52 protein-coding genes (2 of these 52 running past the window's edge) are annotated in these 55,521 nt (G+C 68.4%); 33 read left to right on the forward strand and 19 right to left on the reverse strand.

Translation table 11 applies throughout. The features are described from left to right. From LZ017_RS05275 to LZ017_RS05295, 5 genes are all read left to right on the forward strand, one after another. Nucleotides 1-345: the 3' portion of an RtcB family protein gene (locus LZ017_RS05275; RefSeq protein ID WP_241299022.1), read on the forward strand. It extends 882 nt beyond the left edge of the window; only the last 345 of its 1,227 coding nucleotides appear in the window; its start codon lies beyond the left edge, outside the window; the stop codon is at nucleotides 343-345. A gap of 57 nt (nucleotides 346-402) precedes the next feature. After that, nucleotides 403-1,218, forward strand: a complete 816-nt coding sequence (locus LZ017_RS05280) for a nucleotidyltransferase domain-containing protein (RefSeq protein ID WP_241299023.1) — start codon at nucleotides 403-405, stop codon at nucleotides 1,216-1,218. A gap of 17 nt (nucleotides 1,219-1,235) precedes the next feature. Continuing rightward, nucleotides 1,236-2,279, forward strand: a complete 1,044-nt coding sequence (rtcA, locus tag LZ017_RS05285; RefSeq protein ID WP_241299024.1) for an RNA 3'-terminal phosphate cyclase — start codon at nucleotides 1,236-1,238, stop codon at nucleotides 2,277-2,279. A 20-nt stretch (nucleotides 2,280-2,299) separates the two neighbouring features. Further along, entirely contained in the window at nucleotides 2,300-3,223 is a 924-nt protein-coding gene (locus tag LZ017_RS05290) for a glycosyltransferase family A protein (RefSeq protein WP_241299276.1), read from the forward strand. A gap of 135 nt (nucleotides 3,224-3,358) precedes the next feature. Beyond that, the gene (locus tag LZ017_RS05295; RefSeq protein WP_241299025.1) at nucleotides 3,359-3,553 is read left to right on the forward strand and encodes a hypothetical protein; all 195 of its coding nucleotides are present in this window, start codon (nucleotides 3,359-3,361) and stop codon (nucleotides 3,551-3,553) included. A gap of 45 nt (nucleotides 3,554-3,598) precedes the next feature. On the opposite strand, the gene LZ017_RS05300 is transcribed toward LZ017_RS05295, so the two are convergent. Further along, nucleotides 3,599-5,791 carry a bifunctional diguanylate cyclase/phosphodiesterase gene (locus LZ017_RS05300; RefSeq protein ID WP_241299026.1) on the reverse strand — a complete coding sequence of 731 codons (2,193 nt, stop codon included), beginning with the start codon at nucleotides 5,789-5,791 and terminating at the stop codon, nucleotides 3,599-3,601. Between the two features lie 199 nt (nucleotides 5,792-5,990). Continuing rightward, nucleotides 5,991-8,051 carry an NADPH-dependent 2,4-dienoyl-CoA reductase gene (locus tag LZ017_RS05305; RefSeq protein ID WP_241299027.1) on the reverse strand — a complete coding sequence of 687 codons (2,061 nt, stop codon included), beginning with the start codon at nucleotides 8,049-8,051 and terminating at the stop codon, nucleotides 5,991-5,993. Between the two features lie 212 nt (nucleotides 8,052-8,263). On the opposite strand from LZ017_RS05305, the gene LZ017_RS05310 reads away from it, so the two are divergent. The 6 genes from LZ017_RS05310 to LZ017_RS05335 all read left to right on the forward strand — a co-directional run bounded on the left by LZ017_RS05310 (nucleotide 8,264) and on the right by LZ017_RS05335 (nucleotide 15,564). Continuing rightward, on the forward strand, nucleotides 8,264-9,562 hold the full coding sequence (locus LZ017_RS05310; protein ID WP_241299028.1) for a DUF4397 domain-containing protein: 1,299 nt from the start codon (nucleotides 8,264-8,266) through the stop codon (nucleotides 9,560-9,562). A 128-nt stretch (nucleotides 9,563-9,690) separates the two neighbouring features. Further along, nucleotides 9,691-10,389 carry a hypothetical protein gene (locus LZ017_RS05315; RefSeq protein ID WP_241299029.1) on the forward strand — a complete coding sequence of 233 codons (699 nt, stop codon included), beginning with the start codon at nucleotides 9,691-9,693 and terminating at the stop codon, nucleotides 10,387-10,389. A 49-nt stretch (nucleotides 10,390-10,438) separates the two neighbouring features. Next, entirely contained in the window at nucleotides 10,439-10,942 is a 504-nt protein-coding gene (locus tag LZ017_RS05320) for a GFA family protein (protein ID WP_241299030.1), read from the forward strand. Beyond that, a complete protein-coding gene (locus tag LZ017_RS05325; RefSeq protein ID WP_374109881.1) occupies nucleotides 10,939-11,727 on the forward strand; it encodes a substrate-binding periplasmic protein in 789 nt (262 codons plus the stop codon). The genes LZ017_RS05320 and LZ017_RS05325 overlap by 4 nt, the downstream gene beginning before the upstream one ends. Nucleotides 11,728-11,858: 131 nt before the next feature. After that, the gene (locus LZ017_RS05330) at nucleotides 11,859-13,454 is read left to right on the forward strand and encodes a thioredoxin fold domain-containing protein (RefSeq protein WP_241299031.1); all 1,596 of its coding nucleotides are present in this window, start codon (nucleotides 11,859-11,861) and stop codon (nucleotides 13,452-13,454) included. A 178-nt stretch (nucleotides 13,455-13,632) separates the two neighbouring features. Next, complete coding sequence (locus LZ017_RS05335) at nucleotides 13,633-15,564, forward strand: S9 family peptidase (RefSeq protein ID WP_241299032.1); 1,932 nt, start codon at nucleotides 13,633-13,635, stop codon at nucleotides 15,562-15,564. Between the two features lie 68 nt (nucleotides 15,565-15,632). Here the strand turns inward: LZ017_RS05335 and LZ017_RS05340 are convergent, their stop codons facing one another. The 5 genes from LZ017_RS05340 to gstA form a co-directional block, all read right to left on the reverse strand. Beyond that, on the reverse strand, nucleotides 15,633-16,214 hold the full coding sequence (locus LZ017_RS05340) for an NUDIX hydrolase (RefSeq protein ID WP_241299033.1): 582 nt from the start codon (nucleotides 16,212-16,214) through the stop codon (nucleotides 15,633-15,635). Further along, entirely contained in the window at nucleotides 16,159-17,943 is a 1,785-nt protein-coding gene (locus LZ017_RS05345) for a bifunctional diguanylate cyclase/phosphodiesterase (protein WP_241299034.1), read from the reverse strand. Before LZ017_RS05345 ends, LZ017_RS05340 begins: the two co-directional genes overlap by 56 nt. Further along, on the reverse strand, nucleotides 17,936-19,492 hold the full coding sequence (locus LZ017_RS22040) for a PAS domain-containing methyl-accepting chemotaxis protein (RefSeq protein ID WP_277604525.1): 1,557 nt from the start codon (nucleotides 19,490-19,492) through the stop codon (nucleotides 17,936-17,938). Before LZ017_RS22040 ends, LZ017_RS05345 begins: the two co-directional genes overlap by 8 nt. Before the next feature lie 170 nt (nucleotides 19,493-19,662). Next, entirely contained in the window at nucleotides 19,663-20,295 is a 633-nt protein-coding gene (locus LZ017_RS05360) for a Crp/Fnr family transcriptional regulator (protein ID WP_241299035.1), read from the reverse strand. A 283-nt stretch (nucleotides 20,296-20,578) separates the two neighbouring features. Further along, the gene (gene gstA, locus LZ017_RS05365) at nucleotides 20,579-21,187 is read right to left on the reverse strand and encodes a glutathione transferase GstA (RefSeq protein ID WP_241299036.1); all 609 of its coding nucleotides are present in this window, start codon (nucleotides 21,185-21,187) and stop codon (nucleotides 20,579-20,581) included. Between the two features lie 306 nt (nucleotides 21,188-21,493). Between gstA and LZ017_RS05370 the strand changes: the two genes are divergently transcribed. The 3 genes from LZ017_RS05370 to LZ017_RS05380 are packed head-to-tail and all read left to right on the forward strand — an operon-like array spanning nucleotide 21,494 to nucleotide 25,019. Next, nucleotides 21,494-23,059, forward strand: coding sequence for an alpha/beta hydrolase (locus LZ017_RS05370; protein WP_241299037.1), 1,566 nt, complete (start codon nucleotides 21,494-21,496; stop codon nucleotides 23,057-23,059). Further along, nucleotides 23,056-23,850, forward strand: coding sequence for an ATP-binding cassette domain-containing protein (locus LZ017_RS05375; protein ID WP_241299038.1), 795 nt, complete (start codon nucleotides 23,056-23,058; stop codon nucleotides 23,848-23,850). Before LZ017_RS05370 ends, LZ017_RS05375 begins: the two co-directional genes overlap by 4 nt. Further along, entirely contained in the window at nucleotides 23,847-25,019 is a 1,173-nt protein-coding gene (locus LZ017_RS05380; protein ID WP_241299039.1) for an ABC transporter permease, read from the forward strand. The genes LZ017_RS05375 and LZ017_RS05380 overlap by 4 nt, the downstream gene beginning before the upstream one ends. A gap of 32 nt (nucleotides 25,020-25,051) precedes the next feature. Here LZ017_RS05380 and LZ017_RS05385 read toward each other — a convergent pair whose 3' ends face one another. Next, nucleotides 25,052-25,297, reverse strand: a complete 246-nt coding sequence (locus tag LZ017_RS05385; protein WP_241299040.1) for a hypothetical protein — start codon at nucleotides 25,295-25,297, stop codon at nucleotides 25,052-25,054. 290 nt (nucleotides 25,298-25,587) lie between these two features. On the opposite strand from LZ017_RS05385, the gene LZ017_RS05390 reads away from it, so the two are divergent. The 5 genes from LZ017_RS05390 to LZ017_RS05410 all read left to right on the forward strand — a co-directional run bounded on the left by LZ017_RS05390 (nucleotide 25,588) and on the right by LZ017_RS05410 (nucleotide 30,375). Further along, complete coding sequence (locus LZ017_RS05390) at nucleotides 25,588-26,307, forward strand: LuxR family transcriptional regulator (protein ID WP_241299041.1); 720 nt, start codon at nucleotides 25,588-25,590, stop codon at nucleotides 26,305-26,307. A 117-nt stretch (nucleotides 26,308-26,424) separates the two neighbouring features. Beyond that, complete coding sequence (locus tag LZ017_RS05395) at nucleotides 26,425-26,616, forward strand: hypothetical protein (RefSeq protein ID WP_241299042.1); 192 nt, start codon at nucleotides 26,425-26,427, stop codon at nucleotides 26,614-26,616. Between the two features lie 11 nt (nucleotides 26,617-26,627). Beyond that, on the forward strand, nucleotides 26,628-27,869 hold the full coding sequence (locus tag LZ017_RS05400) for an HlyD family secretion protein (RefSeq protein WP_241299043.1): 1,242 nt from the start codon (nucleotides 26,628-26,630) through the stop codon (nucleotides 27,867-27,869). Then, nucleotides 27,862-30,009 (forward strand): peptidase domain-containing ABC transporter, encoded by a 2,148-nt coding sequence (locus tag LZ017_RS05405; RefSeq protein WP_241299044.1) that lies wholly within the window; start codon nucleotides 27,862-27,864, stop codon nucleotides 30,007-30,009. The genes LZ017_RS05400 and LZ017_RS05405 overlap by 8 nt, the downstream gene beginning before the upstream one ends. Nucleotides 30,010-30,135: 126 nt before the next feature. Next, complete coding sequence (locus LZ017_RS05410) at nucleotides 30,136-30,375, forward strand: DUF2061 domain-containing protein (protein WP_241299045.1); 240 nt, start codon at nucleotides 30,136-30,138, stop codon at nucleotides 30,373-30,375. Here the strand turns inward: LZ017_RS05410 and LZ017_RS05415 are convergent. Together LZ017_RS05415 and LZ017_RS05420 are read right to left on the reverse strand one after the other, a co-directional pair. Continuing rightward, entirely contained in the window at nucleotides 30,352-30,639 is a 288-nt protein-coding gene (locus LZ017_RS05415; protein ID WP_241299046.1) for a YkgJ family cysteine cluster protein, read from the reverse strand. The two genes, LZ017_RS05410 and LZ017_RS05415, sit on opposite strands and share 24 nt — an antisense overlap. Before the next feature lie 5 nt (nucleotides 30,640-30,644). Further along, the gene (locus LZ017_RS05420) at nucleotides 30,645-31,031 is read right to left on the reverse strand and encodes a MerR family transcriptional regulator (RefSeq protein ID WP_241299047.1); all 387 of its coding nucleotides are present in this window, start codon (nucleotides 31,029-31,031) and stop codon (nucleotides 30,645-30,647) included. 92 nt (nucleotides 31,032-31,123) lie between these two features. On the opposite strand from LZ017_RS05420, the gene LZ017_RS05425 reads away from it, so the two are divergent. From LZ017_RS05425 to LZ017_RS22240, 5 genes are all read left to right on the forward strand, one after another. Further along, nucleotides 31,124-32,194, forward strand: coding sequence for an NAD-dependent epimerase/dehydratase family protein (locus LZ017_RS05425; protein ID WP_241299048.1), 1,071 nt, complete (start codon nucleotides 31,124-31,126; stop codon nucleotides 32,192-32,194). Between the two features lie 145 nt (nucleotides 32,195-32,339). Next, on the forward strand, nucleotides 32,340-34,322 hold the full coding sequence (gene mnmG, locus LZ017_RS05430) for a tRNA uridine-5-carboxymethylaminomethyl(34) synthesis enzyme MnmG (RefSeq protein ID WP_241299049.1): 1,983 nt from the start codon (nucleotides 32,340-32,342) through the stop codon (nucleotides 34,320-34,322). 10 nt (nucleotides 34,323-34,332) lie between these two features. Further along, on the forward strand, nucleotides 34,333-35,019 hold the full coding sequence (gene rsmG, locus LZ017_RS05435; RefSeq protein ID WP_241299050.1) for a 16S rRNA (guanine(527)-N(7))-methyltransferase RsmG: 687 nt from the start codon (nucleotides 34,333-34,335) through the stop codon (nucleotides 35,017-35,019). Nucleotides 35,020-35,126: 107 nt separating this feature from the next. Continuing rightward, entirely contained in the window at nucleotides 35,127-35,900 is a 774-nt protein-coding gene (locus LZ017_RS05440) for a ParA family protein (protein ID WP_241299051.1), read from the forward strand. After that, complete coding sequence (locus tag LZ017_RS22240) at nucleotides 35,897-36,688, forward strand: GNAT family N-acetyltransferase (RefSeq protein WP_241299052.1); 792 nt, start codon at nucleotides 35,897-35,899, stop codon at nucleotides 36,686-36,688. Before LZ017_RS05440 ends, LZ017_RS22240 begins: the two co-directional genes overlap by 4 nt. 272 nt (nucleotides 36,689-36,960) lie before the next feature. On the opposite strand, the gene LZ017_RS05450 is transcribed toward LZ017_RS22240, so the two are convergent. Together LZ017_RS05450 and argC are read right to left on the reverse strand one after the other, a co-directional pair. Further along, entirely contained in the window at nucleotides 36,961-37,359 is a 399-nt protein-coding gene (locus LZ017_RS05450; RefSeq protein ID WP_241299054.1) for a GNAT family N-acetyltransferase, read from the reverse strand. A gap of 50 nt (nucleotides 37,360-37,409) precedes the next feature. Then, nucleotides 37,410-38,351, reverse strand: a complete 942-nt coding sequence (argC, locus tag LZ017_RS05455; protein WP_241299056.1) for an N-acetyl-gamma-glutamyl-phosphate reductase — start codon at nucleotides 38,349-38,351, stop codon at nucleotides 37,410-37,412. A gap of 62 nt (nucleotides 38,352-38,413) precedes the next feature. Between argC and LZ017_RS05460 the strand changes: the two genes are divergently transcribed. Next, complete coding sequence (locus tag LZ017_RS05460) at nucleotides 38,414-38,974, forward strand: alpha/beta hydrolase (protein WP_241299058.1); 561 nt, start codon at nucleotides 38,414-38,416, stop codon at nucleotides 38,972-38,974. Between the two features lie 34 nt (nucleotides 38,975-39,008). Next, complete coding sequence (locus LZ017_RS05465; protein WP_241299060.1) at nucleotides 39,009-39,908, forward strand: ParB/RepB/Spo0J family partition protein; 900 nt, start codon at nucleotides 39,009-39,011, stop codon at nucleotides 39,906-39,908. Nucleotides 39,909-40,009: 101 nt separating this feature from the next. On the opposite strand, the gene LZ017_RS05470 is transcribed toward LZ017_RS05465, so the two are convergent. Further along, nucleotides 40,010-40,162 carry a hypothetical protein gene (locus LZ017_RS05470; RefSeq protein WP_241299062.1) on the reverse strand — a complete coding sequence of 51 codons (153 nt, stop codon included), beginning with the start codon at nucleotides 40,160-40,162 and terminating at the stop codon, nucleotides 40,010-40,012. Between the two features lie 219 nt (nucleotides 40,163-40,381). Between LZ017_RS05470 and LZ017_RS05475 the strand changes: the two genes are divergently transcribed. The 3 genes from LZ017_RS05475 (at nucleotide 40,382) to LZ017_RS05485 (ending at nucleotide 45,321) form a co-directional block, all read left to right on the forward strand. Beyond that, nucleotides 40,382-42,304, forward strand: a complete 1,923-nt coding sequence (locus LZ017_RS05475; protein ID WP_241299064.1) for a PrkA family serine protein kinase — start codon at nucleotides 40,382-40,384, stop codon at nucleotides 42,302-42,304. A 138-nt stretch (nucleotides 42,305-42,442) separates the two neighbouring features. Further along, nucleotides 42,443-43,729, forward strand: a complete 1,287-nt coding sequence (locus LZ017_RS05480) for a YeaH/YhbH family protein (protein WP_241299066.1) — start codon at nucleotides 42,443-42,445, stop codon at nucleotides 43,727-43,729. Then, nucleotides 43,726-45,321, forward strand: a complete 1,596-nt coding sequence (locus LZ017_RS05485; protein ID WP_374109882.1) for a SpoVR family protein — start codon at nucleotides 43,726-43,728, stop codon at nucleotides 45,319-45,321. The genes LZ017_RS05480 and LZ017_RS05485 overlap by 4 nt, the downstream gene beginning before the upstream one ends. Before the next feature lie 12 nt (nucleotides 45,322-45,333). Here the strand turns inward: LZ017_RS05485 and sodC are convergent, their stop codons facing one another. The 3 genes from sodC to LZ017_RS05500 form a co-directional block, all read right to left on the reverse strand. Further along, a complete protein-coding gene (gene sodC / locus LZ017_RS05490; protein ID WP_241299068.1) occupies nucleotides 45,334-45,855 on the reverse strand; it encodes a superoxide dismutase [Cu-Zn] SodC in 522 nt (173 codons plus the stop codon). Between the two features lie 88 nt (nucleotides 45,856-45,943). Then, on the reverse strand, nucleotides 45,944-47,353 hold the full coding sequence (locus LZ017_RS05495) for an FAD-binding oxidoreductase (RefSeq protein ID WP_241299070.1): 1,410 nt from the start codon (nucleotides 47,351-47,353) through the stop codon (nucleotides 45,944-45,946). A 166-nt stretch (nucleotides 47,354-47,519) separates the two neighbouring features. Continuing rightward, nucleotides 47,520-50,003: a penicillin acylase family protein gene (locus tag LZ017_RS05500; protein ID WP_241299072.1), complete on the reverse strand. Its 2,484-nt coding sequence runs from the start codon at nucleotides 50,001-50,003 to the stop codon at nucleotides 47,520-47,522. Nucleotides 50,004-50,142: 139 nt separating this feature from the next. Between LZ017_RS05500 and LZ017_RS05505 the strand changes: the two genes are divergently transcribed. The 3 genes from LZ017_RS05505 (at nucleotide 50,143) to LZ017_RS05515 (ending at nucleotide 52,711) form a co-directional block, all read left to right on the forward strand. Next, nucleotides 50,143-51,648: an OmpP1/FadL family transporter gene (locus tag LZ017_RS05505; protein ID WP_241299074.1), complete on the forward strand. Its 1,506-nt coding sequence runs from the start codon at nucleotides 50,143-50,145 to the stop codon at nucleotides 51,646-51,648. Between the two features lie 156 nt (nucleotides 51,649-51,804). After that, nucleotides 51,805-52,038, forward strand: a complete 234-nt coding sequence (locus tag LZ017_RS05510; protein ID WP_241299076.1) for a hypothetical protein — start codon at nucleotides 51,805-51,807, stop codon at nucleotides 52,036-52,038. A gap of 94 nt (nucleotides 52,039-52,132) precedes the next feature. After that, nucleotides 52,133-52,711: a cob(I)yrinic acid a,c-diamide adenosyltransferase gene (locus LZ017_RS05515; protein ID WP_241299078.1), complete on the forward strand. Its 579-nt coding sequence runs from the start codon at nucleotides 52,133-52,135 to the stop codon at nucleotides 52,709-52,711. A 27-nt stretch (nucleotides 52,712-52,738) separates the two neighbouring features. Here the strand turns inward: LZ017_RS05515 and LZ017_RS05520 are convergent, their stop codons facing one another. Then, nucleotides 52,739-53,716, reverse strand: coding sequence for a YafY family protein (locus LZ017_RS05520; RefSeq protein WP_241299080.1), 978 nt, complete (start codon nucleotides 53,714-53,716; stop codon nucleotides 52,739-52,741). Between the two features lie 133 nt (nucleotides 53,717-53,849). Here LZ017_RS05520 and LZ017_RS05525 point away from each other — a divergent pair, with 133 nt between their 5' ends. Beyond that, nucleotides 53,850-54,917, forward strand: a complete 1,068-nt coding sequence (locus tag LZ017_RS05525) for a hypothetical protein (protein WP_241299082.1) — start codon at nucleotides 53,850-53,852, stop codon at nucleotides 54,915-54,917. An 18-nt stretch (nucleotides 54,918-54,935) separates the two neighbouring features. On the opposite strand, the gene LZ017_RS05530 is transcribed toward LZ017_RS05525, so the two are convergent. Next, nucleotides 54,936-55,151, reverse strand: a complete 216-nt coding sequence (locus LZ017_RS05530) for a hypothetical protein (protein WP_241299084.1) — start codon at nucleotides 55,149-55,151, stop codon at nucleotides 54,936-54,938. Nucleotides 55,152-55,253: 102 nt separating this feature from the next. Continuing rightward, nucleotides 55,254-55,521, reverse strand: partial view of a PIN domain-containing protein gene (locus LZ017_RS05535; RefSeq protein WP_241299086.1) — the 3' portion only. 191 nt of this gene lie beyond the right edge of the window; 268 of the gene's 459 nt are visible here — the last part of the coding sequence; its start codon lies off the right edge, out of view; its stop codon occupies nucleotides 55,254-55,256.

A 55,521-nucleotide genomic window follows, 5' to 3' on the forward strand; every position in this document is an offset into this window, starting at 1 on the left:
TTTGTGACCCGCAAGGGCGCCGTAAGCGCCAAGCGCGGTGAACTGGGCATCATCCCGGGCAGCATGGGTGCGCGCAGCTACATCGTTCGTGGTCTCGGCAATCCGGAGAGCTTCGAGAGCTGCAGCCACGGCGCCGGCCGCGTCATGAGCCGCACCAAGGCGAAAAAGATGTTCACCGTCGAGGACCAGGTCAAGGCAACGGCCGGCGTCGAATGCCGCAAGGATGCCGACGTTATCGACGAGATTCCGATGGCTTACAAGGACATAGATGCCGTCATGGCCGCGCAGAAGGACCTGGTTGAAGTGGTACACACCTTGAAGCAGGTGGTCTGCGTTAAGGGATGAGTGGGTGAGGGCCTCGTGCTCTCACCCACCCATGACAATGAAATGGGAGGGAAGAGCATGAAGGAAGAAACCGTATTGAGCGCGCACCCCGTCTCTGACGAGATGCGCACCACCGTGCTGGCGAACCTTGCGGCGCTGGAGGAGAAGCATCAGGTGAAGGTGCTTTTCGCCTGCGAGTCGGGCAGCCGCGGCTGGGGCTTCGCCTCGCCTGACAGCGACTACGACGTCCGCTTCGTCTACGTCAATCGACTGCCTTGGTACTTGACGGTAGAGCCTGGCCGCGACGTCATTGAGCAGCCCATCAGCGGCGAGTTGGACATCAACGAATGGGACCTGCGCAAGACGCTGCAGTTGCTGCGAGAGTCCAACCCGACGCTGCTCGAGTGGCTGCGCTCGCCCATCATCTACCAGCAGGAAGACCCATGGACAAACCGCCTCCGGGTGTTGGCCGAACAGAGCTTCTCGTCAGTGCGGGGCTACCACCACTACGTGTCGATGGCCAAGAAGAACCTGCGAGAGCATCTGTACGGGGAGGTCGTTCGGTACAAGAAGTACCTGTACGTCTTGCGCCCATTGCTTGCCGCCCGTTGGATTCGCGAGGGTCGCGGCGTTCCGCCGATGCGTTTTGCCGAGTTGGCTACTCGGACCTTGACGGATCACAAGCTGCTCGATGAGGTCAATGCGCTGCTGGAAGTCAAGATGCGCGCAGGTGAGTCGGCGACAAGCCCGCGCTGGGTGGGGATTCACGACTTCATCGAGGCGGAACTGGCCAATGCGCTGGCGCATACCCCCGACAAAGGGCCGAAGGCGGACGAACCGCTGCTGGACCAGTATCTGCATGACGCGGTTCTGCACTTCGACACGCAGACCTAGAACAAGAAGAGAAGAACATGATCGAAATTGATGGCTCCGTCGGTGAGGGCGGGGGACAAATCCTGCGTACTTCACTGGCCCTGTCCATGTGCACAGGCCAGCCCTTCACGCTGACGAGGATTCGCGCCGGCCGGGCGAAACCCGGCCTGATGCGCCAGCACCTGACTTGCGTGAATGCCGCTACAGAGGTTTGCGGCGCCGAGGTGCAGGGCGCCGAACTGAACTCCCAGGCGCTGACCTTCTCACCGGGACGGGTGCGGGCGGGCAACTACCACTTCAATGTCGGCACGGCAGGCAGTTGCACGCTGGTGCTGCAGACGGTATGGCCGGCTTTGTTGATGGCCGACGCGCAGAGTCATCTGAAACTCGGCGGCGGCACGCACAACCCGATGGCACCGCCCTTTCACTTCCTGGAGCGCAGCTTTGCGCCCCTGATGCGCAAGCTCGGCGCCAAGGTCGAACTCTCCCTGCGTCGGCTGGGCTTTTACCCCGCGGGCGGGGGCGAAATTGAAGTGACGATATGGCCGGCAGCAGACAAGCTCCAGCCTTTCAACTTGCGCGAACGCGGCGCCAGGGTGGAAGGCTATGCCGATTGCCTCGCGCCGGCCGTACCTCGCTCAGTCGCCCGGCGCGAGCTTGAGCGTCTAGGCGGAGCGCTTGGCTGGAGTGACGATCAGTTGCGTGAAGCCCCTGTGCGTCAAAACGAAGGGCCTGGCAATGCGTTGATGGTTACGCTCGTCTATGAGCATCTCACCGAGGTTTTTACTGAGTTCGGAGAGAAGGGGGTGAGCGCCGAGAAAGTCGCTTACAACCTGGTGCGCGAAGTGCGGGCCTATCAGGTCAGCGAAGCTGCACTTGGCCCACACTTGGCTGACCAGTGGGCATTGCCCTTGGCGCTGGCGGCCTGGAAACGCCAGCAAGCAGCGACTTACACCTGCACGGAACTCACTCAGCACGCGAAGACCAATTTCGAGGTGATTGAGCGGTTCTTGCCGGTGAAGTTCTCAACCGGCGCATCAGGGAGCGATTGGCAGGTTAATGTCCAGCCACATGTCTTCTGAATGGGTAGACCGCCGTGACCATGGTGTCTGTGATCGTCCCCAGCTTCAATGCCGAGCGGCATCTGCGCGAGACGCTGGACGCCATCCTGGCTCAGCAGGCCGAGGGGCTGGTGCTGGAGGTGATCGTCGTCGACGACGGCTCCAGCGACGCCAGCGTAGCCATCGCCGCGGCCTACGGCGAGCGCCTGCGCCTGGTGCGCCAGGCCAACGCCGGGGTCAGCCGGGCGCGCAATCTGGGCCTGAGCCTGGCGCGCGGCGAGTTCGTCTGCTTCGTGGACCACGACGATGTCTGGCTGCCCGGCAAGCTGGCCGCGCAGCTGGCCGAGTTCGAGCGGGACCCGGGGCTGGGCGTGGTGTACAGCCGCTTCGCGGTCTGGCATCCGGACCCCGCCGGCCGCTATCCGCCGCCCGCGAGCCTGGCCGAGGAGCGCCCGGGGCTGGACGAGGCGGAATCGGGCTGGATCTACCCGGTGCTGCTGCTGGACAGCGTGGTGCTGACCAGCTGCGCGATGGCGCGCCGCGAAAGGCTGGCCGCGTGCGGCGGCTTCGATGAATCGCTGCCCTATTCCGAGGACTGGGATCTGTGGCTGCGGCTGTCGCGCCAGTGCCGCTTCGCCAAGCTGGCCCGGGTGACAACGCTGTACCGGCAGCAGCCCACGCAGGGCAGCCGGCATTTCCGCGCGATCGACTACCGCACCCGGCTGCTGGAAGGTGCGGTGCGGCGCTGGGGCCTGGTCTCGCCCGACGGCGGCCGGCTGGACCGGCGGCGCTTCCGGCACCAGCTCGCCCGCTATCACATGGATTTCGGCTATGTCTGCCTGAAAGCCGGCGAGCGCGCGCTGGGGCGCCGCGCCTTCGTGAAGGCCTGGCGCCACCGCCCGGCCTGGGCGCGTCCCTGGATCTGCTGGCTGGCGTCCTGCCTGGGCTGGACACCGAAGTGGTGAGCGCGCGGGGCCCCGCCCCGCCGGGGGGAAGCACCCCCACCCCCTCCGCCCGAGGCTCCCCGATGGAGCGATGGCCAGCCTCGCGGTGCGTCCGCACAGTCGCGGCCATGGTCCACCTCGCCACCGGAGCCCGCCATGAACGCGCAGACCGCCCTTCCCACCGACTCCCTCCCCGCCCTGCCTCCCGCCGGGGGCAGCGGATGGCTGATCTCCAGCCTGGAGTTGCAGGAGGGGCTGGAGGTCTGCGAACTGGACGAGGAGCAGCTGCGGCGCTGCTGGCGCGTGGAGCGAGCCGGGGCGGCCGCTGCGGCGCAGCCGTCCTTGAACTAGGCGCCGTGGCCGTGGCCGCAGTGATGACTGACGGGCCGCCCCCGCTCAGGCCAGCTGCAGCCGCTTGGGCGGCGCGCGGCGCAGCGGTTCCGGTGGCGGCGCGAGGTGGAAGTCCTCGGGCGGCATCGGGTGGCCGTAGTACCAGCCCTGGGCCCAGTCGCAACCCTCGCGGCGCAGCCACTCGGCCTGCTCGCGGGTCTCCACACCTTCGGCCAGCACGTCCATGTGCAGGCTGCGCGCGAGCACGATCACGGTGCGCGCGATGGCCGCGACGTTGTCGTCGCTGCCCAGCTCGTTGACGAAGCTGCGATCAATTTTCAGCGTGCGCACCGGCAGCCGGCGCAGATAGGCCAGCGAGGAATAGCCGGTGCCGAAGTCGTCGATCGCGACGCGCACGCCGCGCTCGGCCAGCTCGCTCATCAGCGCCACGGCCTGCTCGGCGTCTTCCAGCAGCAGGCTTTCGGTGACCTCCAGCTCCAGCGCCTGCGGCGGGCAGCCGGTCTCGGCGAGGATGCGGTCCAGCATGAGGACGAAGTCGCCCTGGCGCAGCTGGCGCGCGGAGACGTTGACGGCGACCTGCTGCGGCTTGCCGGGCTGGCCCTGCCAGCGCGCCGCCTGGGCGCAGGCCTGTTCCAACACCCAGCGGCCGATGGGCACGATCAGCCCGGTTTCCTCGGCCAGGGGCACGAACTCGGCCGGCGACACCGGGCCGCGCGTCGGATGGCGCCAGCGCAGCAAGGCCTCGGCGCCCATCAGCATGCCGTCGGCCAGCCGCACCTGGGGCTGGTATTCCAGGCGGAACTGGGCCGCCTCGTTGGCCATGCGCAGCGCATGGGTCAGCTCGAAGCGGTGCTGCACCGCCTCGGTCAGCTCGGGCCGGTAGGCCTGCACGGTGCCACGCGCCTGCAGCTTGGCGCGGCACATCGCGACTTCGGCATTGCGCAGCAGCTCGTCCACGCTGGTGCCGTCGGCCGGGAACAGCGCCAGGCCGATGCTGGCGCCGACATTGAACTGGTGGTGGTCGAAGGCGATGGGATCGTTCATCGCCTGGATCAGGCGCGCGCCCAGGCGCATCGCCGTCTCCTCGTCGACCAGACCGGACAGCACGACGACGAACTCGTCCGCCCCTACGCGCGCCACCGAGTCGCTGACGCGCACCACGTTGACGAAGCGTTCGGCCGCGGCCAGCAGCACGGCGTCGCCGGCGGAGTGGCCGGCGAAGTCGTTGACATCGCGGAAGCCGTCCAGGTCGATGTAGAGCACCGCCACGCAGGTCTGATCGCGCCGCGCCAGGCCGATCTGGCGTTCGATGCGGTCACGCAGCAGCGCGGCGTTGGGCAGGCCGGTGAGGCGGTCGTGCAGCGATTGGTGCAGCAGCTCGGCCTCGGTCTGCTTGATGCGCGAGATGTCGGTCAGCACGGCGAGGATCTGCGGCAGTCCGTCGCCTTCCTCGGCCTCCACCTGGACCAGCGTGGCCCAGATGGGCACGGTGTCGCCGTTCTTGTGGCGCTCCACCAGTTCACCGCTCCACTTGCCGTCGACGCGCAGCGCGTTCCACAGCGCGATAAGCTTCTCGGGATCCTGCTCGCCTTCGCGCAGCAGGCGCGGATGCAGGCCGAGCAGCTCCTCGCGGCCATAGCCGGTGATGGCGCACAGCGCCGGATTGAGGTCGCGGATGCGGTGCTGGGCATCCAGCACCATGATGCCTTCGCCGCAGTGCTCGAACACGGTGGCCGCACGGCGGGCCTGTTCCATGGCCTGCTGCAGCGGCGTCACGTCGCGCGCCACGGCCAGCAGGCCCAGGTAATGTTCGTCGTCCCACACCGGGGCGTGCATCACATCCAGGCAACGGCGCTGGCCGTCCTCGCCGTCCACCCAGCTCAGCGTGCGGCCGGGCAGGTCGCGGCTGGTCCAGGCGGGCAAGCTTCTCAGCGCGTCGTCGCGGCGGCCCAGCAAATGGGCCTCGGGCATGCCCACCTGGCGAGAAAACGCCGGGTTGCAGCCCACATAGGCGCCCTGCGCGTCCTTGAAATACATGGGGTCGGGCAGCGCGTTGAGCAGCGCACGCAGCCGGGCATGCTCGCCGCGCACCTGGCGCAGCTCCTCGCGGCGGCGGCGCAGCCGTCGGCGCTGCTGCAGCGCCAGGCTCAGCACCAGACCCAGCGCCACGCCGGCGGCCACGCTCAGCCCGGCCAGCCAGGCGGCCGCATCCGGGTCGTGCGGCAGAACGGCAGACATCGGACGAGCCTGGGCGGCGCCGGCCAGAGCCAGCCCGGGCAGGGTCGACAGCAAGCGACGAACAGTCCAGAGACGCATCGGAGCAGTGTTGTTTTGGTGACGGCGCGCCGCGCCGTGGCGGCCCGCTGGACAGCGGCGGGCGTTCCCTCGTGCTCGACCTATCGGAGTGTCGCTGCTCCGTTTGATGGCGGCCTAGGGTTTACATGGACAGCGCCACACGCAGACCCTGCAAGATTGCACGCTTTGCATCGAGTTCTGCGGCTTCCAGCGCGCCGCCGAGCAGATGGACGGAACGGCCGGCGGCGCGCAGCGGCGCCTCCAGCTCGCGCAAGGGCTCCTGACCCGCGCACAGCACGATGCTGTCGGCTTCGATCAGCTCGGGGTCGGCGCGCTGCTCGCCGCGGCTGATCCACAGCCCCTCGTCGGTGATGCGCTCGTAGTTCACGCTGGACAGCATCTGCACGCGCATGGACTTGAGCATGGTGCGATGAATCCAGCCGGTGGTCTTGCCCAGGCCGGCGCCGGGCTTGCCGGCCCGGCGCTGCAGCAGCGTGACCTGACGCGCCGGCGCGGCCGGCTCGGGCGCCAGCAGGCCGCCACGGACCTCGGCGGGGTCGCCAACACCCCAATGGCGGCGCCAGGCCGTGGCGTCGAGCGCCAGCGAATGGCCGGACTCGACGAGGAATTCGGCGACGTCGAAGCCGATGCCGCCAGCGCCGACGATGGCCACGCGCGCCCCCACCGGCGCGCCATGGCGCAACACGTCCACATACGAGAGCACCTGACCGCGCGCGCGCCCCTCGTCCTGGCCGGGAATGCGCGGGTCGCGCGGGCTCACGCCGGTGGCCAGCAGCACCTCGTCGTAGTCCATCAGGTCGGCCACCTCCATGCGCCGGCCCAGCACCGGCACCACGCCCAGGCGCTCCAGCCGGCGGCCGAAGTAGCGCAGGGTCTCGTGGAACTCCTCCTTGCCGGGAATGCGCTTGGCCATGTTGAACTGGCCGCCGATCTCGGCGGCGGCGTCGAACAGCGCCACCTCGTGCCCGCGTTCGGCCAGCGTGGTCGCGGCGGACAGGCCGGCCGGGCCGGCGCCGACCACCGCGATGCGCTTGCGCCGCTGGCCCGACGCCAGCGGCACCACGCGCAGCTCGGTCTCGTGACCGGCGCGCGGATTGACCAGGCAGGACGCCACCTTCTGCTGGAACACATGGTCCAGGCAGGCCTGGTTGCAGGCGATGCAGGTGTTGATCTCGTCGGCCCGGCCTTCGTGCGCCTTGCGGACGAATTCGGCGTCGGCCAGCAGCGGGCGCGCCATCGAGACCATGTCGGCGGCGCCATCCGCGAGCAGCTGTTCGGCGACCTCGGGGGTGTTGATGCGGTTGCTGGTGATCAGCGGCGTCGTGATGCCCTCGGCCCGCAGCTGCTCGCGCAGCTTGCGCGTCACCCACGCGAAACCGGCGCGCGGCACGCTGGTCGCGATGGTGGGAATGCGCGCCTCGTGCCAGCCGATGCCGGTGTTGATCAGCGTGGCGCCGGCCCGCACGACGGCGCGCGCCAGCTGCAGCACCTCGTCCCAGTTGCCGCCATCGGGCACCAGGTCCAGCATGGAGAGGCGGTAGATGATGATGAAGTCCGGCCCCACCGCTTCGCGCATGCGGCTCAGGATGTCCACCGGCAGGCGCATGCGGTTCTCGAAGCTGCCGCCCCAGCCGTCCTCACGCCGGTTGGTCGCGGCGCTGAGGAACTGGTTGATGAAATAGCCCTCGGAGCCCATCACCTCCACGCCGTCATAGCCGGCCTCGCGGGCCAGGCTGGCGCAGCGCACAAAGGCACGGATCTGGCGCTCGATGCCGCGCTCGCTGAGCGCCCGCGGGGTGAATGGCGAGATCGGCGATTTGAGCGCCGACGGCGCCACGGCCAGCGGGTGATAGCCGTAGCGGCCGGTGTGCAGGATCTGCAGCGCGATCTTGCCGCCTTCGGCATGAACGGCGTCGGTCAGCACCCGGTGGCGGCGCGCGGCCCCGCCGCTGGCCAGCGTGCCGGCAAAGGGCTTGGCCCAGCCCTCGATGTTGGGGGCATAGCCGCCGGTCACGATCAGCCCCACCTCGCCACGCGCGCGCTCGGCGAAATAGGCCGCCAGCCGGTCCAGATGCTTGCGCGAATCCTCCAGCCCGGTGTGCATGCTGCCCATCAGCACGCGGTTCCTCAGGGTGGTGAAACCCAGGTCCAGGGGGGCCAGCAAAGAGGGATAGGCGGTCATGGCGGTCGGGGCCTGGCGGCGGTCGTGAACTGGGCGGGATGCTAGCGCCCAGCCCTACGCCGGCAAGCCCTTCGCGTAGAGCGCCCTCCCCAGTCGCTGAGCGCACTTTCCCAGAGGGACAGCAATAAAAGTTAACAATATAGAAACATAACGACAAGCGCCAGCAACGGCCAACCTCTCCAATCGCGCGATCTATCCCTGGAGTTCCTAAGATGCGATTCAAGTCCTGGGCCCTGCCCTTGATCGGCCTGTGTGCCAGCGCCCTGCTCACCGCCTGCGGCGGTGGTGGCAGCAAAGACAGCGGCAGCAACACCCAGATCCGACTGGTCAACGCCAGCCCCAGCTATGCAACGCTGGACCTGAGCGTGGACAGCAAGACCATCAACAGCGCCGTCGCCTATGGCGCCGCGGGTAGCTATGGCACGGTCAACACCGGCGCGACCGGCACCCAGATCCTGAACAACGTCGGCAGCGCGGTCGCGCAGCTGACGCCTTCGCTGGCTGCCGACGTGAACTACAGCCTGATCGCCTACGGTTCGGCCGGCGCGGTGCGCACCGCGCTGCTGCAGGAATCCGAAGCCGCGCCGGACAGCGCCAAGTCCAAGCTGCTGGCGATGAACCTGGCCCCCGATGCAGGCTCGCTGGACATCTATGTCACGCTGCCCGCCGACGACCTGACCAACGCGTCGCCAATCGTCAGCAATCTGAGCGCGACTCCCGGAAGCAACACCAGCAGCTACAACCTGCTGAACGCGGGCAACTTCCGCATCCGCGTCACCGGCGCCGGCAACAAGAATGACCTGCGCCTGGACGTGTCCAGCCTGGCCCTGCCGGCCGGCGGCGTCTCGACGCTGATCCTGACCTCCACCGACGGTGGCGTGCTGGTCAACGGCATCCATCTGGTCCAGAAGGGCACGGTGAGCAAGCAGTTCAACACCACGGCGCGTACCCGCCTGGTGGCAGCCGTTGGCGAGGGTGCCTCGGTCTCCAGCCAGTGGGGTAATACCGTGCTGATGCCGCAGGGCAGCGCCCCGGCCATCGGCGACTACACCTCTATCCAAGCTGCCGCCGCCGGCACGCTGAGCATCAAGGTCAACGGCACCGACATGACGCTGACCACGCCCACGCTGGCCGCCGGCAAGGACTACACGCTGCTGCTGTGGGGCCCGGCCAGCGCGCCGGCGCTGAAGGTGCTGGAGGACGACAACCGTCTGCCCACCAATGCCAACCAGGCCAAGCTGCGCCTGATCAACGGCGTCGCCAATTCGACCAATGGCCTGACGCTGAGCGTCGACTACACGCCGCTGGCCACCAACGTGCAGGCCGGCACCACCTCCTCGCCGGTCGCCGTGAACGCCAGCGCCAACTCCTTCCTGAGCGTCAACACGCCCACCCTGGTGTCGCCGGTGTTCAGCGTCACCGGCCTGCCGGTCTCGGCCAGCGGCGTCTACACCGTCTTCATGATGGGTACCAACAACACCATGGTGGGTTCGCTGCGCCGCGAGCGCTGATCCTTCCCCGGAGCGGCGACCCGGTCGCCGCCCCGGCATCCCTATCCTCCCCTTGGGTCCGCTCTTCAACGAAGACGGGCCCTCTTTTTTGGGCCGTCCGACCTGGCGTTTCCGGCAAGATGCAGCCCATGCTGCCCGCCACTCATTTGCGCCGTCTGCGTCAGCTCTGGCGCAGCGCCGGCTGGCCCTGCCAGGACATGCTGGAGCTGGAATTGCTGGCCGGCGGCTACCTGGAGCGCTGCCGCGACGCGGCCGGCCGGGAAACCCTGCGCCTGAGCGACCTGGGCATAGCGGCCCTGCACCAGGGCCTGCAGCGCAACCGCGCCGCGCGCGACGCGCATGAATCGCTGGTGGCCAGGGTCGCGCAGACGCTGCAACAGGGCGGCCGCATCGCCTGGCGCGGCCTGAACCTGCGTGCCGGCCTGCCGCACGCCGACGATCCGCAGCGCCTGCGCTGGGTGCAGGCCATGCCGGACGTCTACTCGCTGCGCCACACCACGGTGGAGGACTACCTGGAGCCGGCCATCCACGAGATCAAGGTGAGCCGGGCCGACCTGCTGGGCGAGCTGCGCCGGCCGGCCAAGTCCGAGGCCTATCTGGCGCTTTCCGGGCAATGCTGGTTCGTGCTCAAGGCCGGCATTGCCCAGCCCGAGGACATCCCGCCGCAGTTCGGCGTGTTGATCGCGCACGAACAATCGCTGGAACTGGCGCGGCCGGCGCCGCGTCGACCCTGCCGGCCCGACTTCCAGACCTGGATGGCGCTCGCCCGCGCCCATCCCGAGCCGCCACCGCTGGACGACGGCCAGCAGGCGCTGGAGGCCTGCTAGGCACGCCATGACGCGGGCGCTTGGTATGCTCGCAAGCACGCTCTGGGGGATGCCAATGAACGCCAGCGACTTGAGCGGCGGCTGCGACTGTCAGGAGATCCGCTATCGGCTCAGCAGCCGGCCCTTGTTCGTGCACTGCTGCCACTGTCGCTGGTGCCAGCGGGAGACGGGCGCCGCCTTTGCGCTCAACGCGATGATCGAGAGCGATCGTGTCGAACTGCTGCACGGCACGCCCGTGGTCGTGCCTACCCCCAGCGCCAGCGGCAAGGGCCAGACCATCCTGCGCTGCCCGCGCTGCCAGATCGCGCTGTGGAGCCACTATGCGGGCGCGGGCACCGCGGTGAGCTTCGTGCGCGTCGGCACGTTGGACCGGCCTGAACTGCTGCCGCCCGACATCCATATCTTCACCGAATCCCGCCAGCCCTGGGTGCAGCTGACGGGCGAGGTGCCGGTGATGCCCCAGTACTACGACCGCAAGACGCATTGGCCCGCCGAGAGCCTGGCGCGGCGCGAGGCGCTGCTGGCCCGGCAACCGGCCCGGAGCGCGCCGTGACGATGCGCCGCCGCACGTTGACGCTGGGGGCGCTGGCGGGAGTACTGGCCCGGCCCGCGCATGCCGAAGAGCTGGCACCCCTGCCGCTGCAGCGCGTCGTCACCGGCGACCTGCCGCCCCTGTCCATCGCCGACCAGCCCACCCGCCCCGGCGTGCTGGTGGAGCTGGTGCAGGAACTGCTGCGTCGCTGCCAGCATGAAACACCCATCAGTTTCTACCCTTGGGCACGGGCCATGCAGATGGCGCAGAGCCTGCCCGGCGTGGCGCTGCTGCCGCTCACCCGCATGCCGGAGCGCGAGGAACAGTTCCAGTGGCTGCTGCGGCTCTATGTCCAGCCGCTGGGCTTCATCAACCTTGCCAGCCAGCCGGCCATCACCAGCCTGGAGCAGGCGCGCCGCCTGCGGCTCGCGGTGCTGCGCGGTTCGGCCGCCCATGGCATGACGCAGCGGCTGCAGCTGGACGCTCGCATGCTGGTGATCTCCAACAGCGTGGAAGACCAGCTGCGCCGGCTGGAGCGCGGCCATGTGCAGGGCATTTTCGGCAGCCTCATGATCAACCAGGACAAGGCGCGCAGCCATGGCCGCGAGCCAGGCTGGCTGCAGGTGGGCATGACGGTGGAAGCCGGCGAAGTCTGGCTGGCCACCGGTCCGCGCACCCTGGTCGCCGAGGAGCACCGCCAGCGCCTGCGCGAGGCCCTGCGCGCGATGTTCCAGGACGGCAGCGTGGAGCGCCTGTTCACCCGCTACGGCGTCAAGCCGCCGCGCGCCGAGGAGTTGCTGCGCTGAGCGGCGTGCGCCTCTTGTGCGAAAACCGTAGGCGCTCAGAAGCCACCCGCATATCCGGCCGCGGCCATTGGCTCCAAAATCCGCGGCTTGCCAACCCGCAAAGGCCGGCCCACGAGGCAGGCACACCGCCCATGAAGCCTACGATTCCGCTCCCCCGCCGTCTGCGCCACAGCCTGCTGGCCCTGGCTTTGCTGTCCGGCGCGGCGCTGGCGCCGCTGCCCGCGTGGTCCGCCAGCGTGGCCAGCACCGCCAGCGTGGCCTGGCAGCCCGCCTCGGGCGACGAGGACATCGCCCGCGCCTTCGCCCAGGCCAAGGCGGGCAAGAAGCCGGTGCTGCTGTATTGGGGCGCCAAGTGGTGCCCGCCCTGCAACCAGCTCAAGGCCACGCTGTTCAACCGCCAGGACTTCATCGAGCTGTCGCAGGCCTTCGTGCCGGTCCACATTGACGGCGACAACCCCGGCGCGCAGAAGCTGGGCGCGCGCTTCAAGGTGCGCGGCTACCCCACCATGATCCTGTTCGGCCCCGAAGGCCAGGAGATCACGCGCCTGCCCGGCGAAGCCGACGCGCCGCAGGTGCTGAAGGTGCTGCAGCTGGGCCTGTCCGGCGGCCGTCCGGTGAAGACCGTGCTGGCCGACGCGCGCGCCGGCAAGAAGCTCAGCGCCAATGAATGGCGGCTGCTGGGCTTCTACGGCTGGGAAACCGACGAACAGCAGCTCGTGCCCGCTGACCAGCGCCCGGCGCTGCTCGTGCAGCTGGCCGCCGCCAGCAAGGGCGTCGACGAGGAAACCACGACGCGGCTGTGGCTCAAGTCGCTGGCCACCAGCGACGCCGGCAAGGGCGTCAAACCCGATGCCGCGCTGAAGGCCCGCGTGCAGCAGGTGCTGGCCAGCGCCACCGAGGCGCGCATCCACGCCGACGTGCTGGCCAACGGCGCCGACGACATCGTGCGCGCGCTGGCCCCCGAGGCCGGCGCCGAGCAGAAGGCCCTGGTGCAGCAGTTCGAGCAGGCGCTCAAGCGCTTCGAGGCGGACGCCTCGCTGTCGCGCGCCGACCGCGTGCAGGCGCTGCTGGCACGCGTGGAGCTGGCGCGCCTGAGCCAGCCCAAGGCCGAGCTGCATCCCAAGCTGGACGCGGCGCTGGTCGCCGAGGTGAAGGCCGCCGCCGCCAAGGCCGACCGCGAGATCACCGATGGCTACGAGCGCCAGGCTGTGATCACCAGCGTGGCCCATCTGCAGGGCCGCGCCGGGCTGTGGAGCGACAGCGACGCGCTGCTCAAGGCCAGCCTGGCCAAGAGCCACTCGCCCTACTACCTGATGAGCATGCTGGGCGGCAACGCCAGGAAGCAAGGCCGCAAGGACGAGGCACTGCGCTGGTACGAGGAGGCCTTCAACAAGAGCGAAGGCCCGGCCACCCGGCTGCAGTGGGGCTCCAACTACCTGTCCGCGCTGATCGAGCTGGCGCCGCAGGACAGCGCGCGCATCGAGAAGCTGGCCTCGCAGCTGCTGGCCGAAGCCGATAAGGACAAGGGCGCGTTCTATGAGCGCAGCGCCCGCTCGCTGCAACGCGTCGGCAGCCAGCTGCTGGCCTGGAATGGCGACGGCAAGCAGGCCGCGACGATCAAGCGCCTGCAGGACCAGGCGGCGGGCGTCTGCGCCAAGGTGGAGGCTGGCGAGCAGCGCGCCACCTGCGACGGCCTGCTCAAGCCGCGCGCCGCCGCACGCGGCTGATGCCGCCCCAGGACGCCGGCGCGGGAGCGCTGGCGTCCATCCTGCGCCACGGTCGTTCATCCTCACGACGCGTCCATCCGTCTTCGGAGGGGATCGGTGCGAGTGCCCGGACACGCACAATGCGCAGCGACCCGCCGCGAACCCGAAGGCGGGCCGCATCAAGGAGAGAGACCCTTCCATGAAAAAACGCACCTTCGCCCTGCTGAGCGTGGCCGCCGCCGCGGCACTGAGCACCCCGCTGCCGCTGCTGGCCCAGACCGCCAGCGACAGCCCGCCCATCGCGCTGCGCGACTTCTTCCGCAGCCCCGACCGCGCGGCCTACCAGCTCAGCCGCAGCGGCAACTGGATGAGCTTCCTGCAGCCCGCGACGGGTGAGCAAGGCGCGGCCAAGCGCATGAACATCTTCGTCCAGGCCTTCGACGGCAAGGCCCTGGTCGGCGAGCCGCGCCAGCTGACGCGCGAAAGTGCGCGCGACATCCGCGGCTATTTCTGGAAGGGCGACGACACGCTGTTGTTCGTCAAGGACTTCGGCGGCGACGAGAACTTCCACGTCGTCGCGGTGGACGTGAAGACCGGCACCGTGCGCGACCTGACCCCGGGCGACGCGCTGCGCGCCAACCTGGTCAACGACCTGCGCGAGGACGCCGACCACATCCTGGTCAGCCACAACCAGCGCGACAAGCGCGTGTTCGACGTCGTCCGCGTCAATGTCCGCACCGGCGAACAGACCGTGGTGGCGCAGAACCCCGGCAACATCGTCGGCTGGCAGACCGACCATGAAGGCCGCGTGCGCATCGGCGTGGCCAGCGACGGCGTCAACAACACCCTGCTCTACCGCGACAGCGAAAAAGACGCCTTCAAGCCCATCATCAGCGCCGACTTCCGCACCACGGTGAACCCGGTTCTGTTCGACTTCGACAACAAGAAGTTCTACGCGATCAGCAACCGCGGCCGCGACAAGGCCGCGCTGGTGCTGGTGGACCCGGCCAAGCCCGACGATGAGAGCGTGGTCTACGCCCACCCCGAGGTCGACGTCAGCGGCGCCGGCTACTCGCGCCTGCGCAAGGTGCTGACCCAGGCCAGCTACGTCACCGATAAGCCCGGCCGCCACTTCTTCGACGCCCAGAGCCGCGAGATCGACGCCAAGCTGCGCGGCCGGCTGCCCGGCTACGAGGTCTCGGTGGTCGGTGCCACCGACGATGAGCAGCGCCTGATCGTCGCGGCCTACAACGACCGCACCCAGGGCACGCGCTATGTCTACGACCGCAAGAACGACGCGCTGATCAAGCTGGGCGAGATCACTCCATGGCTGGCCGAGTCGCGCATGGCCTTCATGAAGCCGGTGCAGTACAAGAGCCGCGACGGGTTGACCATCCACGGCTACCTGACCCTGCCGCAAGGGCGCGAGGCGAAGAAGCTGCCCTGCGTGATCAACCCGCACGGCGGCCCCTGGGCGCGCGACGTCTGGGGCTACAACCCCGAGGTGCAGTTCCTCGCCAGCCGCGGCTACTGCGTGCTGCAGATGAACTTCCGCGGCTCCACCGGCTATGGCCGCGCGTTCTGGGAGGCCAGCTTCAACCAGTGGGGCCTGGCGATGCAGGACGACGTCACCGACGGCGTGCAATGGCTGATCCAGCAGGGCGTGGCCGATCCCAAGCGCATCGCGATCTACGGCGCCAGCTACGGCGGCTACGCGACGCTGGCCGGCATCACCAAGACCCCCGATCTCTATGCCGCCGCGGTGGACTATGTGGGCGTCAGCAACCTGCTGACCTTCATGAACAGCATCCCGCCCTACTGGAAGCCCATGCTGGACAAGCTGCATGCGATGGTGGGCCATCCCGAGAAGGACAAGGAGCGCCTGGTCGCCAACTCGCCGGCGCTCAACGCCGACAAGATCAAGACCCCGCTGTTCATCGCCCAGGGTGCCAAGGACCCGCGCGTGGTCAAGAGCGAGTCCGACCAGATGGTGGAGGCGCTGAAGAAGCGCGGCGTCCAGGTCCAGTACATGGTCAAGGACAACGAGGGCCACGGCTTCGCCAACGAGGAAAACCGCTTCGAGTTCTACGAGGCGATGGAGAAATTCCTCGGCCAGCACCTGAAGCCCTGAGGCGCGCCATCAACAGCAGGGAAAGGGGCCGACGGCCCCTTTTTTTGCGCCCGTCGGGGGCGGCGGGCTCAGCCCGCCTTCAGGCCCAGCGCGGCCAGCTTGGCCAGCAGGCGCGGCCAGCGCGGTTCGCCCTGTCCGTCCTCTTCGGCCAGGCTTTGCAGATCCACCCAGGCCGCGGCGCTGACTTCCGCGAGCTGGGCCTGCAAGGGCCGCTCGGCCCCCGCCCGCATCAGGTAGGCATAGTCGTGGTGCCAGTGCGCGCCCTCGCCCTTGGCGGGGTTGGCCGCGATCGCATGGGTGTCGATGTCCAGCGGCAGTTCGGGCCCCCAGGCCGGATGCGGCGACAGCGCCTCCAGGCCGGTCTCCTCCACCACCTCGCGGCAGGCGGATTGCCACAGCCCGGCATCGCCCTCGCAATGCCCGCCCGGCTGCAGCCAGCGGCCGATCACGCGGTGGCGGATCATCAGCAGACGTCGGCCGGTCGCGTCCAGCACGAAGGCGCTGGTCGTCACATGGCCGCGCAAGTTGCCGCGCCACAAGGGGTCCGACGGGTCCTGTTCCAGCTGGGCGCCCAAGGCCTCCAGCGGCGCAGCCTCATCGGGAAAATGCTGGAGATAGGCCCTCAGCTGGGCCAGAGCCTGGTCGCGCATGGTGGGCGCGATTGTCGCCGCCCGCGCGCGGCGGATTGAGCCGGCCCAGCAGCGCCGGCACCTCCTCGGCCGGCACGGCGCGGGCAAACAGCCAGCCTTGCAGTTCGTCGCAGCCCTCGCGCTGCAGGAAGTCGCGCTGGGCCTCGGTCTCCACGCCCTCGGCGACCACGGTCTTGCCCAGCGTGCGGGCCAGGCCGATGATGGCCCGCGTCAACGTGGCGTCCGCCTCGTCGTGGGTGACACCCTGGATGAAGGCGCGGTCCATTTTCAGCCGCGTCACCGGCATCTGACGCAGATGGCCCAGCGAGGAGTAGCCGGTGCCGAAATCATCCAGCGCCAGCGCCACGCCCATCTCGGCGAGCCGGCCCAGCAGCACCTCTGCCTGTTCGCGATGCGTCATCGCGGCGGTCTCGGTGATCTCCAGTTCCAGCAGGCTGGGTGGCACGTCCCAGCGCTCCAGGCTCTGCTGCAGGCGGTCGGCGAAATGCGGCTGGCGCAGCTGGTGGGCCGAGACATTGACCGCCACGCGCAGCGCCAGCCCCTGCCAGCGCCAGCGCGCAATCTGGGCGCAGGCGGCTTCGATGACCCAGTCGCCCAGGCGCTGGATCAGCCCGGAGTTCTCGGCCACCGAGATGAAGCGCCCCGGCGTGACCTCGCCCAGCTCGGGGTCGCTCCAGCGCAGCAGCGCCTCCACGCCGACCACCTGGCCGCTGCGCGCGCACAGCTGCGGCTGGTAATGCAGGCGCAGCGCATTGCCCTCGATCGCGCGCTTGAGCCGGCCATGCAGCAGGGTCTTCTCCTCCATCTGGTGGGCCATGCGGGCGTCGAACACCGCATAGGTGCTGCGGCCGGCCTCCTTGGCGCGGTACATGGCCATGTCGGCATGGCGCATCAGCGTGTCGGCGTCCTCGCCGTCGTGCGGCGCGAACACGATGCCGATGCTGGCGCCCGGGAAGATCTCGTGGTGCCGGGTCTGCCAGGGCTGGCTCAGCGTGTCGACCAGCTTCTGCGCCACCGCCAGCGTGTGGCCGGCATCGCTCTGGTCGCGCAGCAACACCGCGAACTCGTCGCCACCCAGCCGCGCCAGTGTGTCGCTGGCGCGCAGCACGCGGCGCATGCGCTGCGCCACCTCGCGCAGCAGCTCGTCGCCGACATGGTGGCCATGGCCATCGTTGACGGACTTGAAGTCGTCCAGGTCGATCAGCAGCACCGAGACCGGCAGCCCGCCGCGGCGCGTGTGCTCCACCGCCTGGGTCAGCAGCTCGCCGAACATCGCGCGGCTGAACAACTCGGTCAGGCTGTCGTGCATGGCCAGGTGGCGCAGCCGGGCGTTCATGGCCTCGATCGCGCGCATGTCGCGCACCACGGCCAGGGTCAGCGTCTGCTCGCCGCGCCGGAACATGCCCAGCGAGATGTCCACCGGCACGCCGTGCCCCTCGCGATGCCAGAGGCTCAGCTCGGGCACCCGCCCCATCGCGCGGCTGCGCGGGCGGACGAAGTACTGCTGCAGATGCCGCTGATGGCGCTGGCGCTGCTCGGGCGGCAGCAGCAGGGTCAGTGGCTGTCCCACCAGGGCCTCGGACGGGTAGCCGCTGAGCGCCTCCATCGCCGCATTGGCGCGCAGCACCATGCCCTGCTCGTCGACCACCATGACGCCATCGGGCAGCAACTCGATCATCTGCGCGATCAGCGTCCAGGACAGCGGAAAGACGGGCTGCAGCTCAAGCATCGCGGAACACATCTACGGCACGGGCCAGGCTGGCGGCCTGGCGATGGACCTGGCGTGCCGCGGCGGCGCACTCCTCGCCCAGGGTGGCGTTCTGGCGCGTCATGCGGTCCAGCCGCTCGACGCGCTCGCCCAGCTCGGCGATCCCCTCGGCCTGGCGCCGCCCGCCATCGCGGATGCGCACGATCTCCTCGTGCAGCTGCCCGGCCTCGCCGACCAGCGCCTGCATCGCCCCGCCCGAGCGCTCCGCCCGCGCCGCGCCATCGGCCACGCGCGCGCTGCTGTCCTCGATCAGGCGGCGCACCTCCTGCGCCGCGCCCTGGCTGCGCTGGGCCAGCGCGCGCACCTCGCCGGCCACCACTGCAAAGCCCTTGCCATGCTCGCCGGCGCGCGCCGCCTCCACCGCGGCATTGAGCGCCAGCAGGTTGGTCTGGAAGGCAATGCCCTCGATTACGCCGATGATGTCGCCGATGCGCTCGCTGGACTGGCGTATGCCCTGCATGCCGGACTGCACCTCCCGCACCAGCGCATGCGCGTCGCGCAGCGTCTCGGCCATGGCGTCGGCATGGCCGCCGGCGCTCTCGGCCGCGGCGCTGCACTGGGCCACGCTGGCGGTCAGCGCGCTCAGCGACGCGGCCGCCTGCGCCAGGCTGGAGGAGGTCTGCTCCGTGCGGCTGCCCAGGTCGGCGCTGGCCGAGGCGACCTGGGCCGCCACGGCCTGCAGCCCGCCGACCTGCTCCGAAACGTCGGCCACCAGCGCGCGCACGTTCAGGCCCGCCTGGTTCACCGATCGCAGCATCAGCCCGATCTCGTCGACGCGCTCCAGACGCACATGGGCATCGAAATGGCCCGCCGCGACATCGGCCGCCTGGGCAACCACGGTGCGCAGCGGGCGCAGCAGCTGCCATTGCAGCCACGCCTCCACCAACAGAGTCCAGCCCAGCGTCGCGGCGGTCAGACCGGTCCAGCCGGCGACGTCGCGCAGCCCCAAAGCCCAGGCCAGCGTGGCGGCCAGCGGCGGCAGGCTCCACAGCGCCAGGCGCAGCCGTCCGGCCAGCGGCAGGGTCTTGAACAGATTGCGCCAGCGCTGCCAGCCGCTGCGCACGACCAGGCCCCGATGAAAAGCCAGGCCGCGTGCGCGGCCCTCGCGAAAGCGCCGGTACAGATCGTCGGCGCTCTGCACTTCTTCGGGCGTGGGGCGGATGCGCACCGAGATGTAGCCGCTGACCGCGCCCTCGCGCACCACCGGCGCGACATTGGCCCGCACCCAGTAATGATCGCCATCGCGGCGGCGGTTCTTCACCAGCGCGCTCCAGGCCTGGCCGCTGCGCAGCGTGGCCCACATGTCGGCAAAGGCCTGGCGCGGCATGTCGGGATGGCGGACCAGCTTGTGCGGCGCGCCGCGCAGCGCCTCTTCCTCATAGCCGCTGACGGCGACGAAGGCGGCGTTGGCGTATTGGATATGGCTGTCCACGTCGGTCGTGGACATCAGAGTCGCCCCCGCGGAGAAGCTGAATTCCCGCTGCGTCACCGGCCCTGCTTGCGTCGTCATGCGTCCCTCCGCTCTGCCCCATCGGGGTCCTTGTCCGTGTCGCGTCACTCGCCGTTGCGTCCGGCACGACCGCTCTCCGCGCGATTCTGTGAAGCCTGCACGCAAAGCTCTGACGCAGATCAACCTGGACTGTGAGCCAGCGCACACTGCGGCGTTGCGCCCATGTCGGATCAGTCCGCGCCGACCGACAGCCGCTCCAGCGCGACCACGTCCAGATCCACCGCGCGACGATGGCGGCGACGCACCACGCCGCGCGACTCGAACTCGCGCCAGGCGCGGTTGACACTCTCGCGCGTGACGCACAGCAGCTCGGCCAGCATGGCCTGGCTGGGCAGCTGGGTGGCGAGGCTGGGCTGGATCGCGGCCAGCAGACGCAGCGCCGAGGCCAGCCGCTGCGACAGCCCGGGCATGCGCATCAGATGGCTCCAGGCCGCCAACGCGGCCATGGACTGGCGCGTGTAGCGGCCCAGGCAGATCAGGTCCGGCTGACCGAGCTGGCTCAGGCGCTGCAGCGTGGAGAGCGGAAACTCGCAGACCGAAACCGGCGTCAGCGCCTGCACGGTCACCAACGAGCTGAGCCCATGCGCCGCGGGCTGGCCGATCAGAAAGCCCGGACCGATCACCGCGATCGCGCGGTCCACGCCGTCCAGTCCCGTCTGGCGCACCGCCAGCAGGCCGGACTTCACGAAGAGAAAGGCATTGCTTCGCTCGCCTTCGCGCAACAGCACGCTGGATCGCGAGAAGCTGCGCGGCGCCGCCTCGCAGGCCGTGGCCTGCGGCCCCGGCACGCTGCACATGGCCATGGGGCATTGGGGCGCGAGTACGCACTGCTGACAAGGGGCGCCCCGCCCCCAGCCTGGTTCTGCTCTGGCTGAATTCATCGCTCGACTACCGGGCTGTGGGCCCGGCCGCAAGCCCGAGCGCTTCTCCCTGTTCGCTGGCCGTTCCCAGCACGAACGGAGATTCTGCGGAGCGATGCCGTACGCGCCTGTGAGCTAGATCACAGCGCCGCCACCGGTGCGGGCGACAGCCGCGCGCCACCCCGCGCGAATGCGGGGGGCGCGGGCCTGCCGCGGGAAAAGACGCTTACTTGATCAGGCCTTCGGCCTTCATCGCGGCCTGCACCGCGGGGCGCGCGGAGACGCGCGCACGGAAGGCAGCCAGGTTCTTCAACGCGCCGAGTTCCACGCCCACCATCGGCGCCCAGTTGCTCACGGTGAACAGATAGGCATCGGCGACCGTGAAGTCCGCGCCCAGCAGGTAGTCACGGCCTTCCAGCTGCGTGTCCACCCATGCGAAGCGCTTCACCAGCGCCTCGCGGAACAGCACCTTGGCTTCTTCCGGCATGGCCGGGTTGAACAGCGGCGAGAAGCCCTTGTGCAGCTCGCTGGTGATGTAGTTGAGCCATTCCTGCAGGCGGCTGCGCGCCCAGCTGCCGGCGGCGGGCGCGAGATGCTTCTGCGGGGCCTGGTCGGCCAGGTACTGCACGATGGCCGGGCCTTCGGTGAGGCGTTCGCCGTTGTCCAGCTCCAGCAGCGGCACGGCGCCCTTGGGGTTGATGGTGTAGTAGTCCGTGCCGTCCTGCAGCTTCTTGGTCTTCGTGCTGGTCAGCACCAGTTCAAAGTCCAGGCCCGCCTCGCGCAGCACGATATGGGGCGAAAGCGAGCAGGCGCCGGGGCTGTAATAGAGCTTCATCAGAGGTCTCCCTTGTGGGGTGGTTGGGGGTGGTGGGACAGATCAGGGGCGCACCATAACGCCGCGGCGAATAACCCGCCGGCCCCCAGGGACAGCGCTTCTTGTGGCAGGCAGCAACCCGTCTACGCCCCCGCAAGCCGTTGTTCGTCGCGCCGTCCTGGGCCTCGATCCCATGTGGCCGTCAATCGGCGCAAGCCGCCGCCCAGGCCCGATGCCGCTGCCCATAATGCGCCCGCACGCAAGACCCGCCCCCAATACAGCGAGACGGCTTGGCGTGGCCCGCGTTTCTCAGGAGGACTCCCCGTCATGCATCCCAGAACAACAAGCCGGCGCGGATCGACGCCGGCACCCCGCGCCGCGCTGCGGGCGGCGCTGGCCGGCGCGCTGCTGGCGCTGCCGATGTTGCCCGCGGTCGCGGCCCCGGGCAGCGCGGGCGCCGCGCTGCAGCCTTGCCGCATCGCCGGCGTGCCCAACGAGGTGCTGTGCGGCCAGCTGCAGCGTCCGCTGGATCCGGCGCGTCCTCAGGCGACGCAGATCCAGCTGCGCTACGTCGTCATCCCGGCGCTGGCGCGCAACAAGAAGCCCGACCCGGTGCTGATGCTGGCCGGCGGCCCGGGCCAGAGCGCCGTAGCGCTGGCGGGCCATGTGCTGCAGCAGTTCTCGCGCCTGAACAACCGGCGCGACCTGGTGTTGGTGGACCAGCGCGGCACCGGCGAGTCCGCGCCGCTGCAGTGTGACGAAAACCCGCGCCTGCCACTGAGCGAGGCCATGAATCCCGAACGCCAGCTGCAGCGCTTGGCGCAATGCCGCGACGCGTTGCAGAAGCTGCCGCACGGCGATCTGCGCCAGTACAGCACGCCCATCGCGATGCAGGACATGGACGCGGTGCGCCAGGCCCTGGGCGTGGCGCAATGGAACGTGGTGGGCGCGTCCTATGGCACGCGCGCCGCGCTGGAGTACCTGCGCCAGTTCCCGCAGCAGGTGCGCCGTGTCGTGATCGACGGCGTCGCGCCGCCCGACATGGCCCTGCCCCAGGCCTTTTCCACCGATGGCCAGGCCGCCCTGGACGCGGTGCTGGACGCCTGCGCGCAGGACAGCGCCTGCCACGCGCGCTTCCCCGCGCTGCGCGGCGAATGGCAGGCCCTGCTCGCCGGGCTGCCGCGCCGCGTCAGCGTGACCCACGCGGTCAGCGGCGAGACCGAGTCCTTCGAGCTGACCCGTGCCGGGTTGCTGCGCGCGGTGCGTCCCGCGCTGTATGCACCGGCGCTGGCCTCGGCGCTGCCGGCGGCGATCCACGCAGCCCACCAGGGCCGGCTGGAAGGCCTGCTCAGCCTGGCCGCACAGCTGGGCGGCGGCAGCCGCGCCCGCGCGATGCGCCTCGCGATGGGCATGCATTTCTCGGTGGTCTGCGCCGAGGACCTGCCGCTGATCGCGCTGTCCAAGGACCCCGCCGGCCGCGACTTCGGCACGGTGGACGGCGAGTTCTATGGCGCCGTCTGCCGCGACTGGCCCCGCGCCAGCCTGCCCGGCGCCTTCTACCAGGTCCCGCCGTCGCGCAGCCCGGTGCTGGTGCTCAGCGGCGGCGCCGACCCCGCCACCCCGCCCCGCCATGGCGAACGCATAGCCAAGGCGCTGGGCGCGCAGGCGCGCCACCTGGTCGTGCCCCAGGCCGGCCACGGCGTGATGGGCCTGGGCTGCATGCGCGATCTGCTCTACCGCTTCATCGACGCCGAGACCGCGCCCGACCAGAACGCACTGCAAAAGGACGCCCAATGCGCCACGCGCATGCCACGCCCGCCCGCCTTCCTGCCCCCTCTGCGGCTGCAGGCCGTGCCCGCCGCGACGGCGTCGGACCTGGGAGAGACGCGATGATCCGCATCGAAGGACTGCACAAGCAATTCAAGGCCCGCGGCGCCGGGTCGCTGCTGCGCCGCGCCCCGCAACGCCTGGTGCGCGCGGTGGAGCAGCTGGACCTGCAGGCGCCGGATGGCCGCATCACCGGCTTGCTGGGCCCCAATGGCGCCGGCAAGACCACCTCGCTGCGCATGCTGGCCGGCCTCATCGCGCCGGACGGCGGCCGCATCGAGGTGGACGGCGTGGACGTGCTGCGCCAGCCGCGCGAGGCGCTCGCGCGCATGGGCATCCTGGGCGACGCCCACGGGCTCTACCCGCGCCTGACGGCACGCGAGAACATCGTCTACTTCGCCCGTCTGCAGGGCATGGCGCGCGAGGCCGCCGAGCAGCGTGCCGCCGAGCTGGCCGGGCTGCTGGACATGCACCGCATCCTGGACCGCCGCGCCGAGGGCTTCAGCCAGGGCGAGCGCATGAAGACCGCGCTGGCCCGCGCGCTGGTGCACGACCCGGCCAACATCGTGCTGGACGAGCCCACCAACGGGCTGGACGTGGTCGCCACGCGCGCGCTGCGCGAGGTGCTGCGCCACCTGCGCTCGCCCGAGGGCGGCGGCAAGTGCATCGTCTTCTCCAGCCACATCATGCAAGAGGTGGAACAGCTGTGCGACGAGGTGGTCGTGATGTCGCACGGCCGCTCGGTGGCCACCGGCAGCGTGCCCCAACTGCTGACGCAGACCGGCTGCGACCGCTTCGAGGACGCCTTCGTCGCCCTCGCCTTTCCTTCCAACGGCGACAGGAGTGCCGCCCCATGAACCGCTTTGCTGCCTTCAAGACCGTCTTCGTCAAGGAAGTGCTGGACGCGCTGCGCGACCACCGGACGCTGGCGCGCATGCTGGTCCCGGCGCTGTTGCTGGGACCGCTGCTGCTGATGGCGATGTCCGCGATGGTGTCTTCGCTGGAGGAGCGCGCCGCGCTGCGCCAGGTGTATGTGGTGGGCATCGAGAACGGCCCGACGCTGCGCAACTACCTTGAACGCCAGACCTACCAGGTGGTCCAGGTCAGCGGCGACTACGAGGCCGGGCTGCGCAGCGGCAAGCTGCCCAACCCGGTGCTGATCGTGCCCAAGGACTTCGAGGCCGGTCTGGCCCGCGGCGAGGCGCCGCTGCTGGAGGTGGTCAGCGACAGTTCCAACCAGCGCGCCGAGGCCGGCCTGCGCCCGCTGAAGGGCCTGCTGCAGGGCTTCGTGCAGGAGCGCGCCTCACTGGCGCTGGCGCTGGGCGGCATGAGCGGCGATCTGCTGCGGCCCGTCGACGTGGAGGAGCGCGACCTCGCCAGCGTGCAGTCGCGCGCCACCCGCATCACCAGCATCGTGCCGATGTTCATCGTGATGGCCGTGCTCTACGGCGCGCTGACCGCCGCGCTGGACAGCACCGCCGGCGAACGCGAACGCGGGTCGCTGGAGCCATTGCTGATGAACCCGGCGCCGCACTGGGCGCTGGTGAGCGGCAAATGGGCGGCGGTGGCGCTGCTGGGCATGGTGGTGGCGCTGATGTCCAACCTCAGCTTTCTGCCGGCACAGATGCTGCTGCGCAGCGACTCGCTGCAGGCCATGTTCCAGTTCGGCTGGGGCGAGGTGCTGCGCTTCCTGGTGCTGCAGCTGCCGCTGGCGGCCGGCCTGTCCGCGCTGCTGATGGCCATGGCCATACGCACCAAGAGCTTCAAGGAGGCCCAGGCCAGCACCGCGCTGGTGGTCACGCTGGTGGGCCTGGCGCCCATGGTGACGCTGATGAATCCGGGCGGCGAGGCCGCGTGGTACTACTGGGTGCCGGGCCTGGCGCAGAACACGCTGATGATGCAGGTGCTCAAGGGCGAGGCGCTGCGCCTGACCCAGGTCCTGCCCACGGTGCTGGTCGGCGCGGCCATGACGGTGCTGTGCCTGGGCTTCGTCGCGCGCGAGATGCGCAACGCCGTGGCGCGCTGATTCCCGGCCCCCGCGCCCATGGCGGCAAGGGGTCAGTGGTGGTATCCCAGCACCCGCTGCACTTCCTGCTGCCAGGGCAGCATGTGCACCAGCTCGTTGAGCTGGCGCACCGACTCCATGGGCGCCAGCACCTCGCCCGCCCCGTTGAGGAACTGCAGGTTGGTGACCAGCGCCATCGGGTCGGCCATCGCGACGATGCCATAGGGCAGCCGGACCCAGTCCCAGGCCAGCCCGGCCGAGCCATGCTCCGACTCGCCCGACCAGAGGGTTTGCCCCATGGTAGGACGTTGGTCATCCCCCTCCACCAGCACGCATGTGATTTGATGCGCGAAGTGCAGACGCTGTGCTCGTTCCGCCCGACACAAAATCCGCGGCCAAGCGTAGACAATCCAAGGTGCAGTCATTTTCAGGACATGGTGTTTGGGGCCTGGCCCCGATAGACTGAGTTTCGGCATCGGCGGGCCGACTCGCCAGCTGTAAACATTGCCAGGGATACTTTCGCATTGTTCCCGGCGCGGGACGAGAATCGCGCCTCCGTCCAGTCAATCCAACAATCTGCATTTGATCGATGCTGCAGGGTGGCTACCAATCGGTACTCGAGGCGCAAACCCGGGAGGAATTCCGCGGTGAGGTGATTCGGTTCGCCCATAACCTGGGGTTCAGCACGGTGTCGGCGACCGCGATTCAGGACCAAACCCTGGGCAGCGCGCACTTCGAATGCGTGGACAACGTCCCGAACAGCTTCACTGAGCGATTTGAAGACGTTTCACAGTGGCATGTCGATCCGGTCGCTCAGCACTGCAAGCGCAGCAGCGTTCCTCTGGTCTGGGACCAGGACACCTATGCCCGCTCCGGATTGGGAGCGAAATGGGAAGAACAGGCGGCATACGGGTTCAAGACCGGGCTGGCAGTTGCGCTTCACATGCCCGAGGGTCGTCACTTCTTCGTTGGGGTGGATCGAGATTCGGAATTGCCCAAGGGCTCCACCCTGACCCGCATGGTTGCGGATTTGCAGCTCTTCGCCGTGTATGCCCAGGAGTCCGCATGGCGGTTGCTGATGCCCGAGCCCATCAGCACGGCGCAGGGGCTCTCGACCCGGCTCACGCCCCGTGAGTTGGAATGCTTGCGCTGGACCATGGAAGGTAAAACCGCCTGGGAGGTGGGCGCGATTCTCAGCATCACCGAGCGCACCGCGGTCCTGCATCTGAACAATGCCATGCGCAAGCTGGACTGCGCCAGCAAGCACCAGGCGGTGCTGAAAGCGCTGCGTTTGGGACTCATCCGATAACGGGTTTCCAACTTCAGGCACGACATCCCCTGTAAGAGTTGACAGTTACGGGCCCCAGGGGGGGACTGCTCCAATTTGTTCAACGCCACTGAGCACGTTGACCTTGAGGAGCCCGAGATGAACAAGTCCTTCCGCCTGAACGCCGTTGACACCCAAGCGCAAATCAAGGCCCGTGAAGAACAAGCTGTCGATCAGCCACAGGAACTGTCGTTGGAATTGCTGGAGCAGGTCGGTGGCGGCGACGCCCCCACCAAGGGCTGGCTGGCCGCCGAAGCCATCAGCCCTGATGCTCCCACCAAGGGCTGGTAAGCCCACCCCCGATGCTGTTCCGGCCTGAAGCCCTGAAGGCGCGCGGCCCCGCGCGGCTGGGCAGCATCGACCTGCATCGCCCCATTTCGCTGCGTCTGCTGACCGTTCTGGCGGTCGGGGCCGTGGTCGCGGTGGGGGCCTTTCTGAGCCTGGCCGAGTACACACGCAAGGCGCGCGTCAGCGGCACCCTGGTGCCCGAACGGGGCGTGCTGCGGCTGATGGTGCCGCAGACCGCCACCGTGCTGACCCGCCATGTCGAGGAAGGCCAGCAGGTGCGCGAAGGCCAACTGCTGTACGAGTTGGCGCTGGACGGCGCCGGCAGCGACGGCGAAGGCATCGCGCAAAGCCTGCAGGAGCGTGAACGCTCGCTGGGCCAGGCCCAGCAGCAGCAGCGCGAACTGGCACAGAGCCGGACGCAGGCGCTGCAGGCCCGTCTCGCGAACACGCGGCGGGCGCTGGAGCAGACCGAGCGCCAGCAGGCCTTGCAGGCGGAACGATTGACGCTGGCTCAGCAGGCACTGAGCCGGCAGGAAACCCTGGCGCGAGACCAGTTCGTCTCCAGCGCACAGGTACAGACAAAGCGGGAGGAGGTACTCGGCTTGCAGGCCCAGCAGCAGGGTCTCGCGCGAGAGCGCGAGGAACTGCATCGGGAGGTGCTGGGTCTGCAAGCCGAGCTTGCCGCGTTGCCCTTGCAGACGCAGGTCACGCAGGGCGAACTAAGCCGCGACATAGCGGCATTGAAGGCGCAGGGACTGGAATCCCAGTCCAAGAGACGTCTTCTGCTGCGCGCACCGAGCGCGGGGCAGATGAGCACCGTCCTGGCCCAGCCGGGCCAGGTGGTGCCACCCAATGTCAGTCTGGCAAGTCTGCTGCCGGCCCACACGGCACTGCAGGCCCAGCTCTACGCACCGTCCAGCGCCGTCGGTTTCGTGCGCCCGCAGCAGCGGGTGCTGTTGCGCTACCAGGCCTTTCCCTATCAGAAGTTCGGCCAGCAGGAAGGCGAGGTGCTGCAGGTGTCGCGCACGCCGCTGGCCGCCGCCGAACTGGCCCAGCTGGGGCTGCCGACCGCGCTGGCCCAGGGCGAGCCGCTGTACCGCATCACCGTGCAGCTGCGCCGCCAATCGGTGAATGCCTATGGGCAGGAACAGGACCTGAGTCCTGGCATGCTGCTGGAGGCCGACGTGCTGCTGGAACGGCGCCGGCTGATCGAATGGATCTTCGAACCCCTGCTGAGCCTGGCCCGCCGTGTCTGAACCCTCGCTGATGGAGCGCCTGAACCTGACGGGGCGCCGCCGCCCCCGGGTCATCCTGCAAACCGAGGCCGCCGAGTGCGGCCTCGCCTGCCTGGCCATGGTGGCCGGCCAGTTGGGTCAGCGCTGGACCCTGGCCGAGCTGCGCCAGCGCTTCTCGGTCTCGCTGAAGGGGCTGACGATGGCGGATCTGGTGCGCATGGGCATGCAGCTGGGCCTGAATGCCCGCGCGCTGCGCGCCGAGCCGCGCCACCTCGCGCAGTTGCAGACACCCTGCATCCTGCACTGGGACTTCAACCATTTCGTCGTGCTGCACGAGGTACGCGGCAACGAGGCCCTGATCCTGGACCCGGCCCAGGGCGAACGGCGCCTGTCGCTGGAGCAGCTGTCCCAGCATTTCACTGGCGTGGTGCTGGAGCTCAAGCCGGGGCTGGAGTTCAGCCAGCGCGCCGCCGCGCCCGCGCCACGCTGGCGCGATCTGCTGGGCCGGGTGCGCGGGCTCAAGGGCTCGTTGCTGCAGATCCTGGTGCTGGCGCTGGCGCTGGAGCTCACCGGGCTGCTGGCGCCCTTCCTGCTGCAGTGGACGGTGGATGGGGTGATCGTCAGCGCCGACCGCGACCTGCTCAGCACGCTGATGATTGGCTTCGGCCTGCTGGTGCTGCTCACCGCCGGGCTGCACGCGCTGCGCGCCTGGGCGGTGCTCGTGCTGTCCGCCTCGCTGAACCTGCAGTGGATCACGAATGTCTTCGCCCATCTGCTACGCCTGCCGCTGAGCTGGTTCGAGAAGCGCCACGTGGGCGACATCTGGTCACGCTTCAACAGCGTCCAGGAGATCCAGCGCACGCTCACCAGCAGCTTCATCGAAGCGGTGCTGGACGGGCTGATGGTGGTGCTCACCTTCGCGATGATGTGGGTGTACAGCCCTGGGCTGAGCGCCGTGGCCCTCAGCGCGATGGCGCTGTATGGCCTGTGGCGCGCCGCCCGCTTGCGCGCGCAGCGCGAGGCACAGCAGGAAACCCTGGTGCACGAGGCGCGCCAGAACAGCCACTTTCTAGAGTCGCTGCGCGGCGCGCAGGCGATCAAGCTCTTCAACGCGCAGGCGGACCGCAGCGCCCGCTTCGCGAACCTGGTCGTGGAACAGATGAACGCCAGCCTGGTGGGTCGGCGCCTGGAACTGTGGACCGGGGTGGCCAACAAGCTGCTGTTCGGGCTGGAGCGCGTGGCCATCGTCGGCCTCGGCGCCCTGCTGGTGCTGGAGCAGCAGATCTCGGTGGGCATGCTGTTCGCGTTCCTGGCCTACAAGGAGCAGTTCTCGTCGCGCATCGCGGCGCTGATCGACAAGGCGGTGCAGCTGCGCATGCTGCGACTGCAGGGCGAGCGCCTCGCCGACATCGTGCTGACCGACCCCGAAGCCGAGCTGGACGCGCCCGGCCAGCATGTGCCTCAGCAGGCCGCGTTGGAGCTGGACGGCCTGCGCTTTCGCTATTCGGACGGCGAGCCGGAGGTGATCACCGGCTGCAGCCTGCGCGTGGAGCCGGGCGAATCGGTGGCCATCGTCGGCCCGTCGGGCTGCGGCAAGACCACGTTGATGAAGCTGATGCTGGGCATCCATGCGCCGCAGCAGGGCGAGATCCGCGTCGGCGGCGTCGCGCTGGCCCAGTTGGGCGCGCAGGCCTGGCGCAGCTGCATAGGCACGGTGATGCAGGACGATCAGCTCTTCGCCGGCAGCCTGGCCGACAACATCAGCTTCTTCGACGCTCAGGCCGACGCCGAGTGGATACGCGAATGCGCGCGCCGGGCCTGCGTGCTGGACGAGATCGAGGCCATGCCCATGGGCTTCCAGACCCTGATCGGCGACATGGGCTCCAGCCTCTCCGGCGGACAGCGCCAGCGCGTGCTGCTGGCACGCGCGCTGTACAAGAAGCCGCAGTTCCTCTTCCTGGACGAGGCCACCAGCGCGCTGGACGTGGAGCGCGAGCGCCAGGTCAACGCCAGCCTGCGTCAGCTTTCGCTGACCCGCATCGTGATCGCCCACCGGCCCGAGACCATCGCCGCGGCGCAGCGCGTGATCAGCCTGCAGGGCGGCCGCGTGGTCCAGGATCTGCGCAGCGTCAATCCCGCCCCTTCCGGCGTGCAGAGCTGAGCGAGCGCACGCTCACCTGGCTTGGGGCCATGAGCTATGGCCAACATCGCGAACCGCAATTGGCCGTGGCGACCGGCACTCCTTAGCATGCGGGCATCGCATCCCGCTTCACGACAGGAGGTCCCCGTGGCCAAGACCGCAAGCTTTGGTGTGCTGCACCTGGGAAGCTCGTTCGGCGTGAGTTTTGCGCTGACGGGCAGTGTCACGATCGCCGGCGCGGTGACCCTGGTGGAGCCGGTGGTCAACACCGTGATGCACCATTTCTTCGACAAGCACTGGCCCGCCCTCGCCGCCTGGGGGCAGGCGCTGCGCCAACGCCTGCGTCGGCCGACCTCGGCGCGCTCAGTCCCCCAGCCTCTGGGCTGAGCGACCCGGCTCGGGACAGGTCTCGCGCTCCATCCAGCCCAGCCAGCGCATCGCCTGTTCGCGGCTCTCGCCGCACATGTCGGCGCTGGGCGCCAACGAACCACAGACCGCCGGCCGTTCCGGATGGCCGAAGATGCGGCAACGGTCCGCCTCGTCCAACTGCACACAGCGCACGCCGGCGGGCTTGCCGCCCGGCATGCCGGGGATGGGCGAGCTGATCGACGGGGCGATACAGCAGGCGGCGCAACGGGGCCGGCAGTCCATCGCGGTCAGTGCCCCAAGGCGGCCCCGGCTGCGGCCGGCAGCCGCAGCGGGCAAACGGCCTGCAACTGCTGCAGCACCTGGCCACGCAACTGCTGCAAGGCCTCCAGGCGCTGGTCCATCTGCGCCAGCTTGGCCTGCAACAGCTCCTGGACCTCGGACGAGGCCAGCTCACCCCCTTGCCGGTCCATCAGCCCCAGCACCTCGCGGATCTCGGCCAGGCTGAAACCCAGCCCCTGGGCCAGCCGGATCAGCGCGAGCCGGGTTTCGACATCCGCCGGATAACGGCGATAGCCATTGCCCGAACGTTGCGCGTCAATGAGGCCTTGGCGCTCGTAATAGCGCAGGGTGTCCGTGCTGAGGCCGCTGCGCGCAGCCAATTCACCGATTTGCATGAGGGCGAAAAAACAAGGGAAGCAAGGCTTGACCTTGGAGTGTAGTCCAAGGTTCACAGTCGCCATCTCTGCATTGCTTCACGTGAAACATCATGCGCATTCTCATCACCGGCGCCACTGGCCAGATCGGCCGCTGGTTGCTGCATACCCTGGCACCGAATCCTGGGCTGGAACTGGTGCTCGCGCTGCGCCGGCCGCAGCCACAGCTGGACTCGTTGCGGGCCTGGCTGGCGGCCCGTCACATGCAACCCGCCGCCACACTGCGCGCGCTCCCCTTCGACCTGGACCATCCCGACCGTGCGGCGCGGCTGGTCAAGGAGGCCCAGCCCGACATGCTGGTGCATCTGGCTGCCCGATTCGCCTGGGGCCTGAGCCCACAGCAGGCCTGGCGCGCCAATGGTCTGACCAGTCTCGCGCTGCTGCGCGCCCTGAACCATCAGGCCCCGCAGGCCCGCTTTCTGCACGTCTCCGGCTTCATGTTGCAGCACCGCGCGCACCTGGCCCGGCTCGGCTTGGACGAGACCGGCCAGACCAAGGACTGGCCCGCGGTCTACTGTCGCGCCGGCGGCTACGAGGCGAGCAAGCTGCAGGCCCATGTCGAGATGCGCGCGCTGGCCGCGGCCTTGGCCCACCCGCTGCTGGTGCTGCATCCGGCCACCGTCGCCGGCCACTCGGTGGAAGGTGAGCTGCCCGATCATGCCGCGCTGTACCAGCTGTGCCGGCAGTTGCTGAAAGGTCGGCTCGGCGCCCTGCCCGGCACGCCCGCGCATCGGCTGCCGCTGGTCGCGGTGGACCATGTGGCCCGCTTCATCGCCGCGCTGGTCCAGGACCCGCAACAGCGCGGCGGCGACTATCTGCTGATGGACCCCGCATCGCCGCCGGTACCCGTCTTGGCCCAGCAGCTCGCGCAGGCATTGGGCCGCCCGGCGCCGCGCCGGCATCTGCCCATCCCGCTGCTGCGCCTGCTGTTGAAGGGCCTGCCGGGGCTGGCCCGATGGAGTGGCTCCCATCCCGAGTCGCTGGACTTCCTGGTGCGCGATGTTGCCTTCGATACCGCGCCGGCCGAGCGCCTGGCCGCCGGCTGGGGGTTGGCGCATCCGCCGCTGGAGCAGGTGCTGGCAGCCACCGCGCGGCATGTCCGCGAGCGTGAACTCAGGCGCTGAGAGCCCCGGCCGGGGCCAGGGCAGCGCGCGGGCGGGCTCGCACTTATCCACAGCCCCGCGTAAAATCGTTGCCCTTCCCCCATAGCCCTGGATCCAGGCTCACCCAGCGAATTCCGCCTGGGACGCACGCGCTGGATTGCCCGCCATGCTTTATCCAAAAGAGTTCGACGTCATCGTGGTCGGTGGCGGCCATGCCGGCACCGAGGCCGCACTGGCTGCCGCCCGCATGGGCGCGTCCACCTTGCTGCTGACCCACAACATCGAAACCCTGGGGCAGATGAGCTGCAACCCGTCGATCGGCGGGATCGGCAAGGGGCATCTGGTGAAGGAGGTCGACGCGCTGGGCGGCGCAATGGCCGCGGCCACCGACGAAGCCGGCATCCAGTTCCGCATTCTCAATGGCTCCAAGGGACCGGCCGTGCGCGCCACCCGGGCCCAGGCCGACCGCGTGCTGTACAAGGCCGCGATCCGCCAGCGGCTGGAGAACCAGCCCGGCCTGATGCTGTTCCAGCAGGCGGTGGATGACCTGATGGTCGAAGGCGACCGGGTGGTGGGCGCGGTGACCCAGTCCGGCATCGCCTTCCGCGCCCGCGCGGTGGTGCTGACCGCGGGCACCTTTCTGGACGGCCGCATCCACATCGGGTTGCAAAACCACAGCGCTGGCCGCGCGGGCGACCCGCCGGCGATCAGCCTGTCGGCCCGGCTGAAGGAGTTGAAGCTGCCGCAAGGCCGGCTGAAGACCGGCACGCCGCCGCGCATCGACGGACGCAGCATCGATTTCTCGCGCTGCACCGAGCAGCCCGGCGACGGCATGCCCGGCTCGGACGCGCCGATGCCGGTGTTCAGCTTCATGGGTACGGTGGACCAGCACCCGCAGCAGCTGCCCTGCTGGATCACCCACACCAATGAGCGCACGCACGAGATCATCCGCTCCGGCTTCGACCGCAGTCCGATGTTCACCGGCGTGATCGAAGGCGTGGGCCCGCGCTACTGCCCCAGCATCGAAGACAAGATCAACCGCTTCGCCGACAAGAACTCGCACCAGATCTTCCTGGAGCCGGAAGGTCTGACGACCCACGAGTTCTATCCGAACGGCATTTCCACCTCCCTGCCCTTCGACATCCAGCTGGCCGCCGTGCAGTCCATTCCCGGGCTGGAAAACGCGCACATCCTGCGTCCCGGCTATGCCATCGAATACGACTACTTCGATCCGCGCGAACTCAAGAGCAGTTTCGAAACCCGCGCGATCCAGGGCCTCTTCTTCGCCGGACAGATCAACGGCACGACCGGCTACGAGGAGGCCGCCGCCCAGGGTTTGTTCGCCGGGCTGAATGCCGCGCTGCAGGTGCGCGGCGACAGCCCCTGGCTGCCCAGCCGCGACCAGGCCTACCTGGGCGTGCTGGTCGACGACCTGATCACCAAGGGCGTGACCGAGCCCTACCGCATGTTCACCAGCCGCGCCGAGTTCCGCCTGCAGCTGCGCGAGGACAACGCCGACATGCGCTTGACCGAGATTGGCCGCCATCTGGGCTTGGTGGACGATGCACGTTGGGACGCGTTCAACCGCAAGCGCGACGCTGTTTCACGTGAAACAGAGAAGTTGAAGTCCACCTGGGTCCACCCCGGCATCCTGCCGGCTGGGGACGCGGAGCGCTTGGTCGGCAAGGCCCTGGAACGTGAATACGCGCTGATGGACCTGCTGCGCCGACCTGGCGTCAGCTATGACACGGTGGCCGAGGTGGCCGCCATCGCCAAGCCCGAGGCCGGCATCTCGCGTCCAGCGCTGGTGGCCGAACTGGGGGAAACGCTCGCCGCCGCGGTGCTGGAACAGGTGGAGATCAGCATCAAGTACTCCGGCTATATCTCCAAGCAACAGGACGACGTGGCGCGCGCCTCGGCCTACGAGCACCTGCGCCTGCCGGAGAACCTGGACTACGGCAGCGTGACCGCCCTCTCCTTCGAGGCACGCCAGAAGCTCGCCAAGCACCGCCCCGAAACCCTGGGCCAGGCCTCGCGCATCTCGGGTATCACGCCGGCCGCGATCTCGCTGCTGCTGATCCATTTGCGCAAGGGCCGCTTCAAGGGCTTCACCGACGACCGATCGCCAACGCCTGCCGAGGCTGCCTGACACCGCCACGATGACCGAACCCGAACTGCGAGCCCGGCTCGCCGAGGCCGCCTCCGCGCTGGGCCTGAATCTTAGCGATGCCCAGTTGGACCAGCTGATCGCCTACCTGGACCTGCTGTCCAAATGGAACAAGGTCTACAACCTGACCGCGGTGCGCGACCCCCAGGCCATGCTGACCCAGCATCTGGTGGACAGCCTCAGCCTGATCCCAGCCCTGCGTCGCCATGTCCAGGCCCAGCCCGTCCGCGAGGGCCGATTCCGGCTGCTGGACGTCGGCAGCGGCGGCGGGCTGCCCGGCGTGGTGGTGGCCATTGCCTGCCCGGAGTTGGACGTGGTCTGCGTCGACACGGTGGGCAAGAAGGCCTTCTTCATCAGCCAAGTGGCGGCGGAGCTGGGACTGCGCAATCTGCGCGGAGAACACGCGCGGGTGGAGCAGCTGAAGCTACCCCCCTTTGACCTGATCACATCACGGGCCTTCGCATCACTGGCCGACTTCACCGAGTGGAGTCGCCGCTCGCTGAAGCCTGGCGGTGTCTGGGCGGCCATGAAGGGCCAGCACCCCGCCGATGAATTGGAAGAGCTCGGCCGCCGCGCACCTGGGATCGAGATGTTCCACGTGGAACCTCTGCAAGTTCCGGGGCTGGAGGCCCAGCGCTGCCTGCTCTGGTTGCGCCCGCGCATCAGCGCCGTGGCCTGAGGACACGCTTTTGCTGCAACGCAGCGGTTAAGCTCCGGCCTTGCGCCGGGCCCCGCGCTCTGCCTGCAGTCTCTTACCCCTTGGGGTCATCACCACCAGAACAAGACATGGCCAAGATCTTCTGCATTGCCAATCAAAAGGGCGGCGTGGGCAAGACCACCACCACCGTGAACCTCGCCGCCGGCTTGGCCAAGGTGGGGCAGCGGGTGCTGGTGGTGGACCTGGACCCGCAGGGCAATGCCACGATGGGCTCGGGCGTGGACAAGCGTGCCCTGCCCCTGAGCGTGTACGACGTGCTCTTGGAAACGGCCACCATCGCCGAAGCCCGCCAGCACAGCGAAAAGGCCGGCTATGACGTGCTAGGCGCCAACCGCGAACTCGCGGGCGCCGAGGTGGAGTTGGTGGAACTGGAACACCGCGAGCAACGCCTCAAGGCCGCCATCGCCGCCGCCGACGCGGACTACGACTTCGTGCTGATCGACTGCCCGCCCTCGCTGTCCATGCTGACGCTCAACGGCCTGTGCAGCGCCCATGGCGTGGTCGTGCCCATGCAGTGCGAGTACTTCGCGCTCGAGGGCCTGTCCGACCTGGTCAACACCATCAAGCAGGTGCATGCCAACCTGAATCCGGACCTGCAGATCATCGGCCTGCTGCGCGTGATGTTCGACCCGCGCATCACGTTGCAGCAGCAGGTCAGCGATCAACTCAAGGCCCACTTCGGCGACAAGGTGTTCGACACCGTGATCCCGCGCAACGTGCGCTTGGCCGAAGCCCCCAGCTACGGCATGCCCGGCGTCGTGTTCGACGCCAACGCCAAGGGCGCGCAGGCCTTTGTCGAATTCGCCAAGGAAATGGTGCGCCGGGTCGGGGGCATGCGGTGACGCCGGAGAGCCTGGCCGAGCTGGGACGTCGTGCCGAGCTGGCCGGGCTCAATGCCAGCGCCTCGCCGCACGAGGCCCATCTGGAGGGCTGGCTGCTGCGCCTCTCACCGGGCAAGGCGCGGCGCTCGCGCTGCGTCAACGCCCTCGCCCAGGGCCGGCTGCCGCTGGACGAGATGCTGGCGCGCTGCCGGCGCAGCTTCGATGCGGCTGGCCTGCCGCTGATCCTGCGCATCACCCCTTACAGCCAGCCGGTCGACCTGGACGAGCAGTTGGAGGCGCGCGGCTGGACCCGCTTCGAGCTGTCGCATGTGATGGTGCGTGAGTCGCTGAACGCCCTGGACGACGAACTGCCGACGGGCCTGCGGCTCTGCCCGGTCGATTCTGATCGTTACGCCCGCCTGATCGGCGAGCTGCGCGGCTCGGCCGAAGCCGAGATCCTCGGCCAGCAACAGCGGCTGCGCGCCGCGCCGGTGCGCTACCAGGCATTCATGTTGCAACGCAACAATTCCGATGGGACCGCGGAACTGCTGGCCTGTGGCCAATTCACGCTGGAAGAAGGCCTGGTGGGCCTCTACGACATCTTCACGCCGCCTGCCCACCGCGGCCAGGGCCATGGCCGCGCGCTGTGTGCCGCGCTGCTGCGCGAGGCACGCCGGCAGGGCGCCCGACAGGCCTATCTTCAGGTCAGCGGCGGCAACACGTTGGCGCAAAGGCTGTACACCGGGCTGGGCTTTGAGCTGGCCTACCGCTACCACTACCGCAGTGACGATCCGCGCGCGCTGGGCTGAACCCGAAGCAAGCAGGCAGGCCTTCAAACCGGCTCGGCGTGGCGTTCGAAGTGCAGCCCGTCCTGCCAGACGCCGTTCAGCTCGACGCTGCGCCGTGAGTGGCCGAATTGCTGAAAGCCGTGGTGGCGCAGCACCTGGCGTGAGCCACACCGCCCCCCGCATGGAAGGAGGCCGGCCTCGCATTGATCCTGGACTCGAAGAAGGCCCGGTTGTCGAACTCGAAGGCGCTCAAAGCGGCGAGGTCTTCCGGTCCCAGCCGCTTCAGCAAGGGCTCACTCACGGGGCTTCCACACCTTCATCAGCGTATGCCGGGTGAAGCCGGGGACGAAGTCATGCACGTGAGCGATGCAGGCATAGCCCAGGTGTTCGTACAGCTCGGCGCTGTCGTCGGACAGGGTCTCGATCAGCGCGTCCACGCAGCCGCGGCTCAGAGCCTGGGCCTCGAGGCGGCGCAGGCAGTCGCCACCCAGGCCCTGACCACGCCGATCGTCGCGCACCCACAGGTATTGCACATAGAGCCGCTGGAATTCGCTGCGGCCCCAGGCTCCGGCGATCAGTTCGCCCTGCTCGTACAACGCACAGGCGATGGGCTGGGCATCGCTGCCCTGAGTCTGCTGGCGGCCATGCAGGACGACGGCGTCGCGGATCGCGTCCAGATCGGCCTGAGGCACCGCGTCATCCTGGCGCCAGCCCTGCGGCCGGCCCGGCGCCCGCGCGTCGGTCACAGGCCCAGCGCTTCGTCCACACCCAGGTGCACGTTCATGCTCTGCACCGCCGCGCCACTGGCACCCTTGCCCAGGTTGTCCAGGCGGGCCATCACGAGGATCTGGCTGTCGTTGCCGAAGACGAAGAGGTCCACCCGGTTGCTGTCGTTGCAGGCCTGGACGTCGAAGAAGCCCTCGGCCAGCGTTTCGGGGTCGCGCAACGGCATCACGCGGATGAAGCGTTCGCCCTCGTAGTGCGCGGCGAGCGCGGCCCGGACCTGCTCCGGCGTGGTGCCGGCGCGCAGGCTGCTCAGGTGCAGCGGCACGGTGACCGCCAGGCCCTTGTAGAAGTCCGCGACGACGGGCATGAACACCGGTGCATGCTGCAGCCCGGTATGCGCCATCATCTCCGGCAGGTGCTTGTGGGCCAGGCCCAGCGCGTAGGGGCGGGGCGACTTCAGCCGCGCATCGCCGCCCGCCTCGTACTGCGCGATCATGCTCTTGCCGCCGCCCGAGTAGCCGGTGATGGAGGTCGCGCTGATGCGCGCGTCGCGGGCCAGCAGCCCGGCATCCACCAGCGGGCGCACCGCCAGGATGAAGGCGCTGGCGTGACAGCCCGGGTTGGCGATGCGCTTGGACGCGCGGATCGCGTCGCGCTGGCCGCGCGCCAGTTCGGGCAGCCCGAAGGCCCAGCCGGCCACCGTGCGGTGCGCGGTGCTGGCGTCGATCAGGCAGGTTTTGGGATTGCTCACCATCGCGGCGGCCTCGCGCGAGGCGGCGTCGGGCAGGCACAGGAAGGCCACATCGGCCGCGTTCAGCAGGCGGGCACGCTCGGCCGGATCCTTGCGCTTGTCGGCATCGATGCGCAGCACCTCGACGTCGCTGCGCTGCGCCAGGTATTCATTGATGCGCAGGCCCGTCGTTCCTTCCTGCCCGTCCACATACACCGCGTACTTCATGGGTTTGCGCTCCTGCACAATGCCGTCACATCACAAAAGGATGTGAAGCATAAGGCCAACCGATGACCGAACGCGCGCCCTCCCCTATCTACCTGCTGCCGGGCTGGTTGAATTCCGACCCCGATCACTGGCAGAGCCGCTGGGAGGCGCTGCACGGCGACCAGCGCATCGAACAGAACGACTGGGAATGGCCGCGGCGCGGCGACTGGATGGCGCGGCTGGACGAGGTGCTGCTGAACGATGTCCGGCTCGGCGAAACACCCGCGCTGCTGGTGGCCCACAGCCTGGGCTGCCAGCTCGTCGCGGCCTGGGCCGAGCACTCCAGGCACAGCGCGCGCGTGGCCGGTGCGCTGCTGGTGGCGCCGCCCGACACCGAACACCCCGACACCCCGCCGCAGCTGCACAACTGGCGCCCGATACGGCGCGCGCGCCTGCCCTTCCCGGCCGTGGCCGTGGTCTCCAGTGACGACCCTTTCTGTGCCACGGAACGCGCCGTGCAGATGGCCGCCGACTGGGGCGCCGAGCTGGTGATGATCGGCGCTCGCGGCCACATCAACAGCGCGTCCGGGCTGGGCGATTGGCCCGAGGGACGCGCGCTTCTCGAGGGCCTGGCGCGGCGCTGATCGGGACAACGAACGAATCACCGACAATCGCCCCATGGTGACGAAGAAACCCAAGGGCCTGGGCATGGGCCTGGAGGCCTTGCTGGGCCCCAAAGTGAGCGAATCCCCGGCCCTGCGCGACGGCGAGCCTGGCGTGCTGCCGCTGGCGCAGCTGCAGGCGGGCAAATACCAGCCGCGCACGCGCATGGACGAAGGCTCGCTGTACGAGCTGGCCGAAAGCATCAAGAGCCAGGGCATCATGCAGCCCATCCTCGTGCGCCCCATCGAGCCCAAGGGACCGGTGCGCTACGAGATCATCGCCGGTGAACGCCGCTTCCGCGCCGCCAAGCTGGCCGGACTGGCCGAGGTGCCGGTGCTGGTCAAGCCGGTGCCCGACAACGCCGCGGCGGCGATGGCGCTGATCGAGAACATCCAGCGCGAAGACCTGAACCCGCTCGAAGAAGCCCAGGGCCTGAAGCGCCTGGTCGACGAGTTCGGACTCACTCACGAACAGGCCGCGCAGGCCGTGGGACGGTCGCGCAGCGCGGCGACCAACCTGCTGCGACTGCTCAATCTGGCCGAGCCGGTGCAGGGTATGCTGATGGCGGGCGACCTGGACATGGGCCACGCGCGTGCGCTGCTCGCGCTGGACGGCGCGCACCAGATCACCAGCGCCACCGAGATCGCCGCCCGCAAGCTCAGCGTGCGCGAGGCCGAAAAGCTGGTGCAGCGCCAGCAGGCCGGTAGCGGCCGCCAGGCGCCGCTGCTGCGCGTCAAATCCGAGAAGAGCCGCGATGTGCTGCGGCTGGAAGAAGAGTTGTCGGATCTGCTGACCGCGCAGGTGGAAATCCGCGTGAAGAAGCGCAGCAAGCGCGGCGAACAGGGCGAACTGGCCATCCAGTTCGGCTCGCTCGACGAATTGAGCGGCCTGCTCGACAAACTGCGCCGCGAGTAAAAACCGCGGCCACGCCATCGCCCCCGCTTTCGAGGGGGGGGGGACAACCCTCATCGGGAAAGCACTTCGGGCGGGTGCCAACAGCAAACCATAGCAGCCCATCACGGGCTGCAGGCTTCGCACCGCGTCATAAGCTGGCGCGCGATGCGGCTTTTGCCGCGTTCAGGGCAGGCACGCGGTTCGCCCTTGATGATGAGACCGTCAACGCGGCGCGCAAAGGCAACGTTGATGCGACCAAGGGTCAGGTCTTGCATGCTCGCACGTCGTCTCGATTGCGCGTAGTATCAAAGCCAAGGGTCGCGCACAGGAAATGAACGTGGCCCCGATCCGCCGCTGACGCGCTGACGCTGATGTGTCGAGTTCGGAAAGCTCTGATGGCGCCTTGAGTCATGGACGTCACCAGAACTTCCCGGTCGACGCGGAGCCCCGCCAGGCCCTGCGCCGCCCTCCCGAAGCACGATGGAGGACACAGCATGGACGTCATCAGCCATTTCGCCGCTCGCTACGAGCGCAGCAAGGTCGAGGAACTCACGCTGGAGGAGTACCTGGACGAATGCAAGCGGAATCCCCTCGCCTACGCCACCGCCCCGGAACGCATGCTGCAGGCCATCGGCGAGCCGCAGATGGTGGACACGCGCAACGACCCACGGCTGTCGCGCATCTTCTCGAACAAGGTCATCAAGATCTATCCCGCCTTCGCCGAGTTCTACGGCATGGAGGATTCGATCGAGCAGGTGGTCAGCTACTTCCGCCATGCCGCGCAAGGCCTGGAGGAAAAGAAGCAGATTCTCTATCTGCTCGGTCCGGTGGGCGGCGGCAAGAGTTCCATCGCCGAGCGGCTCAAGCAGCTGATGGAGCAGGTGCCCTTCTACGCGCTGAAGGACTCGCCGGTGAACGAATCGCCGCTGGGTCTCTTCGACCTGCTGGAAGATGGCCCGCTGCTGGAGAAGGAGTACGGCATCCCGCGCCGTTACCTGAACCGCATCCTCAGCCCCTGGGCGGTCAAGCGGCTCGACGAGTACGGCGGCGACATCCGCCGTTTCAAGGTCATCAAGCGCTATCCCAGTGTGCTCAAGCAGATTGGCGTGGCCAAGACCGAGCCGGGCGACGAGAACAACCAGGATATTTCCTCGCTGGTCGGCAAGGTCGACATCCGCAAGCTGGAAACCTATGCGCAGGACGACCCCGACGCCTACAGCTACTCCGGCGGCCTGTGCCTGGCCAACCAGGGCCTGCTCGAATTCGTCGAGATGTTCAAGGCGCCGATCAAGGTGCTGCACCCGCTGCTGACCGCAACGCAGGAAGGCAACTTCAAGGGCACCGAGGGCTTCGGTGCCATTCCCTTCGACGGCATCGTGCTGGCGCACAGCAACGAGAGCGAATGGAAGTCCTTCCGCAACAACAAGAACAACGAAGCCTTCCTGGACCGCATCTACATCGTCAAGGTGCCCTACTGCCTGCGCGTCAGCGAAGAGGTGCGCATCTACGAGAAGCTGATCCGCAACTCCTCGCTCGCCGAGGCCAAGTGCGCTCCGGGCACGCTGAAGATGATGGCCCAGTTCGCCGTGCTCACGCGGTTGAAGGAGCCCGAGAACTCCAGCATCTTCAGCAAGATGCAGATCTACGACGGCGACAACCTCAAGGACACCGACCCCAAGGCCAAGTCCATCCAGGAGTACCGCGACTATGCCGGCGTGGACGAAGGCATGGCCGGCGTGTCCACGCGCTTCGCGTACAAGATCCTCTCCAAGGTCTTCAACTTCGATTCCACCGAGGTGGCCGCCAACCCCGTGCACCTGATGTACGTGCTGGAGCAGCAGATCGAACGCGAACAGTTCCCGCAGGAGCAGGAACAGAAGTTCGTCGGCTATATCAAGGAGATCCTGGCGCCGCGCTATGCCGAATTCATCGGCAAGGAAATCCAGACCGCCTACCTGGAAAGCTACAGCGAGTACGGCCAGAACATCTTCGATCGCTACGTGACCTATGCCGACTACTGGATCCAGGACCAGGAGTACCGCGACACCGACACCGGCGAGGTCTTTGACCGCTCGGCGCTGAACGCCGAGCTGGAAAAGATCGAAAAGCCCGCGGGCATCTCCAACCCCAAGGACTTCCGCAACGAGATCGTCAACTTCGTGCTGCGCGCGCGCGCCAACAACGCGGGCAAGAACCCGGCCTGGACCAGCTACGAGAAGCTGCGCACGGTGATCGAGAAGAAGATGTTCTCCAACACCGAGGAGCTGCTGCCCGTGATCAGCTTCAACGCCAAGGCCAGTGCCGAGGACGCGAAGAAGCACGAGAACTTCGTCCAGCGCATGGTGGACAAGGGTTACACACCCAAGCAGGTCCGCCTGCTCTGCGAGTGGTATCTGCGGGTGCGCAAGAGCAGCTGAAATGGACCATCCCCTACCGGCTGACGCCGGCGCCCCGGAAGGGGGGCGCTTCCCGGGGACCGGCACGGCCGGATCGCCGGAGGCTGTTCGGTTCGGGGGGCTTCATGCGTCGCGAATGCCGCGAGTGGAGCGAACGAGATGACCAGCCTGCAGCAGATCATTGACCGGCGGCTGTCCGGCAAGAACAAGTCGATCGGGAACCGCGAGCGCTTCCTGCGCCGCTACCGCGACCAGATCCGCGAGGCCGTGCGCCGCGCGGTGGACGGCCGCGGCATCCGCGACATGGAGCGCGGCGAAGAGGTCCACATTCCCAAGAAAGACCTCAGCGAACCGGTGTTCAGCCATGGCGATGGCGGCGTGCGCGAGGTGGTCCGCCCCGGCAATACCGAGCATGTGAAGGGCGATCGCATCCCCAAGCCCAAGGGCGGCGGCCAGGGCGGCGGCGGTGGCCAGGCCAGCGATTCCGGCGAGGGAGAGGACGACTTCGTCTTCCAGCTCACCAAGGAAGAATTCATGCAGGTCTTCTTCGACGACCTGGCCCTGCCCAACCTGGCGCGCAACCAGCTCGCCGAGACTCCCGAATGGAAGTCCCACCGTGCCGGCCTGACCAGCGACGGCACGCCCAGCAACCTGCATGTGCTGCGCTCCATGCGCGGTGCGCTGAGCCGGCGCATCGCGCTGGGCATGGACAAGCGGCGCGAGCTGCACGAGCTGGAGGCGCGGCTGCAGGACCTGCAGCGCGAGGATCTGCACAAGCCCGGCATTGCCGCGCTGATCGCCGAGACCGAAGCGCGCATCCTGCTGCTGAAGCAGCGCATCGCCGCCATCCCCTACCTGGACCCCATCGACCTGCGCTACCGAAGCCGGGTGCGCATTCCGGTGCCCACCTCGCGCGCGGTGATGTTCTGCCTGATGGATGTTTCCGGCTCCATGGACGAGTCGCGCAAGGACCTGGCCAAGCGCTTCTTCATCCTGCTCTACCTCTTCCTCACCCGACACTACGAGAAGATCGAGGTGGTCTTCATCCGCCACCACACCCAGGCCCAGGAAGTCGATGAGCAGAACTTCTTCCATGCCACCGAGACCGGCGGCACCGTGGTCTCGTCGGCCCTGGTGTTGATGGAGCAGATCATCCGCCAGCGCTATCCCAGCAACGAGTGGAACATCTACGGCGCGCAGGCCAGCGACGGCGACAACTGGCACCACGACAGCGGCCGCTGCCGTGAACTGCTGGCCGAAAAGATCCTGCCGCTGTGCCGCTACTACGCCTACGTGCAGGTGGCCGAGGCCGAGCAGAACCTCTGGGAGGAGTACGCCCGGCTCGCCGAGGACGTTCCCCAGTTCGCGATGCGCAAGGCCGTCGAGGTCTCCGAGATCTACCCGGTCTTCCGCGATCTGTTCAAGAAGGAAGGGGCCAATTCATGAGCGCCACGGAAAACCGTCGACGCGTGGGCCTGGGGCCCAGCGAGCGTGAGTACGGCGGACGGCGCGCGCATGCGCCGCTGCGCGCGATGAAGCCGCTGGAGCGCCGGCCCGAGCATCCCCTGCCCTCGCCCAGCGACTGGACCTTTGAGCTGGTCGAGCAATACCACGACGTCATCCGCCAGACCGCCGAACGCTATGGGCTGGACACCTATCCCAACCAGTTGGAGGTGATCACCGCCGAGCAGATGATGGACGCCTATGCCTCGGTGGGGATGCCCGTGCATTACCGCCACTGGAGCTATGGCAAGGAATTCATCGCCACCGAGCGCAACTACAAGCGCGGCCAGATGGGCCTGGCCTATGAGATCGTCATCAACTCCAACCCCTGCATCGCCTACCTGATGGAGGAGAACACGATGGCGATGCAGGCCCTGGTGATCGCGCATGCCTGCTACGGCCACAACAGCTTCTTCAAGAACAACTACCTGTTCCGCATGTGGACGGACGCCTCGTCCATCATCGACTACCTGGTCTATGCCAAGACCTACATCGCCGCCTGCGAGGAGCGCCATGGGCTGGACGCGGTGGAGGCCATGCTGGACTCCTGCCATGCGCTGATGAACCACGGCGTGGACCGCTATCGCCGGCCTGCCAAGCTTTCGTTGGCCCAGGAGCAGGCCCGCCTCGAGGAGCGCGAGACCCATGCCCAGCGCCAGATCAACGACCTCTGGCGGACCCTGCCGCGCCGCGGCGACGACAAGGCCGAGGCCGAGGAAAAGCGCCGCTTCCCCGAGGAGCCGCAGGAGAACATCCTCTATTTCATCGAGAAGAACGCGCCGCTGTTGGAGCCCTGGCAACGCGAGATCGTGCGCATCGTGCGCAAGATCGCGCAGTACTTCTATCCCCAACGCCAGACCCAGGTGATGAACGAGGGCTGGGCCACCTTCTGGCACCACCGGCTGCTGAACCAGATGTACGACGACGGCTATCTGTCGGACGGCATGATGATCGAGTGGCTGAAGTCGCACACCAACGTGGTCGCCCAGCCGCCGATGGCGCAGCTCAACCCCTATGCGCTGGGCTTTGCGATGTACACCGACATCAAGCGCATCTGCGAAGCCCCCACCGACGAAGACCGTGAGTGGTTCCCCGAGATCGCCGGCGCCGACTGGCTGCCCACGCTGGACCACGCGATGCGCAACTTCAAGGACGAGAGCTTCATCGCGCAATACCTGTCCCCCAAGCTGATGCGCGACTTCCGTCTCTTCGCCATCGTCGACGACGAGCGACTGAAGGAATACGAGATCTCGGCCATCCATGACGAACCGGGCTACCAGCATCTGCGCGAGGCCTTGTCGCGCCAGTACGACCTCTCCACCCGCGAGCCCAACATCCAAGTCTGGAACGTCAACCTGCGCGGTGACCGCTCGCTGACCCTGCGCCACACGCAGCACCAGGACCGGCCCCTGAACGACGACGCGCAGGAGGTGCTCAAGCACGTGGCCCGGCTGTGGGGCTTCGGCGTCCAGCTGGAAAGCGTCAATGCCCAGGGCGATGTGACGCGCCGCTGGTCGGTGCCGGCGCCGGCCTGAGGTGGGTCGACCTCAGTTCGACGTCACGACGCCGCAGGCCACGCGCGCCCCGCCGCCGCCCAGCGGCGCCGGGTGATCGGCATGGTTGTCGCCGCCGGCGTGCACCATCAGCGCATGGCCGATCACATCCGCGAGCTTGAGCCGTGGCGCCAGCACCGGCGTCGTCGCCTCCCCGTCAGCGGATACGAAGAGCGGCGGCAGGTCGCCCAGATGACCATCACCCCAGGGTTCGCCATGCTTGTTGGCGCCGCGCGGGTCCAGGTGCCCGCCGGCACCCAGGGCCGCGACCATGCTGCCGTTTTGCTCCGCGGGCGCGCAAGAAGGCTTGGCGTGGAAATGAAAGCCATGCAGGCCCGGCGCCAGACCGGTGAGGCGGGGGTAGAGCGCCAGCCCATAGGGCGTCTCGACCAGCCTCACGCTGCCGAGTTCGGCCCCCGGGCCGCTCGGTTCCGCGCGTTGCATCGGGACCGTCAGTTCGGCCGCCGCAGCGGCGCCCGTGGCGGCCAGGGACAGGATCAGCAGCAGTCGCTTCATCGCAGAGCTCCCTCTCGAAGAAACACAGGGCCGGCCCGAATGTTCCCGCCCCTCGACGGGCGCGCTCAGGACGGCAGCATGGATCGCGTCACAGGGCAAATACCTTGCCTGGGTTCATGATGTTATGCGGGTCCATCGCCCGCTTCAACGCGCGCATCTGTGCCACCGCACCCTCGCCGGCCTCGTCGATCAGGAAGCCCTGTTTGTGCAGACCGATGCCGTGCTCGCCGCTGCAGGTGCCTTCCAGGCGCAGTGCGCGCGCCACCATCTGCGCCGACAGCCGTTCGGCCGTCTCGCGCTCGGCTGGCAAGGCCGGATCGATCAGATAGGCCATGTGGAAATTGCCGTCGCCCACATGGCCAACGATGAAGTAGGGCAACCCGCTGGCCTCGACCTCGCGCACCGATTCGTTGATGGACTCGGCCAGCCGAGAAATGGGCACGCAGGTGTCGGTGGTCACCGCGCGGCAGCCCGGCTTCATCTGCAGTCCGGACAGATAGGCGTGATGGCGCGCCGTCCACAGCCGCGTGCGTTCCTCGGGCGTGGTGGCCCACGCGAAGTCGGTGCCGCCGAAGTCGCGCGCGATCTCCTGCACCGTCTGCGCCTGCTCGGCCACGCCGGCCTCGGAGCCGTGGAACTCCATCAGCAGCATCGGCGATTCGCGCAGCTGCAACTTGTCGTGCCGGTTCACCGCGCGCACCGCATGGGTGTCAAGCAGCTCGCAGCGCGCGATGGGCACGCCCATCTGGATGATGGCGATCGTGGTCTGCACCGCGGCATCGACCGTCTCGAAGGAACACACCGCCGCCGACACCGCCTCAGGCAGCGGGAAGAGGCGCAGCGTGACCTCGGTGATCACGCCCAGCGTGCCCTCGCTGCCGACGAACAGCCGCGTCAGGTCATAGCCGGCGCTGCTCTTGCGCGCGCGCGATCCGCTGCGGATCAGCTCGCCCTGTGGCGTGACCACCTGCAGGCCCAGCACGTTCTCACGCATGGTGCCGTAGCGCACCGCGTTCGTGCCGCTGGCGCGCGTGGCCGCCATGCCGCCGATGGAGGCATCGGCGCCGGGGTCGATGGGGAAAAACAGCCCCTGGTGGCGCAGCTCGTTGTTCAGCTGATTGCGGGTCACGCCGGGCTGCACCGTCACCGTCAGGTCCTCGGCCTGCACCTGCAAGATGCGATTCATGCGCGAGACATCCAGGCTCACGCCGCCCTGCACCGCCAGCAGATGGCCTTCCAGCGAAGTGCCCGCGCCATAGGGAATCACCGGCACCCGGTGTTCATGCGCCAGGCGCACCACGAAGACCACGTCCTCACTGCTCTCGGCGAACACCACCGCGTCGGGCGGCGGCACGTCGAAGGGCGACTCGTCGCGCCCATGCTGTTCGCGCAGCGCCAGCGCGGTGCTGCAGCGCTCGCCGAAGCGCTCGCGCAGCGCCTCCAGCATCGCGTCCGGCATCGGGCGGTGCACCAGTTGCGGGTTCAGCGGGGCGTTCATCGGGCGTCTCCTGGCCATTCCTTGTCTGCGGATTCTAGGAAGCCTGGGCTGAACAGAGGCTGAGAGCGCGGCCGCCCTGCGCCCTCGCCCCGCAGCGAGGGTGGCCGCAACGAAAAAAGGCGGGGTCGCCCCCGCCTTCGAACTCAGGCCCGTGGCCCGCTTCAGCTCACTCGCTAAGCTGCACGCTGCGATAGCCCGGATCGGCCTTGATCTCCGCATCGCTGAAGGGCAGCTTGGCCCATTTGGCGCCCTTCAGGAAGATGTCGGAGTACAGCTTGGTCTGGTCCGAGAAGTTCGGCGACAGCAGATGGCTGGACTGCGAATAGGTCAGCAAGCCTTCCGCCACCGGACCATTGGCATCGAAGGTGACCCACTGCATGTAGCTGTTGCCATAGAAGGGGTCGCCGTAGCGCATCTGCCCGTCCGGGCTCGCGCCCAGATTGCCGCGGCCGTTGTTGAAGGTGTAGCGGCCGCCCGGGATGGGAATGCCCGCGCTGTCACGCACCAGCACCTGGCGGCGTGCGTTCACCTCTTCCACCGGGATGCCGTTGGCCCCCATCCATTGCACCGCGTCAGCGAAATTGCGGGCCGCGCTGGTGTTGGCGGTGTTGAAGCCGCGCGGCGTGTACACGGGGTCGGTCGGCGTGTAGGCCACGCGCCAGTAGCTGGCATCCTTCAGTTCGCCCGAGAACTCATAGAGCTTGCGGAACAGCAGCGCTCCGGGGTCGGTCATGCCCTCGGTCTTCTTCCAGGCCGTGGCCAGCACACCGCAGGCCTTGGTCACATCCACCGGCTTGCCGTCGCTGGCCGTCAGCGTGATGGGCTGCGGCTTGCCCGCGCAGGTGGCGGCGAGGAATTCGTCCAGCCATTGCTCGGCCCGGAAGAAGCGGCTCTTCGCATAGACCTGCTGCAGGTTGGCCACCGTGAACCCCTTGCCCGGCAGGCCGTCCGTGCCCTTCATGCGGTCCAGCACCTGCGCGATGCCGGCGCGGGTGCGCTCGCCCTGCGGCATGCCTTCGGCATCGGGTCCGGTGGCGATGATCTTGGGATAGCCAGCGAGCCGCGCCTGGTCGTTGGGCAGCCAGTGGCTGTCGTTGGCGTTGACGACATAGTCGTCGCTGAGCAGATAGGGCCGCTGTGCCGCGGGGATGGCACCGTTCCACTGGCAGCTGGATTTGCTGCCATCCATCAGCACGATGCCGCGTGAAGCCATCAGGAACTGCGCGGTCGGGTTGTTCACGCAGGCGGCCAGCTGGGCGTCGGAGACATTGGCCGCCACCGAGTAGTTGGCGTACAGCGACTTGCCGTCCTTGTCCGCGGCCATGGTGTTGACCCAGGGCATCGCGTTGTAGGTGGCCAGCGCCTCGCGCAGCGACGCGGCACTGCTGGCGCGGCCGTTCAGCATCGCCTGGTCCAGCAACCGGTAGTTGGTCAGGTTGGCGTCGCGCAGCGCCACGGCGGTCTGCTTGCCCCAGGCAAAGCTGGCGCCGTCGCTGATCACAGGGCCATAGTCCGTGCCGTACAGCGTGCGCTTGTAGGTCTTCATCGAACCATCCGGCTGCAGCGCATCCACGCTGAGGTCGGTCTTGCTCATGGCCTTGAACTGGCCGTCGACCAGGTAGCGCGTCGGATCGGCCGGGTCCAGGATCAGCGTGAACAGCGTGAAACGGTTGTCGGTCGAGAAGGTGTGGGTCCAGGCCACGTCCTTGTTGAAACCGATCAGCGGCACCGGCGCGCCCAGCAGCGAGGCGCCCATCACGTCGTACTTGCCATTGACCGTCAGGTGCAGCTGGTGCAGTCGCAGCGCGCCCCACCACGGGAAGTGCGGGTTGCCCATCACGATGCCGCGGCCCGACTGCGTGACACCCTTGCCCAGGCCATAGCCATTGGAGCCCACCACGTGCTCATGCAGCGTGTTGGTGGCCTGCACCAGCGGGCTGTTCAACAGCGCCAGTTGCTGTTGGCTGTTCAGTGCGCGACGTGCCGCCATCAGCGTGGTGCCGCGTGCCGCGGCGGCCTTGATCACCGGCGGCTGGGCCGAGCCGATGGCCTCGATGAACTGCAGCGAGCTGCCCGTGACACCGGCCTGCATGAAGCGCAGGTAGGCGTCCTCCTCGGTCATGGGGCGGACCCAGGCCGCGCCCTTGCATTCCATGGGCAGCGCATTGACGCCCTGGTCGCGCAGGTAGCGGTTGTAGCCGGCCACAAAGCCCTTCACCAGGTCACGCAGGTCTTCGCTGGCCGCGGCCTTGACGTCGGCCGCCAGCTTGGGCGTGAAGTGCAGCTTGTAGAAGAAGTCCGATGCGAGGTTGGGCACGAAGCCGCCCAGCTGACCCAGGTAGGTCACGGGCGCGCCCTTCGCGTCCACATCGCCGAACCAGCGCGAACGCTCGCCCCGCAGCGTCACGAGCTCCTGCGCAAAGGAACAGATGTGGTCGTTGGCAAAGGCGAACCCGTAGCCGTAGCCGGCCCCCTTCCAGTCGTCGGCCTTCACATGAGGCACGCCGTAGCTGGTGTAGCGGATCTCGGCCTTGAACGCCGGGTCGGCCGGGGCCGGGGCGTTGGCGGGATTGGGGTCGCCGGATCCGCCGCAGGCGGCCAGCAGGGTTGCAGCCATCAGCGCTGACAGGCGCAGGGGCGATGCTCGCATCGTGTCTCCTTCCTTGTTGTATTGGACGCGGCTCTCTAATGCTTAGGAGCATGTTCAAGGGCGCGCTGCAGGCTATCATCAAAAGCCTAGTCATCGCTAGCGCGTATCACCCCCTAAGAATTCCACAATGGAGACACTCATGCGCCACACTCGTCACGCCTTGGGCTGCGCCTTGCTCACTGCCTTCTGTGCGCAGGGCGCCTGGGCTTCCGGCTATCACTTCGGCACCCAGTCGGCCTCCGCCCAAGGCACGGCCAACGCCGGTGCGCTGGAGGCTTCCGATGCTTCCGTGCTGTTCTACAACCCCGCGGCCATGACCCTGCTGGACGGCACCCGCGCCAGCGGCGTGCTCAACGTCGTGCTGCCCAAGGGCCGCTACGAAGACCAGGGCAGCTTCACCTCGCTGAACCAGCCCATCCAGGGCGGCAACGGCGGCCGCTTCGTGTCCGCCACCGCCGTGCCGCACGGCTACTTCACGCACAAGTGGAGCCCGGACATCACCGTCGGCGTGGGCGTCTTCGTGCCCTTCGGCTCCAAGAGCGAGTACGACGCCGACTGGGTGGGCCGCTACAACACCATCGGCACCGAGCTCAAGACCATCGCGATCAACCCCTCGCTGTCCTTCAAGCTGAACGAGAAGTTCAGCGCCGGCGTGGGCTTCACGCTGCAGCACATCGAGGGCAAGCTGTCCAAGGGCGCGGACTTCGGCTCCGGCGCGCTGAACCTGATCATCGACCAGCAGGTCGCCGCCAATGCGCGTCCCGGCGTGCCCACCGAGGTGGTGCGCGCCGCGGTCGTGAACCAGCTCAGCGGCCTGATCAAGCAGGTCTCGGGCAACCCGCTGTACTCCGGCCGCGTCGACGTGGAAGGCAAGGACTGGGGCGTGGGCTTCAACCTGGGCCTGATGTACCAGTACGACAAGGACACGCGCTTCGGCCTGGCCTATCGCTCCAATGTGCGCCACAAGCTCAAGGGCGATGCGCACTGGCAGGTGCAGACCCCCGCCGCCAATCTGGCCGCGCTGCTCAACGGCGCGCTGGGCAACGGCGTCGGCACCACCGTGCAGCAACGCCTGGTGGGCCTGTACACCGACAGCGACGCCAGCCTGAACGTCAACACGCCCGAGTCGCTGTCGCTGAACTTCTACAAGCAGCAGGGCAAGCTGGGCATCATGGGTGACGTGACCTACACGCGCCACTCGCGTTTCCAGGAACTGCGCATCGACTTCGCGAACAACCTGGCCGACTCCAACACGCCGCAGCGCTGGGTCAACACCACCCGTGCCTCCTTCGGCCTGAACTATCAGTGGAGCGACGCGCTGAAGCTGCGCGGTGGCGTGGCCTTCGACCAGTCGCCGATCGATGCGATCTCCAACCGCACGCCGTCCATCCCGGACAACGACCGCACCTGGCTGTCCGCCGGTTTGAACTGGAAGCTCAGCCCCAAAAGCTCGCTGGACTTCGCGCTGAGCTACATCCACGTCAACGCCAGCCAGATCAACTACTACGACAACGGTGCCGTGACCAACGCGTCCGGCTCGGCCGTCTGCGATCCCAGCAAGAACACCTCGAGCTGCGCGACCATCCGTGGCCGCTACAACCTGCACTCGGCGCTGCTGGGCATCCAGTACAACCACGAGTTCTGATCCGGCCCTGGACCGTCCCCGCGGGCGGCCCAAGCCAGGACTTCGCCAACGCCCGGCCCTGCCGGGCGTTTCTTCTTGCGCCGCCGCAAACCCGCGGACTTGATCGCGACGGGCTGCCGTGCCAGCATGGACGCGACTGCACCGTGGGAGCTAGCCATGTCGGGTCTCTGGGTTTTCGTGCTCGTGCTTCTGGTCGCGCTGGCGCTGCTGGGCGCCTTGCGGCTGGACCTGCTGAAGCTGTGGTTCGCCAGCCTCTTCAACCCCGCTCAGGCGGCCGGTCGCGGCACGCCGCCGGTGCAGAAGCTGCCAGTGCCACGCGACGAACCGGTGCAGTCGCAGACCCACGGCCACAAGCCCGAACACCACCAGCACACCGGCCGCCATCACTGAGGGCGAAAGCCCCGGGAGCCGCGATGCCCAAGCGGGGTCAGGCCTTGCCGTTTGCGGCAAGATGCGGGCTTTCGCAACCCCGAGCAGCGCTTCCATGGCCAACCGACTCTCTCAGATCGCAACCCGCACCGGCGACGACGGCACCACCGGCCTGGGCGACGGCACGCGCGTACCCAAAGACCATTTGCGCGTCCAGGCCATGGGTGATGTCGACGAGCTCAATTCTCAGATCGGCGTGCTGCTGGCCGAGCCCCTGCCCGAGGATGTGCGTGAACTGCTGATCACCATCCAGCACGAGCTGTTCAACCTTGGCGGCGAGCTGTGCATGCCCGGCTATGCGCTGCTCAAGGACGACGCCGTGCTGCGCCTGGACCAGGCGCTGGCCCATTACAACGCCGCTCTGCCCCGTCTGGCCGAATTCATCCTGCCCGCGGGCACGCGCAGCGCCGCGATCTCCCATGTCTGCCGCACCGTGGCGCGGCGCGCCGAACGCGCGGTCGTCACGCTGGCCGCGCACGAGAGCGTCAACGCCGCGCCGCGTCAGTACCTGAACCGTCTGTCCGACCTGCTGTTCGTGCTGGCCCGCGTGCTCAATCGCGCCAATCTGGACGGCAAGGGCGGCGACGACGTCTACTGGCACAGCGAGCGGCTGCAGCGCCAGCAGCAGGGCTGAGTCCCGCCGCCCACCACGGGCACAGGGTCACAGCGCGTCGGCGGCCTCGCGCAAGCGCCGGGCGTAGGCCTGCGTCAAGCTGTCGGGCGCCAGCACGCGCACCTGGCCGGCATGGCGCAGCAGGTCCATCAGCAGCTCGGTCGCGTCCACAAAGGGCAGCTCCAGCCGCCAGCGGCCGTCCTCCAGCCATTCGCTGCGCTGCGCCGGATGCCATTCCTCGCTGGCCACCCAGGGCGCCGCAGCAGCCGCAAACTCCAGCACCGCCCATTGCGGTGTGCCGCCGGCAAAAATGCCATAGCCCTGGTCCAGCTCGCCCTCCAGCTGCTTGATGGGCAGGGACCTGGCCTTGCTGCCCTGCAGCGCCTCGGCAGCCTCCACCGCGTCCAGCGCAAAGCGGCGCAGACCCTCGCTGGCATGGCACCAGGCGTCCAGGTACCAGGTGTTGCGGTAGTGCACCAGGCGCTGCGGCGACACCTCGCGCTCGCTCAGCGAGCCGCCATCCCTGCCGCGCTTGCGGTAGCGCAGCCTCAGTCGCTGCCGTTTCACCAGAGCCGAGCCCACGGTCTCGAAATGCTCCGAGGGCACGCGCCGGCGCGCCGTGGAGATCAGCTTGACGCGGCGCGTGATCTCGCGCGCCTCGTCCTCGTCGCTGCCCAGCATGCCGCTGAGCTTGTCGAACATGGGTTGCAGATGGCGGTTCAGCAGACCGTCCTCATCCAGCCCGGCCAGCAGCTGGTGCATGGTCAAGAGCGCATGCAGCTCCTTCTCGCTGAACCACAGGCCCGGCAGCTCATGGCGCTGGCCGCGCCATTGCTGGCCGAAGCGGTAGCCGTTCTCCGCCGCGTCGTACTCGATGGGCGCATCCATGCGCTCGCGCAGGTACTGCAGGTCGCGCTTCAGCGTGGCCGGCGACACCTCCAGCACCTCGCGCAGCTGCGCAAAGCTCACGCAGCCACGGCTGCGTATCAGCATCTCGATCTTGTAGAAGCGCTCGGTGCGATCCATGCCTCGTTCCCCGGCCCTGTGGCAAAAAAACCGCCTTCGGACGGGTGGTGCCGAAGTGGCTCATCAGGTAGCTCACGCCATGAGCCACCTGGCCCACACACTGTGCCATACCCACACACCGTAGGAGCCACTCATGGAACAGACCCGCGTTGCCGCGATCCAGCTCTCGCTGCCCATGCCCGAGGCCGCCGCCGCCCCTTGCGCGCAAGACCGCGCACCCAGCCTCCATGAGCAACTCGGCTTCGAACTCGGCTGGGACCATGCCCGCTACGGGTCGGTGCCGCCGGTGGATCAGCTCTTCCAGCAGTCTCCGCTGCGCCAGGGCTGGCAGGCCGGCCGTGCCAGCTTCGGCCGCCGAACCCTGCGCGCCAGTCCGCATGTGCGCCAGTGGCTGGCCCTGCGCTGCCATGCCTGGCTGCGCGGGCGCAGCTTCGAAACCTTGCTGGTCACGCCCAACTATCTCCAGCAGCTGGAAGCCAGCCACTGCCCCATCACCCGCCAGCCGCTGCAGGAGCAAGCCGGCACACAGCAGCGCCGCATCGACCGCGTGCGCGACGATGCCGGTTATGCCGCCGGCAACCTCGTGCAGATGAGCCAGCAGGCCAACCAGGCCAAGGGCGACCGCGACTTCGCGGCACTGCAGGCCCTGGCACTCAGCCTGCGCCAGGGGCCGCTCCAGCAGGCCGGAGGCCTGGACCTGGCGTCCTGGGACCGCCTGGTCACGCTGGCGAGCTTCGTCACCGAACTGCCGCACGAACAGGCGGCGCGCCTGCCGCTGCGCGTGCTGCCGCCCAACCGCTTGCGCCTCTTCAATCCCATCCAGGCTTTGCAGGCCCTGCTGACGCGCCAGCTGGCCACACCAGGCTGGAGCCAGCGCCTGACGCGCATCGAAAGCCTGCTGGGCAGCGACTCGTTGCGCGCGGACTTCAGCCGCTTCGTCCTCGCGCTGGCGCCACGCGTGCTGCGCAGCCGCGAACTGCTGCAACGCGAACAGATCCGCTGGGCGCTGGAGGATGCCTGGCAGGACGCGCTGGTGCTCAAGCGCTGGACCCAGTTCGCGCTGAACCTGGGCGCTGCCCAGGCCGAAGCGCTGGTGCACAAGGCCGCCGCGAAGAAGCTCAGCCCCGTGCATGTGGAGCGCCATGCCCATCCCACCGAGGGCTGGGCCCTGGAGCGTCAAGGCTTCCGCGCGGCCGCCTGAGCGCGCCCGGCGGGCTGGTCAGGGCAGGCCCTGGTGCAGCTTTTCCAGCTCGCCGTTCTGATCCTGCAGCGCCACGGCATAGCCTTGCTCGCCAAACCAATGCGCCCATCTGCGCGCCTGCTGACGATCGGGCAGCCAGGGACCCGTGCGGTCAACCTGGACGCGATACCCGCGGCGTTCATAGAACACCACGCGCCACATGTTGTTGTTGATCTTTGCGTCAAAAGCGCCCATCGGAAGCTGCTGAAGAGTCCCATCCCGAAACGGGGCGCAAATCTAGCAGAAGCATCATTCACGGGCGAGAGAAGAACCCTCAAGCCCCCACGACGACCCAGATCAAAGCGCGAGAAATTCCTCAAGCCGCCGCAGCCCTACCCGTTTGATGTCCGCTGATCGGCTGCGCGCGAGCCATTGCGTCAGCAGCGCATCGTGGCTGATCAGCTCAGCCGTCTCGCCCTCCAGCGCCAAGGCCAGCAAATCGGCATGGGCCGGCGTGGGCGCGCTCCCGCGGCCGCTCTTCGGCGTTGCGGGGCGCAGCGCCTGGGCATAGGGCAGGAAGTCGGCCAGCAGTTCCTGGCGCTGCGCCAGGCTCAGTCCGAAGCGG

This window comes from Pelomonas sp. CA6 (genome assembly GCF_022549225.1).
Taxonomy (GTDB): domain Bacteria; phylum Pseudomonadota; class Gammaproteobacteria; order Burkholderiales; family Burkholderiaceae_C; genus Roseateles.

Coding starts and splice junctions, on each gene's coding strand:
- LZ017_RS05465 (WP_241299060.1), top strand. CDS start 39,009: ATGGTGACGAAGAAACCCAAGGGCCTGGGCATGGGCCTGGAGGCCTTG.
- LZ017_RS05300 (WP_241299026.1), bottom strand. CDS start 5,791: ATGTCTGCCGTTCTGCCGCACGACCCGGATGCGGCCGCCTGGCTGGCC.
- LZ017_RS05380 (WP_241299039.1), top strand. CDS start 23,847: ATGAACCGCTTTGCTGCCTTCAAGACCGTCTTCGTCAAGGAAGTGCTG.
- gstA (WP_241299036.1), bottom strand. CDS start 21,187: ATGAAGCTCTATTACAGCCCCGGCGCCTGCTCGCTTTCGCCCCATATC.
- LZ017_RS05320 (WP_241299030.1), top strand. CDS start 10,439: ATGCCAATGAACGCCAGCGACTTGAGCGGCGGCTGCGACTGTCAGGAG.
- LZ017_RS05330 (WP_241299031.1), top strand. CDS start 11,859: ATGAAGCCTACGATTCCGCTCCCCCGCCGTCTGCGCCACAGCCTGCTG.
- LZ017_RS05440 (WP_241299051.1), top strand. CDS start 35,127: ATGGCCAAGATCTTCTGCATTGCCAATCAAAAGGGCGGCGTGGGCAAG.
- LZ017_RS05280 (WP_241299023.1), top strand. CDS start 403: ATGAAGGAAGAAACCGTATTGAGCGCGCACCCCGTCTCTGACGAGATG.
- LZ017_RS05400 (WP_241299043.1), top strand. CDS start 26,628: ATGCTGTTCCGGCCTGAAGCCCTGAAGGCGCGCGGCCCCGCGCGGCTG.
- LZ017_RS05360 (WP_241299035.1), bottom strand. CDS start 20,295: ATGGCCATGTGCAGCGTGCCGGGGCCGCAGGCCACGGCCTGCGAGGCG.
- LZ017_RS05305 (WP_241299027.1), bottom strand. CDS start 8,051: ATGACCGCCTATCCCTCTTTGCTGGCCCCCCTGGACCTGGGTTTCACC.
- LZ017_RS05470 (WP_241299062.1), bottom strand. CDS start 40,162: ATGCAAGACCTGACCCTTGGTCGCATCAACGTTGCCTTTGCGCGCCGC.
- LZ017_RS05340 (WP_241299033.1), bottom strand. CDS start 16,214: ATGCGCGACCAGGCTCTGGCCCAGCTGAGGGCCTATCTCCAGCATTTT.
- LZ017_RS05375 (WP_241299038.1), top strand. CDS start 23,056: ATGATCCGCATCGAAGGACTGCACAAGCAATTCAAGGCCCGCGGCGCC.
- LZ017_RS05370 (WP_241299037.1), top strand. CDS start 21,494: ATGCATCCCAGAACAACAAGCCGGCGCGGATCGACGCCGGCACCCCGC.
- LZ017_RS05390 (WP_241299041.1), top strand. CDS start 25,588: ATGCTGCAGGGTGGCTACCAATCGGTACTCGAGGCGCAAACCCGGGAG.
- rtcA (WP_241299024.1), top strand. CDS start 1,236: ATGATCGAAATTGATGGCTCCGTCGGTGAGGGCGGGGGACAAATCCTG.
- LZ017_RS05425 (WP_241299048.1), top strand. CDS start 31,124: ATGCGCATTCTCATCACCGGCGCCACTGGCCAGATCGGCCGCTGGTTG.
- LZ017_RS05515 (WP_241299078.1), top strand. CDS start 52,133: ATGGCCAACCGACTCTCTCAGATCGCAACCCGCACCGGCGACGACGGC.
- LZ017_RS05485 (WP_374109882.1), top strand. CDS start 43,726: ATGAGCGCCACGGAAAACCGTCGACGCGTGGGCCTGGGGCCCAGCGAG.
- LZ017_RS05290 (WP_241299276.1), top strand. CDS start 2,300: ATGGTGTCTGTGATCGTCCCCAGCTTCAATGCCGAGCGGCATCTGCGC.
- LZ017_RS05505 (WP_241299074.1), top strand. CDS start 50,143: ATGCGCCACACTCGTCACGCCTTGGGCTGCGCCTTGCTCACTGCCTTC.
- LZ017_RS05475 (WP_241299064.1), top strand. CDS start 40,382: ATGGACGTCATCAGCCATTTCGCCGCTCGCTACGAGCGCAGCAAGGTC.
- LZ017_RS05480 (WP_241299066.1), top strand. CDS start 42,443: ATGACCAGCCTGCAGCAGATCATTGACCGGCGGCTGTCCGGCAAGAAC.
- LZ017_RS05335 (WP_241299032.1), top strand. CDS start 13,633: ATGAAAAAACGCACCTTCGCCCTGCTGAGCGTGGCCGCCGCCGCGGCA.
- LZ017_RS05385 (WP_241299040.1), bottom strand. CDS start 25,297: ATGGGGCAAACCCTCTGGTCGGGCGAGTCGGAGCATGGCTCGGCCGGG.
- LZ017_RS05530 (WP_241299084.1), bottom strand. CDS start 55,151: ATGGGCGCTTTTGACGCAAAGATCAACAACAACATGTGGCGCGTGGTG.
- LZ017_RS05520 (WP_241299080.1), bottom strand. CDS start 53,716: ATGGATCGCACCGAGCGCTTCTACAAGATCGAGATGCTGATACGCAGC.
- LZ017_RS05295 (WP_241299025.1), top strand. CDS start 3,359: ATGAACGCGCAGACCGCCCTTCCCACCGACTCCCTCCCCGCCCTGCCT.
- sodC (WP_241299068.1), bottom strand. CDS start 45,855: ATGAAGCGACTGCTGCTGATCCTGTCCCTGGCCGCCACGGGCGCCGCT.
- LZ017_RS05310 (WP_241299028.1), top strand. CDS start 8,264: ATGCGATTCAAGTCCTGGGCCCTGCCCTTGATCGGCCTGTGTGCCAGC.
- LZ017_RS05525 (WP_241299082.1), top strand. CDS start 53,850: ATGGAACAGACCCGCGTTGCCGCGATCCAGCTCTCGCTGCCCATGCCC.
- LZ017_RS22040 (WP_277604525.1), bottom strand. CDS start 19,492: ATGACGACGCAAGCAGGGCCGGTGACGCAGCGGGAATTCAGCTTCTCC.
- LZ017_RS05415 (WP_241299046.1), bottom strand. CDS start 30,639: ATGGACTGCCGGCCCCGTTGCGCCGCCTGCTGTATCGCCCCGTCGATC.
- LZ017_RS05420 (WP_241299047.1), bottom strand. CDS start 31,031: ATGCAAATCGGTGAATTGGCTGCGCGCAGCGGCCTCAGCACGGACACC.
- LZ017_RS05460 (WP_241299058.1), top strand. CDS start 38,414: ATGACCGAACGCGCGCCCTCCCCTATCTACCTGCTGCCGGGCTGGTTG.
- LZ017_RS05495 (WP_241299070.1), bottom strand. CDS start 47,353: ATGAACGCCCCGCTGAACCCGCAACTGGTGCACCGCCCGATGCCGGAC.
- LZ017_RS05500 (WP_241299072.1), bottom strand. CDS start 50,003: ATGCGAGCATCGCCCCTGCGCCTGTCAGCGCTGATGGCTGCAACCCTG.
- LZ017_RS05395 (WP_241299042.1), top strand. CDS start 26,425: ATGAACAAGTCCTTCCGCCTGAACGCCGTTGACACCCAAGCGCAAATC.
- argC (WP_241299056.1), bottom strand. CDS start 38,351: ATGAAGTACGCGGTGTATGTGGACGGGCAGGAAGGAACGACGGGCCTG.
- mnmG (WP_241299049.1), top strand. CDS start 32,340: ATGCTTTATCCAAAAGAGTTCGACGTCATCGTGGTCGGTGGCGGCCAT.
- LZ017_RS05345 (WP_241299034.1), bottom strand. CDS start 17,943: ATGCTTGAGCTGCAGCCCGTCTTTCCGCTGTCCTGGACGCTGATCGCG.
- LZ017_RS05315 (WP_241299029.1), top strand. CDS start 9,691: ATGCTGCCCGCCACTCATTTGCGCCGTCTGCGTCAGCTCTGGCGCAGC.
- LZ017_RS05510 (WP_241299076.1), top strand. CDS start 51,805: ATGTCGGGTCTCTGGGTTTTCGTGCTCGTGCTTCTGGTCGCGCTGGCG.
- rsmG (WP_241299050.1), top strand. CDS start 34,333: ATGACCGAACCCGAACTGCGAGCCCGGCTCGCCGAGGCCGCCTCCGCG.